Below are 57,671 nucleotides of genomic sequence, written 5' to 3'. Positions count from 1 at the left end.
CATTCCACCCCTTGACCCCTCGCCTGAGGTCTGCAGCTCTGGACTCAGCTGTCGCTGTCCTTCTTGCGGGAGGATTTACCCTCCAGCAGCTCCAGCAGGGCCTCCATCTGGGCCATCACACCACGCACCTCGCCGGCTTCCGGCAGCAGGCCATCCTCCATGACGCCCTGATGCATCTCGCGGAGCTCCTGGCGGATGTAGCGAAGGTGGCTCACCACCTGTTCGCGCTTCGACTGCGACATGGATGGGGGTCGGTTGTGCCGTCCCTTTTACCGCATCGCCGGGATGTGGGCTGCGCTGAAGGCGGTCATTTCTGGCCGAACTGCACGCGGGCCTCGCCATAGAAGGCCTCGTCGATCTGCTCCAAGCCCGCGTCGGCGGCCATCGCTTCGATGCGGCGCCGCACGGCCGGCCGCACGAAGAAGGGCACCTCCTTCAGCCTCTGTTCAGCCGCGCTGGTCCACTGCATCAGGTCAAGAGGTTCGGGCCAGCCGGGGCCAGTGGGTCAGACCCCAGGGCCCAGGGCCAATCCCGTGGGCCACGGGCAAATGGAGAATAGGGGACTCGAACCCCTGACCTCTGCGGTGCGATCGCAGCGCTCTACCAGCTGAGCTAATTCCCCTTGCAGGGCGCCATTATCGCCATGGAGCCCTCCCCTGCCAGCGCCCGCCGGCACGGTTCCGGTCCTGCCTCCCCTCGTTCCCCCGCCGCCATGGCCTCTCCGTCCGAGTCGATCACGCCGGAACGGCTCGCCGCCTTCGACGAAACCATGGCCGCCGCCCTGGCCCAGCGCCTGGAGGAGGACGACTACCCCACGCCGTTCGACGGCCTGAGCGACTGGCATCTGATGCGGGCCCTGGCCATCCATCGCCCCGAGCTGGCGCGCCCCTACGTGCATCTGGTGGACCAGGAGCCCTTTGATGAAGACTGACGGGGCAGCGGCGGCGGCCGCTCCTCTCGCCGGCCGCCGCATCCTCGTGGGCATCAGCGGCAGCATCGCCGCCGTGAAGCTGCCGCTGCTGGTCAGCGCCCTGGTGCAGCAGGGCGCCGAGGTGCGCTGCGTGCTCACCCCGAGTGCCGCGCGCCTGGTGAGCCCGCAGTCCCTGGCCTGCCTGAGCCGCACCCCCTGCCACCTGGAGGCCGATCAGTGGAGCCATCGGGAACCGCGGCCTCTCCACATCGCCCTGGCCGAGTGGGCCGAACTCGTGCTGGTCGCCCCCCTCTCCGCCTCCAGCCTGGCGCGCTGGGTCCATGGCCTCGCCGACACGCTGCTGGCCAGCACCCTCATGGCCTGCGAGGCTCCCGTGTTGGCCGCCGCCGCCATGAACACCAGCATGTGGGGTTCCACGGCGGTGCAGCGCAACTGGGAGGTGCTGGCCCGGTTCCCGCAGGTGCTGCCCCTGGCTCCGGAGGCGGGCCTGCTGGCCTGCGACCGGCAGGGGCAGGGGCGCATGGCCGATCCGGACCTGCTGCTGCTGGCCCTGGAGTCGCTGGCCCTGGTGGGCCCCCGGCAGGACTGGCGGGATCGGCGGCTGCTGGTGAGTGCGGGCCCGACCCGCGAGCCCCTGGATCCGGCCCGCTGCCTCACCAACCCCAGCACCGGCCGGATGGGCGTGCTGCTGGCCCAGGCCGCCCGCCTGCGGGGGGCACGGGTGGAGCTGGTGCACGGCCCGCTCACGCTCCCGCCTGCCTGGCTGGAAGGGATCGCCCGCACCCCGGTGCAGACCGCCGCGGAGATGGAGGCGGCCCTGCTGGAGCTCCAGCCGCAGGCCGATGCCGTGGCCATGGCGGCCGCGGTGGCCGATCACCGCCGGGCCAGGCCCGAGGCCAGGAAGCTGGAGAAGGGTCAGCTCGAAGCGGCCCTGGGCCAGGGCTGGGAGGCCGTGCCCGATCTGCTGGCCCAGTTGGTGCGCCGGCGCCCCGACGGGCAGCGCATTCTGGGTTTCGCGGCCCAGTCCGGCGAGGTGCTGCCCCAGGCCCGCGCCAAGCTGGCGCGCAAGGGCTGTGATCTCCTCTTCGCCAACCCGATCGACCGTCCGGGTTCAGGCTTCGGCAGCCTCACCAATGGGGGCTGGCTGCTGGGCCCCGGCGATCAGGTGCAGGAGCTTCCCGTGGCGCCCAAGCTGGCGATCGCCCACCAGCTGCTCACGGCGCTGCATCCCGCAGCCGCTCTCAGGGCTCAGGCGGCGAGGGGCTGATCCGGCCCGTCGTCCGCGTCCCGCTGCAGCAGATCCATGAAGGTGCGCAGCTGCAGGCGCGGGATGTAGGGCCAGCCCCCGCTCTGCTCCATGCGCCGCAGCAGGCTGAACAGGTGGTTGCGGTCGGCGGGGAGGCTGCTGCGGAAGGGACCGTCCTGGATGGTGCGGTGCAGCTGCTCCACCTGGCGGAGAAGGTCGAGCAGCTGCTCGGGTTGGCCGCTGAGTTCGGCGGCCAGGTCGGCGGCCTGGTTCAGCAGGGCGTCGAGCCGCTGTTGCTGGTCGTCGGGGAGGGGCATATCCGGGTCGTGATTTCAGCGCCCCGGGAGGGGCGATCGCTCTCGCATACAGGTTGTTGAGAGCCGCGACATCGTACGGGGAATCAAGGAATGCCACCGGTAGGATCCGCCCCAGCCCAGTACTAGCCCCCTCCCTGCGGCGTTCTCCCCATGCGTTTTCGTCCTCTGCTGGCCCTCGCGCTGGCGCTGTGTCTGACCCTGGTGACCGCCTGCAGCGGTGGGGCCAAGGCCGTGGATCGCGCCAACCTCACCTACGAAGACATCCACAACACGGGTCTGGCCAATGACTGCCCGACCCTGCCCGATTCCGCCCGCGGCTCCATCGCCCTGGATGGCTCCGGCTCCTACAGCCTCCGCGAGATCTGCATGCATCCCAGCGAGGTGTATGTGAAGGGTGAGCCCGCCAACAAGCGCCAGGAGGCGCAGTTCGTGGCCGGCAAGATCCTCACCCGCTTCACCACCAGCCTGGATCAGGTCTACGGCGATCTGCGCGTGGAGGGCGATGACCTCCGCTTCCAGGAGCAGGGCGGGCTGGATTTCCAGCTGATCACCGTGCTGCTGCCCGGAGGCGAGGAGGTGCCCTTCGTGTTCTCCAGCAAGGAGCTGGAGGCCAAGGCTGACGGTGCCGCCATCAGCACCAGCACCGACTTCAAGGGCTCCTACCGCGTTCCCAGCTACCGCACCTCCAACTTCCTTGATCCCAAGGGCCGGGGCCTCACCACCGGCTACAGCTCGGCCGTGGGCCTGGTCCCCGCCGGTGACGACTTCACCGGCGAAACGGTCAAGCGCTACCTGGATGGCAAGGGCACCATGGAGCTCTCGATCACCAAGGTGGATGGCAACACCGGCGAATTCGCCGGCGTGTTCACGGCCGTCCAGCCCTCCGACACCGACATGGGCACCAAGAACGCCCTCGACGTGAAGATCACCGGCCAGCTCTATGGCCGCCTGGAGAAGGCCTGAGGCGCTCCGCCTCGGTGTTGATCACGGGCTTCGTCACTCTGAATCGTCACGCTGAATTTCTCCTGAGGGGCCGAGAGGCCCCCTTTTTCATGCCCTTCCGCCAGGCCTCGGCCCCGTCTGGGAGAATCCAGCACTGAACCACGCCCGGGAGTTCCCATGTCCACCTCCACCTTGGCCGCTCTGATTGCTCCCCACGGCGGCACCCTGGTGGATCTGATGGTGGCGGAGGCCGACCGGGAGGCGGTGCGCGCCTCCGCCGGCCGAGCGGTGGAGTGCAGCGATCGCAACGCCTGCGACGTGGAGCTTCTGGTGGTGGGGGGCTTCTCGCCCCTGCGGGGCTTCATGCACGAGGAGGACTACGACGCCGTGGTGGCGGGTCACCGCACCACCAGCGGTCTCCTGTTCGGGCTGCCGATCGTGTTCGACACCGACGACGAGACCATCGCCATCGGTGATCGGCTCCTGCTCACCTACCGGGGCCAGGATCTGGCGGTGCTCACGGTGGAGAGCAAGTGGGAGCCTGACAAGGCCCGCGAGGCCCAGGGCTGCTACGGCACCACCTCCATCGAGCATCCCGCCGTGCGGATGATCAGCGGCGAGCGCGGCCGCTTCTACCTCGGCGGCCAGGTGCAGGGTCTGGCTCTGCCGGAGCGGGTGTTCCCCTGCAAGACCCCCGCCGAAGTGCGCGCCACCCTGCCGGCTGGCCAGAGCGTGGTGGCATTCCAGTGCCGCAACCCCATTCACCGCGCCCACTACGAGCTGTTCACCCGGGCCCTCGACGCCGCCAACGTGAGCGATCAGGCCGTGGTGCTGGTGCATCCAACCTGTGGTCCGACCCAGGACGACGACATCGCCGGGGCGGTGCGCTTCCAGACCTACGAGCGCCTGGCCGCCGAGGTGAACAACCCCCGCATCCGCTGGGCCTACCTGCCCTACTCGATGCACATGGCCGGCCCCCGCGAGGCCCTGCAGCACATGATCATCCGCAAGAACTACGGCTGCACCCACTTCATCATCGGCCGCGACATGGCGGGCTGCAAGTCGAGCCTCACCGGCAGCGACTTCTACGGCCCCTACCAGGCCCAGGACTTCGCCCGGGACAACGCCCCCGAGCTCGGCATGGAGACGGTGCCCTCGCTCAACCTCGTCTACACCGAGGAGGAGGGCTACGTGACGGCGGAGCACGCCGAGGCCCGCGGGCTCCACGTGCGCAAGCTCAGCGGCACCCAGTTCCGCCAGATGCTGCGCGGCGGCGAGGAGATCCCCGAGTGGTTCGCGTTCCGTAGTGTGGTGGAAGTGCTGCGGGCCGCGGCCTGAGGCGCGCGGCGCCCCTCCGGGGTTGGCGCCGGTTAACATTCCGTTACTTCTTTCTCAGCTGAGGCGAGGCCGTGAAAAAACGCTGGCGCAACGCGGGGCTGTACGTGCTCCTGGTGGTCGTGGTGATCGCCGTGGGCACCGCCTTCCTGGATCGCCCCAATCCGGCCAACGCCCCCCGCACCCTCCGTTACAGCGACTTCGTCGAAGCCGTGCAGGACAACGAGGTGTCGCGGGTGCTGATCTCCCCCGACCGCGGCACGGCCCAGGTGGTGGAGAACGACGGCCGCCGCGCCATGGTGAACCTGGCGCCTGACAAGGACCTGCTCAAGCTGCTCACCGACCACGACGTGGACATCGCCGTGCAGCCGAGCCGTGAACCGGCGGCCTGGCAACAGGCGGCGGGCAGCCTCATCTTCCCGTTGCTGCTGCTGGGGGGGCTGTTCTTCCTGTTGCGTCGCGCCCAGGGTGGCGGCGGCAACCCCGCCATGAGCTTCGGCAAGAGCAAGGCGCGGGTGCAGATGGAACCCCAGACCCAGGTGACCTTCGGCGACGTGGCCGGCATCGAGGGCGCCAAGCTGGAGCTCACCGAGGTGGTGGACTTCCTCAAGAACCCCGACCGCTTCACGGCGGTGGGCGCCAAGATTCCCAAGGGTGTGCTGCTGGTGGGCCCTCCCGGCACCGGCAAGACCCTGCTCGCCAAGGCCGTGGCCGGTGAGGCCGGTGTGCCCTTCTTCTCGATCTCCGGCTCCGAGTTCGTGGAGATGTTCGTGGGCGTTGGCGCCAGCCGGGTGCGGGACCTGTTCGAGCAGGCCAAGAAGAACGCCCCCTGCATCGTGTTCATCGATGAAATCGATGCCGTGGGGCGCCAGCGTGGTGCCGGCCTCGGCGGCGGCAACGACGAGCGGGAGCAGACCCTGAACCAGCTCCTCACCGAAATGGACGGCTTCGAGGGCAACACCGGCATCATCATCGTGGCGGCCACCAACCGGCCCGACGTGCTCGATGCCGCCCTGATGCGTCCGGGCCGCTTCGACCGCCAGGTGGTGGTGGATCGCCCCGACTACAGCGGCCGCCTGCAGATCCTCGAGGTGCACGCCCGCGGCAAGACCCTCGCCAAGGACGTGGATCTCGACAAAGTGGCCCGCCGCACGCCGGGCTTCACCGGCGCTGACCTGGCCAACCTGCTCAACGAGGCCGCCATCCTGGCGGCACGGCGCCAGCTCACCGAGGTGTCGATGGATGAGGTGAATGACGCCATCGAGCGGGTGATGGCCGGTCCCGAGAAGAAGGACCGGGTGATGAGCGAGAGGCGCAAGCGCCTCGTGGCTTACCACGAAGCCGGCCATGCCCTGGTGGGTGCTCTCATGCCGGATTACGACCCGGTGCAGAAGATTTCGATCATTCCCCGCGGCCAGGCCGGCGGGCTCACCTTCTTCACTCCCAGCGAGGAGCGGATGGAGTCGGGCCTCTATTCCCGCGCCTATCTGCAGAACCAGATGGCCGTGGCCCTCGGCGGCCGGGTGGCCGAGGAGATCATCTACGGCGATGACGAGGTCACCACCGGTGCCTCCAACGATCTCCAGCAGGTGGCCCGGGTGGCCCGTCAGATGGTGACCCGTTTCGGCATGAGCGAAAAGCTCGGGCCCGTGGCCCTGGGCCGCAGCCAGGGCGGCATGTTCCTCGGCCGCGACATCGCCGCGGAGCGCGACTTCTCCGAAGACACTGCGGCCACCATCGATGAAGAGGTGAGCCAGCTGGTGGAGGAGGCCTACCGCCGGGCCACGGAGGTGCTCACCAACAACCGGGCCGTGCTCGATCAGCTCGCCGATCTGCTCGTGGAGAAGGAGACCGTGGACGCCGAGGAGCTGCAGGAGCTGCTCATCCACAGCGACGTCCGGGTGGCCGAATACGTCTGAAACCCCTGAATCCAGCCAGCGGGGTTCGACCCGTCTGAGCGATCCCTTTCCACCCCTGATCCAGGCCTTGCACCACCAGCCTCTGCTGGTGGTGCTTCGTGCAGACCAGCCCCTCGAGCTGCGGCCCCGGCTCCAGGCCCTTGCGGCCCTGGGGCTCAGGCACATCGAGATCGCCTGGCAGGACCATCCCCAGTGGGTGGTCCAGTGCCTGGAGCTGCAGCAGGCCTTCCCGCAGCTTCGCCTCGGGGCTGCCTCGATCTGCAGTGTGGCTGCGCTGCGGATGGTGGCTAAGGCGGGGCTGGGCTTCGCCATGTCGCCCGTGCTCAGCCCGGAGCTCTGGCAGGAGTCCTGCCGGCTTGGGTTGGCACTGGTGCCCGGGGTCTACACGCCTTCGGAGGTGCACCAGGCAAGGAGTCTGGGTTGTCCGGCCGTGAAGCTGTTTCCGGCCTCGAGCCTGGGGCCGTCCTACTGGCGCCAGTTGCGCGCTCCCCTGGGGGACCTTCCGTTCTGCATCGCGGCCGGCGGCCTGGGGCCTGAGCATGTGCCGCTCTGGTTGGAGGCCGGCGTCGATGCCGTGGCGCTCGGCGGCCGCCTCGAGGATCCCGGTGCCCTGGAGAGTCTGCGGGTTCTGGTCAGCCGGCTGAGCGGCTCAGGCGCCGCCGCTGCCACCGCCGCCGCTGCCACCGCTGCTTCTGTTCCGCCCTCTGTTCCGCCCCCTTCTCACCAGAGGCTGCACTGACCCTGCTGGCGCAGCAGGTGATCGGCCAGCACCAGGGCCACCATCGCCTCCACCATCGGCACCGCCCGCGGCAGCACGCAGGGATCATGGCGGCCCTTGGCGGCCAGGGTGGTGGCGGCACCGCTGGCATCAATGGTCTGCTGTTCCTTGCGGATGGTGGCCGTGGGTTTGAACGCCACCCGGATCACGATCGCTTCGCCGTTGCTGATGCCCCCCTGGATGCCGCCGGAGTTGTTGGTGGCGGTGCGCAGGCGGCCTTCGCTGCTGGGCAGGAAGGCATCGTTGTGTTCACTGCCCTTCAGCAGGGTGCCGCTGAAGCCTGAGCCGATCTCGAATCCCTTGGTGGCGGGCAGCGACATCACCGCCTTGGCCAGATCGGCCTCCAGTTTGTCGAACACCGGCATGCCCAGACCCACCGGCGGGTTGCGCACCACGCACTCGATCACACCGCCGCAGGAGTCGCCCTCACGGCCGATCGCCTCGATGCGGGCGATCATCGCTTCCGCGGCTGCCGGCTCCGGACAGCGCACGATCGTGCGCTCCACGTCTTCCAGGGTCACCGCCGCCGGGTCGATTCCATCGGCTTCGATGGTGTGGATGCGTTTCACCCAGGCCAGCACGTCGGTGCCACCGGCCTTGGCCAGGAGCTGTTTGGCGATCGCACCGGCGGCCACGCGCCCGATCGTTTCGCGGGCCGATGCCCGGCCGCCGCCGCTGCGGGCCTGGATGCCGTACTTGGCCTGGTAGGTGGCATCGGCATGGGAAGGCCGGAAGGCCACGGCCATCTCCTTGTAATCGCCGGGCCGCTGGTCCTTGTTGCGCACCAGCATCGCGATCGGAGTGCCGAGGGTCTGGCCATCCAGAAGGCCGCTGAGGATTTCCACCCGGTCGTCCTCCTTTCGCGGCGTGGTGATCCGGCTCTGGCCGGGCTTGCGGCGATCCAGCTCCCGCTGAATCAGCTCGAGGTCTACGGCCAGTCGGGGTGGGCAGCCGTCCACGATCACCCCCACGCCGCCGCCGTGGGATTCACCGAAGGTGCTGATGCGAAAGAGCCGGCCGAAGCTGCTGCCCATGGCTGCCACATGCTGCAGCGAGCGTAGGAGTTGGCTCGATGGCGGTGGCCGAACCCCCGTCGCCGTAGCCGCGCAGGATCAGCCACCCGGCTCCGCCTGCCCAGCCTCGATTCGGTTGAGGGTCTTGAGGAAGGGAATCGAGAGCAGCACCGTGACCAGCAGGTAGGCGAGCACCGCCACCTTCAACCCCACCACCCCTTGGCCATAGGTGGACGCGAACATCAGCGCCAGACCCGGGTTGCGCATCGAGGTCACCAGCGCCACCGTAATGCGCTCATCCCTGCCGCGGCTGGCCAGCAGGTAGCCCAGGCCCAGGCTGAAGGCCACCAGAGCCAGCATCAGCAGCACCCCATCGGCGTTGCGCCCGAGGAAGGGCAGCAGCGTGGGGCCGGCGGCGACCAGCACCACCACGACCAACAGCAGAAAGAGGCCGTTGGCCACCTTGTTCAGAGGCGACTCCAGCCGGTCGGCCAGATCCGGCAACCGATGACGCACGCCCATCCCCAGCAGCAGCGGCAGCACCTGGGTGCGCCCTACCTGCAGGGCCACCTCCGTCGAACCGATGTCCCATGCGGAGGTGTGGTATGCGGCGCGATACAGATCGGCCATCAGGGGCACCGACAGGATCGCCGTGAGGGCTGCCACCACCTGCAGCAGCGCTGCCAGCTCCCGATCCCCTCCCTTCGCACCGGCCTTGCGCAGGGTGAGCGGGGCGCTGGGGGAGATCGCCATCAGGGCGATGCCGATCCTGGCGGCCTCCCCCAGCGACTGGCCGATCGGCAACTGCAGCAGCAGCAGGGCCACCACCGGCACCACCAGGCACGACGCTGGCACCACCCGCAGAAACAGCCCCGGCCGCTCCCGGATCCGCCCCAGTGCCTCCAGCCGGAGCCCCAGGCCCAGGCCGAGCATGATCGCAAACAGGGTGATGGCGGCGAGCATCGGCTGCGGCGCGGGAGGGCCTGCCGCACCCTAGGAATGGTCTTGGCTCCTGACCCCTGGGCTGTCACAGGACGGGGCCGATCCGCTGCCGTCGGCCCGACGTGTGCCTTCAAGCTACCGATCCCATCCCAACAAAAAGCCCCCCTCGATTGAGGGGGGCGTGCAGGATTCCGTCGTTGAACCAGAAGCGTTGAGCCTCAGCCGATCGCCGGAGCGGTCAGCGCCACAGGAGTGGCTTCGGCAGCCGCCAGGTCGAGCGGGAAGTTGTGAGCGTTGCGCTCGTGCATCACTTCCATGCCCAGGTTGGCGCGGTTCAGCACATCGGCCCAGGTGTTCACCACACGGCCCTGGCCGTCGAGGATCGACTGGTTGAAGTTGAAACCGTTCAGGTTGAAGGCCATAGTGCTCACGCCCAGGGCGGTGAACCAGATGCCGACCACCGGCCAGGCAGCCAGGAAGAAGTGCAGGCTGCGGCTGTTGTTGAAGCTGGCGTATTGAAAGATCAGGCGACCGAAGTAACCGTGGGCAGCCACGATGTTGTAGGTCTCTTCCTCCTGACCGAACTTGTAGCCGTAGTTCTGGCTCTCGCTCTCGGTGGTCTCACGCACCAGCGAGGAGGTCACCAGCGAGCCGTGCATGGCGGAGAACAGGCTGCCGCCGAACACACCGGCCACACCCAGCATGTGGAAGGGGTGCATCAGGATGTTGTGCTCAGCCTGGAACACCAGCATGAAGTTGAAGGTGCCGCTGATGCCGAGGGGCATGCCGTCGGAGAAGGAGCCCTGACCGAAGGGGTACACCAGGAACACGGCGCTGGCAGCAGCCACGGGGGCGCTGTAGGCGACGCAGATCCAGGGGCGCATGCCGAGGCGGTAGGAGAGTTCCCACTCGCGGCCCATGTAGCAGAAGACGCCGATCAGGAAGTGGAAGACAACCAGCTGGTACGGACCGCCGTTGTACAGCCACTCATCGAGAGAGGCGGCTTCCCAGATGGGATAGAAGTGCAGGCCGATGGCGTTGCTGGAGGGCACAACAGCACCGGAGATGATGTTGTTGCCGTAGATCAGCGAGCCGGCCACGGGCTCACGGATGCCGTCGATGTCGACGGGAGGAGCGGCGATGAACGCCACGATGAAGCAGATGGTGGCAGCCAGCAGGGTGGGGATCATCAGCACACCGAACCAGCCCACGTAGAGGCGGTTGTTGGTGGAGGTGACCCACTCGCAGAACTGCTGCCAGCTGGAGGCGCCGGAGCGCTGCTGGAGAGTGGTGGTCATGAGAACAGGAGAATGGTGCTCCGAGGAGCAGGTAGGTAGGGCGGCACTGCCAGCAGTCCCGCAGCCCGGAAGGACGGCGAGGGATGGCGTGGCGGCCGCGGACGGAATCCCGTCAGTCATGAATGTAACACAACATTGCGGGGTTTGTGAAGAGGGGTTGCGGGGTGGGGAAGCCTGAGCCGCCGCGCCGCCGCCCTTAACCTGAGCCCCTGAGGTGGCCGGGCCGGTGCGGTACGACTGGGTCGAGCAGCATTCGGAAGAGGACTGCGGTGCGGCCTGTCTGGCCACCGTGGCCCGGCACCACGGGCGGCGACTGGCCGTGTCGCGGGTTCGTGAACTGGTCGGCACCGGCTCCAGGGGCACCACCCTGCTGGGCCTTCGGCGTGGCGCCGAGGCCATCGGCTTTCACGCCCGCGCCGTGCGGGCCGATGAGGCCCTGCTCGCTCGGCTCGACGCGATCCCCCTGCCCGCCATCTGCCATTGGCAGGGCAACCACTGGGTGGTGCTCTACGGCCGCCGGGGTCGCAAGCTGGTGATCGCCGATCCGGCTGTGGGGGTCCGTCGGCTCGATCCCGAGGAATTCCGCCAGCGCTGGCGCCAGGGGGCCCTGCTGCTGCTGGAGCCGGATCTCAACCGGTTGCTGCAGCAGCCGGAGGAGACGCGGGTGCCGTTCCTGCGCTTCCTGCGCCTGGCCTGGCCCTACCGCTTCCTGCTGCTTCAGGCCCTGGCCCTCAATGTGGTGATCGGCCTGCTGGCCCTGGCCATGCCGCTGCTGATGCAGCTGCTCACCGACGACGTGCTGGTGCGCCGGGATGGACAGCTGCTCACCAGCCTCGGGCTGGCCATGCTCGTGCTGTTCACCTTCCGCGCCGTCATCAGCCTGATCCAGGGGCACATCGTGGGCCATTTCGCCCAGAAACTTCAGCTGGGGATGGTGCTGGAGTACGGTCATCGGCTCCTGCAGCTGCCGCTCACCTATTTCGACAGCCACCGCAGCGGGGAGGTGGTGAGCCGCATCGGGGACATCAGTCGCATCAATGCTCTGATCAGTGATCTGGTGCTTGGCCTGCCGAGCGACCTCTTCATCGCCGCCGTCTCCCTGGTGGTGATGCTGATCTACAGCCCGGCCCTCACGGCGGTGTCGTTTCTGGCCTTTGGCCTGCTGATCGCTTCAGGTCTGGTCTTCCTGCCCGCCCAGTACGACAAGAACCGGCGGCTGATCGTGGAATCAGCCGAGAACCAGGGCTTCCTGGTGGAGATTTTCCGCGGTGCCCAGGTTCTCAAGACCACCGAGGCTTCGCCTCAGGCCTGGGAGGAGTACCAGAGAAATTTCGGCAGTGTGGCCCACCTGCGTTGGAATGCGCTGCAGCTCGGTCTGTTCAGCGGCACCACCACGAGCCTGCTGTCCCGGTTCACCACCCTGGCCCTCCTCTGGTATGGCAGCACGTTCGTCATTGCCGGCCAGCTCTCCATCGGTCAGCTGCTCGCCTTCAGCGGCATGAGTGGCAATGTGCTGGCCTTTCTCGAATCCCTGGTGGATTTTGCCGACGACTACCTCACCGCCAATGTGGTGATCCGGCGGCTGTCGGAAGTGCTCGAAGGCACCCTGGAGGATCCCAGGGCGATCGACAAACCCTGGGCTGCCCTGCCCCGGCCCTGCGGGATCCAGTGCACCGATCTCACCTTTCACCACGCCGGCCGCGTCGATCTGCTCAGCGGCTTCACAGTGTCGTTCCCGGCCGGACGCTGCACCGCCCTGATCGGCGAATCCGGCTGCGGCAAGAGCACCCTGGTGAAGCTCCTGGCCGGGCTTTATCCCGTTCAGAGCGGCACCATCCGCTACGGGCCCTATGGCCTCCAGGACCTTTCCCTGGAGTGCCTGCGACGCCAGGTGGTGCTGGTTCCCCAGGAAGCACAGTTCTTCAACCGCTCGATCTTCGAGAATTTTCGCTTCGCCTTTCCCGAGGTGAGCCTCGAGCAGGTTGTGGCTGCCTGCGAACTGGCCCTGGCGGATGAATTCATCCGCGAACTTCCCCATGGTTACCAGACGGTGCTGGGCGAATTCGGGGCCAATCTCTCCGGCGGGCAGCGGCAGCGGCTGGCCATCGCCCGTGCCCTCGTGACCGCACCGCCGGTGCTGATCCTCGACGAATCCACCGCCGCGCTGGATCCTGTTCTGGAACGCCGCCTGATCGACAATCTTCTGCAGCAGCGCCGGGGTGTGACCACGGTGATGATCAGCCACCGCCCCAGCGTGATCCACCGCTGCGACTGGCTGGTGTATCTCGAGCGCGGCAGCGTCGTCGCCCAGGGCCGGCCGGAGGATCTGCGCAGCAGCGACGTGCTGGCTCCCTTCCTGCTGCCCGCATGACCCACCCCTCCGCTCCGCATCCACCCCGGCCGCCCAGCAGCCCACGGGAGCCCTCCCTGCCCGCAGCTCCCCCCGCCGCGGAGCCCTCGGCCCCGGGTCTCGCCGATTCCGTGCGGGACCTGAAGCCTGCCTCCCCCAGCGAGTTCCTGCCATCCGTGCGTCCCTGGGTGCGGCTTGCCGGCGGACTGCTGGTGGGGGGCTTTGCGGCCGCTGTGGGCTTGATGGCCCTGTGGCCCTACCGGGTGATCGTGCGGGGGCCCGGCACAGTGCGGCCCAGCGGCGGCACCAGCCTGGTGCATGCCCCCCGCGAGGGGCGGGTGCGGCGGATCAACATCCGCACGAACCAGCCGGTGCAGCAGGGTGAGGTGCTGGCGGTGCTGGACCCGGCCGATCTCGAAGCCAGGCAGCAGAAGCTGAGCCAGGTGCGTGCGGCCCTCGAGAGCCAGCTGCAGACCCAGCGCCAGGAGGACCGGGCGGCGCTGCAGGCAGCGGAGCTGGAGGTGGGCAGGGCCGAGGCCACCCTGCGGCTGGCCCGATCGGAACACCAGCGCTACAGCCAGCTTGTGGAGAGCGGTGCCACCTCGCAGGAGCAGTTGGAGGAAAAGGCTGCCAACCTCAGCATCGCGCGCTCTGGCTATGCCAAGGCCCGGCAGGAGGTGGAGCAGCAGCGGTTCCGGGGCGAGAGCGCCCAGGCGCGCCTCCAGCAACAGCTGGCCGAGGCTCGGGCCGAACAGGCCCAGCTCTCCCTGGATCTGGGCCGAACCCTGGTGCGTGCCCCGGTGAGCGGGGTGGTGTTCTCCGTCGCCCTGCGCAATCCCCAGCAGGTGGTGGCGGCCGGCCAGGAGCTGGCCCGCATCGCCCCCCACGACGCCGAGATGCAGGTGAAGGTGCGGGTGGCTTCGGAGGACATCGCCAGGGTGGAGCCCGGCCAGAGGGCCGACCTGAGGCTGGTGGGCTGCCCCTATCCGGATTTCGGCACGCTCCGGGCCCGGGTGGTGTCCGTGGCCCCCGATGCCCTCCCCGCGGCCGGGGCTGGAGCGCCCGGCAGCGCTTCGGCCGAGCCCGACGGGCTCACGAGCCTGGCGGGGCCTGCAGGCTTTGAGGTGACCCTGCGTCCTGACGCCAGGGAGCTGGTCACCCCCTCCGGCCGCTCCTGTTCCCTGCGCCAGGGAATGGATCTCACCGCCGACATCACGACCCGCCAGGAGACAGTGCTGCGGTTCCTGTTGCGCCGAACCCGGCTCTTGGTAGGGTGGTAATGACTAGGGTTACCAGGATCTCGCGTAACTCGAACGATCGTGCGATCAATCGTAAGAGTTTTCTTGCTGGATTCTTACCTGCCTATTGCCCAGCCCTCGGGGACTTGCCAGTAACTTGATTCAAGCCCAGCCCAACGGGTTGGTCATCCAGATTCAGGATTGGAGATGTCGATGACAGGTTGGCTCTCCTCACTGCTTTCTGGTACGCATCCCTGCGCGGGCCGTCAATCATTCGTATGCGACTCCTTTCTGGGGCGCGTCATCGCTTGATTTGTCGGCCTGAACAGCTGAAGTCCCCATTGTTGTCCCCAGGAGGAACAGAGTATGGATTCTCAATCTTCGCCATCACCCCAGCTGCAAGGGCTCGGCCTTCTTGACGGGGTCGATAGTTTTCTCAGCGATCTGACCCCCGCCGACGAGGCTGCGATCTCCGGTGGTGGTCGCAGTCGGCCCAGTCGTCCGAGCCGTCCTAGCCGCCCCAGCCGCCCGAGTCGCCCCAGCCGGCCCTCACGGCCAAGCCGCTCGGGTCGCCGTGGACGCCGCCGTCGCGGACGCCGCCTTGCTCGCGGCCGTCGCTGAGGAGAACAGCAGCCCCGGGCCTACTGCCTGGGGCTTTCGTCTGATTGGCAGCGGGGAAAGACTCGTGGGGTTGATTCATCGGGTGATCGGATCTCTGAATTAGGTGCCTTGTATCCGGTCATCATCGGATGATGTCTGCATGGTCTCCAGATTTCCATGGCGTACAGGCTCGAATCCGCCACCGTGCTGGATTACCTGATCAGGCGTGACCTCTGCGCTCCGACGGATCAGTTGATCAGTGCCCAATCTCTCAACAGCAAGAACCTGAACTTGCTCGTCAAGCTCAGGCCCGTGGCCGGTCAGGCCCCCAACCGCCCTGTCCAGCTACTGGTCAAGCAGATCCCGCCCGATGACGGGTGCTCGGCTCACGAGAGTTTCCGGCGTGAGTGGGGCCTCCATCAATGGATCAGCTCCGATCCGGACTTGATCCCGCTCGGGCAGTGGCTGCCGGAGGTTGTGGACCACGATCCGGCGAACCAGATTCTGGTCTTTCACTTTCTCGATCAATACTCTGAACTCGGCAAAGTCTATTCAGGATCAGCTGAATACCCCGTTGATCTGGCGCGAACGCTGGGTGTCACCCTTGCAGCCGTGCACAAGCACACGTTCGGGCGGACCGACAGCCCCGGATCGCTGGACGGCGCCGCCCCCGATCAGGGGGGGCTTGACGGCGACCAACGCGAAGGGGGAGCTGATGGTCTCATCTCCGGCCCGAGCGATCCGCCGGATCTGGCTGGTGACTTGGAGGATCTGAGCCCCGACGTCTTTCTGCGCGTGCGCAAGGATGGGCTCAAGTTCTATGTGCTATTTCAGCGAGCTCCTGAGCTTTCGGATGCGCTTGCAGACCTTGAGGAGAGCTATCGGGCCTGTTGCCTGATCCACAACGACCTCAAGTTTGCCAACATTCTGCTGCTTCGGTGCTGGTCGCAGTGTAGTCTGCCCACCCTGCCGGCCCGGCCGGATCAGCTGTCCTTCCCAGGCGAAGGTGGAATCCTCCGCTTGATCGACTGGGAACAGGGGATCTGGGGTGATCCCGCCCTGGATCTGGGGGCGTTGGTGGCGGAGTATCTGAGGCTGTGGCTGAAGAGTCTGCCGCTCAGCAGCGACCTTGCTCCGGCCGCGGCCCTGGCGCTGGCCGAGGTTCCCCTGGACACCCTGCAGCCCTCCATGCGCGGCCTGCTGGAGGCCTATCTGGCCCAGTTCCCCGCGATTCTCCAGGAGTTTCCTGATTTTCCGGAACGGGTGATTCGCTTTGCCGGGCTGAGCCTGCTGGAGGCGATTCAGGATCGGCTGCACTACAGGGAGCCGTTCGGCAATCTGGATATCTCCATGCTCCAGGTGGCCAGAACCCTCTTGTGCAGCCCAGGTGCCGCCCTGCAGACGGTCTTCGGCCGATCACCCGGCGACCCCCACGGTTCGGATGACCACAGCAGGACCAGGCGAAATCCGCGGCCACCGTCACGCCCTTCGGCCCGCCCTTCGGTGCGGCGGTCCCATCCTGGTGTGCTGGCTGAGACCTGCCAGCAGCTGGGGTCGCCGCCGGAGCCCGTGCCGGTGCCGCTGCCGCTGCAGGTGGGCCAGCAGGGGGGATCAACAGATCAACGCCTGGCTGATCTCCTGGAGCAGGTTCAGCTCGAGCCCGGGGTGGTTCGCCATTCCACCAAGGGCTCCCGCCGCACGGTGCACCCGGCCACGCTGCACCGGGCCACGCTCCATCCGGCGTCCGCACAGATGAACGCGGCCTACCGCTTGCGTCAGATCACGCAGTTCCTCCATTCCCTCTATTTCAGCGGGGCGCTGGAGAGTCCCGCTGGGGCCCCCACCCTGGGTGATGGCTTCACGCGGCAGCTGCAGGCTGCCAACAGCGGGCTTGGCTTCGTGGACCATGGCTGGACCGTGACCGCCGCCGAAGAGCAGCAGGTGCAGGTGCAGAAGCAGGGGCTGCATCTGTGGGTCGATGTCGCCAGCGAGCTGGTCATCCCGTCGCCTTCAGTCCGGAAGCCTGGTGCTGGCTCCGCCGAGGTATCCCTCGCTCCTGGCACCTGCGTGGGTGTGCGTCTGCCCAACGCGGCCTGGGTGGGGGACGACTATGTGGCCATCGGCAATGCCGGCGAACCAGGCGAGGGCCAGCCGGCCCTGGAGGTTTTCTTCAACATCAGCCCCGAAGGTGCCGTTCTACTGATGCGAGCACTCATCCCGGGCTTGAACCGCTGGCACCACCCCTTCGCCCTGAAGATCCTTGCGGAACCCAACGGGTATCCCCGTTTCAACGCCGCAGTGCTGCACCTCCCGGTTTCCGCCTATCCGCATCTGCATGCGCTGCTGACCCACTGCCATCCAACACTCCGCCCCCATCTTCGGGATCCGATCCCCCTGTTCACTCAGCCGCTGGCCAGGGGGATCGGCCTGGCGGAATCCCCGGCAGGCGCGGATGACTTCGGTCTTGACCGCTTTCAGCTCGTGGCTGCGGTGCTGCAGGACGCACCGCCCGAGCCAGGGGCCCGCCAGCGGGCTCTCAGGCAGGCGTTCGCCCGGCGCCGCCTGGACTGGTGCCGTCCCCACCTGGAGCCCGGATCGGCAGGGCAGTACCAGCCCCTGGAGCCGGAGGCCATCTCGCGCCCCGAGGCCACGCCGTTACCTGGAGTGCGGGCGCCAGCTGATGCGGCTGATCCCTCTGATTGGGCTGGCTAAAGTTCATCACCCCCCGCCTGTGAACCCTGATTGTCCATGCGCATTCTTGTTGTTGAAGATGATGCCGGTATTCTGAGATTCATTCGTCAGGGTCTGACGGAGGCCGGCTATGTCGTGGATAGTGCAGCCGATGGACGCCGGGGAGTGGAATGCGCTTTGACTTCTGACTATGACTTGATCGTGCTGGATGTGCTGTTGCCCGAGCTCGATGGTCTCAGCGTGCTCAGGCAGCTTCGGGGGCAGGGTCTTCAGACTCCCGTGCTGCTGCTGACGGCCCTGGACGCCGTGCAGGACCGGGTTCAGGGCCTCAACGCCGGAGCGGATGATTACCTGGTCAAGCCCTTTGATTTCACGGAGCTGCTGGCGCGGTTGAGGGCCCTGATGCGGCGTCCCCCGCTGCAGAGCGATGTCGCTCTCAGAGTTGGTGATCTGGAATTGGATGCTGCCCAGCGCCTTGTCAAGCGAGGTGAGCGGCCGATTGAACTCAGCCCGCGCGAGTTCTCGCTGCTGGAGTATCTGATGCGTCATCCCAATCAAGTGCTCAGTCGCACCCAGATTGCCCAGCATGTCTGGAGCTTCGACTTTTACGGAGACTACAAAGTGATCGATGTCTACATAGGCTATCTGCGTCGAAAAATCGATCGTCATGGCGCCAGTTCCATGATTCACACCGTGCGTGGTGTCGGCTATTCCATGCGGTGCGGGGAGACGGAGCCGTCTTATCGGGAGCAAGGCAAGTGAGTCTTCTCGTGGGCCCCGGCCCTGATGTCCCCGAGATTGCGACGGCAGCGTGAACAGAATCCGTAGACCCTGGCAGAACCTGCGTTTCCGGGTTGTGGCCTGGTATGGGCTTCTCGCCGGTCTGTCGATGCTGGTATCGGATGGCTTCATCTATTTTGAATACCGGCAGACTCTCTTCGGCCAGGTGGATCGTGCATTGGAGGTTTCCGCCATTCAGGCCCTGAAGAATCTGGATGACGAGGTGGACCGCCTTGAATTTGATCCCCGTAGAAATACGCCGGTTTTGGCCTCGCTGTTGAATGAAGCTGGTGTTGAAATCTATTTGTTTGGTAAGAATGGAGTGCTTAAGGAAAGCTTCGGTGATTCCCTGCGTCTGCCCCCGTACGGTGGCCTTCAGGTTGGATTTACTACTGTTGATTCCCCTAATGGGCGCTGGCGTGTCTTTACCACGGATGTTCTGAACAGTGATGGCAGGTCATCCGGCTGGCTGGTGGTTGCCCGATCGCTGCGTCAGGTCGACGCCACCCTGAGCCACCTCTTCCGCCGCCATCTGTTGGGGGTTCCCATTCTGATAGGCATGGTTGGTCTGGGTGGACTGTTTCTCTCCAATCGGGCGCTGAAACCGATCACCCAGATCACCCGCACGATGAAGCAGGTGCGCAACAGCGGTGATCTCACGCAGCGGATCGACTACCAGAGCACCACGGACGATGAACTGGCGCGCCTGGCCACATTGTTTGATGCAATGCTCGACTCGCTGGAGCGCACGTTTGAGCAGCAGAAGCGGTTCATGGCCGATGCGTCCCACGAGCTCCGAACGCCACTCACCACCCTCAAGGGCCTGCTGCAGGTCACACTTCGCCAGCCCCGGGATCCAGACACCTACAGGGAGACGCTCCAGACGATCGAGCTGGAGGTGGACAGGCTGGCGCGGCTCAGCAGCGATCTGCTGCTCCTCTCCAGGCTCGAGGAGCACCATCAGGAGCTGCCGCTCGAGCCGGTTGACCTCAGCGATCTCCTCGTAGCCATCTCGGCCCAGATCCAGCCGCTGGCTGAGCTTCAGCAGCTCAGCCTCTCTACGCACATCGCGCCGGATCTGCACCTGCTGGGCAGTCCGGACCATCTGATCCGCCTGTTCCTCAATCTGCTCGACAACGCGGTGAAGCACACACCGCCCCATGGGGCCCTGGCGCTGCGCGCCGCGGCTGACAACGACCGGATCCAGGTGACTGTGTCCGACACCGGCATCGGAATCCCTGCGGATCACCTTCCCCACCTGTTCGAGCGCTTCTACCGCGTCGAGAAGTCGCGCTCCAGGGGCAGGGGGGGCACGGGTCTGGGCCTGGCAATCGCCCAGGAGATCGTGCACCGCCACCACGGGGTGATCAGCGTTCGCAGCGCTCCTGGCCAGGGCACCACCTTCACCGTCTGTTTCCCCCAGCAGGGGAGCCGACCTCGTCTGTCCTCCCCCACCCGCGAGGTCCCATGAGTCCACGCGCGCGGGTGGTCACCTGGAGTCCGAGCGTCACCCTGGTGCCGACGCGGAGCTGCTTCAACCGTTGTGGGTATTGCAGCTTCCGCGACCCCATCGATCCCCGGGCTCCCCTGGCCGGCCTGCTTGCTCCCGAGCTGGCTCTTGGACTGCTGGACAGCCGGCCGGGGGCGGCCGAAGTGCTGCTGCTCAGCGGCGAGGTGGCCCCCGGCTCCCCCCGTCGCCCCACTTGGTTCGCCGCGCTCCTGGGCCTCAGCCGGCTGGCCCTGCACGCGGGCCGCCTGCCGCACACCAACGCCGGCCCCCTCTCAGACCGCGAGATGGCCGCCCTTGGCCGGCTCAACCCCTCGATGGGGCTGATGCTGGAGGGGCTGGGCCCGGCCTACGAGGCCCTGCACCGCCAGGCCCCCAGCAAGCGCCTGGAGGTACGGCTTGGGCAGCTGGAGCAGGCCGGCCGCCTGGGCATCCCCTTCACCACCGGGCTGCTCCTGGGGGTGGGGGAAACCCGCGCGGACCAGCGCGAAGCCCTCGAGCTGCTGGCGCTGTTGCACCGCACCTGGGGTCACATCCAGGAAGTGATCCTGCAGCCGTTCCGTCCAGGCGGGGAGGCGGCGGCACCCCTGGCTCCCGCCGAAGCCCTACCCCTGCTCGACCTGATCGCCGAGGCCAGGCAGATCCTTCCGGCGGAGGTGCATCTGCAGCTGCCTCCCAACCTCTGGCCCCGGGACCTGCTGCTCGACGCCATCGCCGCGGGGATCGACGATCTGGGCGGTCTGGACACGGAGGACGTGATCAATCCCGCCTACCCCCAGCCCGGCCCGGCTGCTCTCGCGGAGCTGCTGGGGACAGCCGGCTGGGAGCTCCGCCCGCGCCTCTGCGTGCACCCGCGCTGGATCCCCTGGCTGCCGATGACCCTGCGGGCCGCGGCGGAAGCCGCAGCCCAGCGGCTCTCGCCGGATGGTTAGGGTCCCGCCACAGGCTTCATGAACCACGCGGCCGTGGCATCCCCCACCGACCCACGGGTGCTGCTCGTGCGGCTCCCCTGCAATCCCATCTTTCCGATCGGCCCCATCTACCTGGCCGATCACCTGCACAAGCAGTTCCCCGGGATGCCCCAGCGCATCCTCGATCTCGCCGCCGTGCCCCTGCTGGATGTGGAGCGGAGCCTGGCCCTGGAGGTGGAGGCGTTCCAGCCCACCCTGCTGGTGTTCTCCTGGCGCGACATTCAGATCTATGCCCCCGTGGACGGGCGCAGCGGCAACCCCCTGCAGCATTCCTTCGAGGTGTTCTATGCCCGCAATCCCCTGAAGCGGCTGCGGGGAGCTTTGGGAGGGCTGGGACTGATGCGTTCCTTCTACGGGGAGCTCTGGCGCAACCTCAGGCTGGTGCGGCAGGGGGTGCGCAGGGCCCGGCGCCACCATCCCGAGGCCAGGGCGGTGATCGGTGGCGGCGCCGTGAGCGTGTTCTACGAGCAGCTCGGCCGCAGGCTGCCCCGCGGCACGGTGGTGTCGGTGGGGGAGGGGGAACCACTGCTCGAGAAGCTGATCCGCGGCGAATCGATCGAGGCCGAGCGCTGCTTCCTGGCCGGTGACACGCCCCGCCCGGGCCTGATCCACGAGCAGCCCGGCGGCATGGAGAAAACCGCTTGCAACTACGACTACATCGCCGAAATCTGGCCCCAGCTCGACTGGTATCTCGACGGGGGTGATTTCTACGTGGGCGTGCAGACCAAGCGCGGCTGCCCCCACAACTGCTGCTACTGCGTCTACACCGTGGTGGAGGGCAAGGCCGTGCGGGTGAATCCCGTGCAGGAGGTGATCGCGGAGATGCGGCAGCTCTACGCGCGGGGCGTGCGGGGCTTCTGGTTCACCGATGCCCAGTTCATTCCGGCCCGCCGCTACATCGAGGATGCCAAGGAGCTGCTGCGGGCGATCCAGGCCGAGGGCTGGACGGACATCCGCTGGGCGGCCTACATCCGGGCCGACAATCTCGATGCCGAGCTGGCCGAGCTGATGGTGGCCACGGGCATGAGCTATTTCGAGATCGGCATCACCTCCGGCAGCCAGGAGCTCGTGCGCAAGATGCGCATGGGCTACAACCTGCGCACGGTGCTGGAGAACTGCCGCCTGCTGGCCAGGGCCGGATTCCGGGAGCAGGTGTCGGTGAACTACTCCTTCAACGTGATCGACGAGCGGCCCGACACCATCCGCCAGACCGTGGCCTACCACCGCGCTCTCGAGCAGATCTTCGGCGCCGACAAGGTGGAACCGGCCATCTTCTTCATCGGCCTGCAGCCCCACACCCACCTGGAGCAGTACGGCTTCGAGCAGGGGATGATCAAGCCGGGCTACAACCCGATGAGCATGATGCCCTGGGCAGCCCGCAAGACCCTCTGGAACCCCGAACCGATGGGCAGCACCTTCGGGCGGATCTGCCTGGAAGCCTTTGATCGCAATCCCGGAGATTTCGGCCGCACGGTGATGGACCTGCTGGAACGGGATTACGGCGCAGCCCCGCTGCCGCAGGCGCTGCACGCCCCGGTTCTGGGGCACCGGCCGATGGCCAGCGCCAGACGTTGAATCCCGTCCGCGTTGCTGCGGCGCCAGGCCAGATCCCCAGAAGCAGGCCGCCTGTGGTGCTTTGGCTTCGCGCCCCGTTATCGGACTTGTTCGTCAAGGCTGAGAGTGTTCTTGCCCGTTTCCAGCTTTTCCCTTGCCATCCGGCGGGCAACCTTCATGCTGTTCAGTCAGACCGGCTGGCCGCTCGATCCCCCAGAGCCGTAGGGCCACCGGTACGAAAGCGCTCCAGCCAGCTCAGCAAGACAGCGGCCCTGGTTGAGATGCTGCCGAATCAGGCATACCTGAGCGATCGGTCTCAGGCGGGCCTTCGGGTGTGTAGGCATGGGGAGGGGGGTCTGGGCTGTTGGGTCGCACCACAACCTGTCGGCCAACCCTGTCGGCCTCACACGCCTTTGCCAGCCGGAACAAACCTGGTGGCACGACACATCTAGCCTGGGGTTCGCAAAGGCCGCTGCGCAGTGCGCCCCGATTGGGTGGAGCAACATGCTGAGCAGGACTGCGGTGCGGCCTGCCTGGCCACTGTCGCCCGCCACCACGGCAGGCGCCTGGCTCTCTCCCGGGTGCGGGAGCTGGTGGGTACCGGTGCCCAGGGCACCACCCTGCTGGGTCTGCGCCGCGGGGCGGACGCAATCGGTTTCCATGCCCGTGCCGTGCGGGCGGAGGCGGCGCTGCTGGAGCAGCTGGATGCCATTCCCTTGCCGGCGATCTGTCACTGGAAAGGGGACCATTAGGTGGTTCTCTACGGCCGCCAGGGCAGCAAGTTGGTGATTGCTGATCCGGCGGTCGGCATTCGCAAGCTGTCGCCCCAGGAGTTATGCGATGGCTGGAGAGATGGGGTGCTCCTGCTGCTGGAGCCTGACCTCAACAGATTGTTGCAGCAGCCGCAGGAGTCCAGGCTGCCGTTTCTGCGCTTTCTGCGGCTGACCCTGCCCTGCCGGATGCTGCTGATCCAGGCTCTCAGCATCAATGTGGTGATCGGCCTGCTGGCTCTGGCAATGCCGTGGCTGATGCAAGAGCTCACGGATGACGTTCCGGTGCGGCGTGACAGCCAGCTCCTCACCAGCCTTGGCCTGGCGATGCTGTTCCTGTTCGTGTTCCGCAGTGTGATCAGCCTGATCCAGGGACACATGGTGGCCCATTTCGCCTAGCGGCTGCAGTTGGGCATGGTGCTGGAGTATGGCCACCGTCTGCTGCAGTTGCCGATGACCTATTTCGATAGTCATCGCAGCCGTGAGGTGGTCAGCCGCATTGGAGATATCAGCAGGATCAATGCCCTGATCAGCGATCTGGTTCTCGGCATCCCCAGTGACCTGTTCATTGCCTGTGTCTCGCTGGCGGTGATGCTCATCTACAGCCCACCCCTCACGGCTGTGTCGCTGCTGGCCTTCGGCATCCTGATCGGAACGGGTCTGTTGTTCGTGCCAGCTCGTTATGACACAAACCGTCGCGTGGTTGTGGAGTCTGCCGAGAACCAGGGTTATTTGGTGGAGATCTTCCGTGGTGCTCAGGTTCTCAAGACCACCGAGGCCGCACCCCAGGCATGGGATGAGTACCAGCGTAACTTCGGCAGCGTGGCCCACCTCCGCTGGCGTGCACTGCAGCTCGGCTTGATCAGCGACACCTCCACACGGCTGTTGTCACGGGTGACAACCCTTGTACTGCTCTGGTATGACAGCAGCTTCGTGATAGATGGTCAGCTCTCCATCGGCCAACTGCTCGCCTTCAGTGGTATGAGCGGCAACGTACTGACATTTCTTGAGTCTCTCGACGATTTCACCGATGACTATCTCACTTCCACTGTGGTGATCCGGCGCCTGTCTGAAGTGCTGGAGGGGAGTGTCGAGGATCTGCATGCGATGGACAAGTCAAGGGTGGCAGTGCCGCCCTCCTGCGATCTCCACTGCCGGAATCTCACCTTCCATCATGCAGGTCGGTTGGATCTGCTCAGTGAGTTGACGCTGACTTTCCCGGGAGGATGCTGCACTGCCTTGATCGGTGAATCCGATTGCGTGATAAGCACCTTGGTGAAGCTCCTGGCGGGTCTCTACCACTCCCGAGAGTGGCTCCATCCACTATTGGCCCTATGGCCTGCAGGACATCTCTCTGGAGTGTCTACGCCGACAGGTGGTGTTGGTGCCCCAAGAGGCCAAGTTCTTCAATCGCACGGTCTTCGATAACTTTCGCTTTGCTGATCCCGATGTCAGCTTCGATCAGGTCGTGGCGGCGTGTGAACGGGCCCTCGCCGACGAGTTCATCCGTGAACTGCCTGATGGCTATCAGACGGTGCTGGGTGAATTCGGCACGAATCTTTCAGGCGGTCAGCGCCAGCATTTGGCGATCGCCCGTGCCCTGGTCTCCTACCCGCCGGTCCTGATCCTGGATGAGTCGACGGCTGCCCTGGATCCCGTGCTTGAGCGCCGGCTTCTCGAAACTTTGCTTCAGGACCGTCGTGGTCTGACCACGCTGATGATCAGCCATCGGCCCAGTGTCATTGGTCGCTGTGATTGGGTGGCCTACCTCGAAGGCGGCAAGGTGATCTCCCAGGGCAGACCCCAGGATCTGCGCAACGACGACAGTCTGGCCCCCTATCTGTTGACGGCATGATCGAACCTCCTGCCCCTGGCACCCCACCGCCCCACCAGGGGCAGCTGGCCAGGCCGCTGGTGTCTGATGTGGAAACCCTGAAGGTGCGACCGATCGATGCGGGGCTCGTTCTGCGTCCTGCCACATCCAAGGAATTTCTGCCCTCGGTGAGGCCCTGGCTGGGTGCGCTTTGCGGGGGGCTTCCTGCTGGGCAGTTTTCTCTCCGGTGTGGCGTTGATGGCCATCTGGCCCTATCGCGTCGTCGTGAGGGCATCGGGTTCGGTGCGGCCCGGTGGCGAGACCAGCCTGGTGCACGCGCCGCGTGACGGAAGGGTCGGCGAGATTCGGATCCAGCCCAACCAGGTGGTGGAGCAGGGGCAGGTGATCGCGGTGCTCGATCCCGCTGATCTGGAGGGCCAGCAGTTGCGATTGCAGCAGGACCAGGCAGCGCTGGAGAGCCAGCTGACCGCCCAGCTCCAGGAGGACCGTGCGGTCCTGGCAGCGGCGAAACTTGAGGTCGACAAGGCGAGGGCCACCCTGGCCCTGGCCACCTCGGAATCCCAGCGCTACAGCCAGTTGATGGAGAGTGGAGCCGCCTCCCGTGAACAGATGGAGGAAAAGGCCGCGAGTCTGAGCGTGGCACGCTCGAACTTGGCCAAGTCCCTGCGGGAGGTGGAGCAGCAGCGGCACCGCGGAGAGAGCGCCGAGGCCCGGCTGGCGCAGCAACTGGCCCAGAACCGCGCCGAGCAGGCCCAACTGGCCAGGGATCTGGGTCGCACCCTGGTCAGGGCGCCCGTGGGTGGCGTGGTTTTTACGGTCGCCCTGCGCAACCCCCTTCAGGTGGTGGTCGCCGGCCAGGAGCTGGCACGGATTGCTCCGAAGGGCAGCGAGTTGCTGGTCAAGGTGCTGGTGTCCTCCGAGGACATCGCCAACGTGAAGGCGGGCCAGCGGGCCGATCTGCGTCTGGCCGGCTGTCCATTCCCGGATTTCGGCACGCTCCGGGCCGAGGTGCTCTCCGTGGCTCCTGACGCCTTCGTGTCTGCTGGGGTAGCCGATCCCGGCGGCATGCCTGCACCTTCGGGGTCGGGCAACGTCGGGGTGGGGGCCAGCGGCTATGAGGTGACCCTGCGTCCCGAGAGCCGTGAACTGCGCTCACGATCGCGAAGCTGCGCCTTGCGATTGGGGATGGACCTCACGGCTGACATCACCACGCGGGTGGAAACCGTTCATCAGTTCCTGCTGCGCCGAACCCGGCTCATCCTTGGTTTCTGAATCCCTCCAGGCCAGCAGGCGAGATCAGCGGCAGGGCTGCCGCTGTGCAGGAGTGTTGTGAAGGTCATGGCGTTGCCGTGGCTTCCTGCAGGGGCTGATTGTCGAGCACGAACCCATCATCCAGCTGCGAAGAAGCGGTGCGATGCGGCTGCCGCCAGTTGAGGCCGTTCTGCTTGAAGTGCTGCTGAATCGCCGCAAGCCGCTGTTCGGCATCAGCCGTTGATGCGAGCAGCGCCCGGGCCACGATCTGGCAGCGGCGCAAGCCGAAGTCGTCGCCATCGCCTTCGGACTCCCCTAAACCGATGCCAAGACCCAGAGTCTTGCTGAACAGCGGAACCGGGTTGTTCAGATGGGATCGAAGCTGCGGATAGCTCGTTTCCAGGATGGTGCGGGCATGGGCGTAGTGGCGGCACCCCAGCTCCAGCCTGGCTGCATCGTAGCGGTGGTAGGCCTGCGGATCCGTCAGGATGCTGAGTCGGAAAGGTACAGCTGAGCGATTGAGATCTGAGGTGAAGATCTTCATCAGCAGGAGCGCACCCTCAGCATCGATGTGGAAGAACCAGAGGGCATGGGGCTGATCGGCCGCCGGTCCCCCTGCATTGCCAATGGCGATGTAGCGTTCCCCTGCCAGGCAGGCATTGGGCATGTGTACGCCCACGTTTGCGCCCTCGCTCAGGGTTGGCGGTACCGACGCCTCCGGGCGCGCGTGGCCTGCCAGAACCATGGCTAGGGACAGATCCACGTCTGGGTCGATCCAGAGATGGAGGCCATCCTTTTCGATCTGGGCGCCCCTGCCCCCCACGCGGGTCACGGTCCAGCCGTGATCGATGAAGCCGCTGCCGCTGTTGGCGGCCTTGATCCGATCGACGAAATCAACATCCAATCCCGCAACCGTGTTGTTGACCATGGCCCTGGCGGGGGCATGATCGGGCCAGCGCCTGGCCCGATCACCACTGAAATAGATGTCGTACAGATAGTTCCTGAGCTGGTGCAGCACATAGGTCTCCCTCTGTTCGGCGGGGAGGGAGTCCAGCAGAGTCTCCACGGGCCCTGCCATGGGGATGGGGGCTCCGTCAACGAGGTTAAGAGGTGCGTAGTGGGGATGGGCGATCAGTAGAGGTTCGACGCGGATGTTATTGATCAGATCGGCAACGGCGGTTTCCTGTGAATCATGCGCTGTCCACTCATCTGCTGGGCTGGTCTGCTCTGCTGGGCAGGTCTGCGTCGGTTCATGGGGCTCCTGGCTTGAGGGGTGTAAGGGGCCTGAGAGGGCTGGGATGTCAGGCTCGGAACGGATGACCAAGGGATCAAAGCTGGCGGGACTGATCGTCCTGTGCCCAAACACGGTCGCCAGTGAGGTGGCAGGGTCGCACAACAGCGACCTGGCTACTTGCAGCATGGCAATCTCAATGTTGCCAAAGGGCTCTCGGTAATAGATGCGATCTTGAATCGAGCCAATCAGCCCCAACCCTGCAAACCTTGTCACCCTCTCGGTAAAATCTGGAAAGGCTGCCAGGATTTTCGGGAACTGGGCCAGATAGGCTTGGAGGAAGGTGTAGAGGGAGGGTTGCAGTTGTTCCAGGGGCACCGACGCCAGTCTCAGGGCAACCGCAAGATCGATGTCCCGGCTGAGCATCAGACTCTTCAACCAGATGCGCAGGTACTCGGCAACCAGTGCACCCACGTCCAGTGCGGGATCGCCCCACAGGCATTGCTCCCAGTCAATGATCCGCACGACGCCCTGGCCATCGCAGAGCTGGAGGCCCAGCGTTGATGTGGGTAGCACCTGTGCCTGCCAGGTGCGCCAATCCTGATGCAGCAGCACATTGTGGAAGCGCAGATCATTATGAATCAGGCAACACGCTCTGTGGTCTGCCTCCAGCGATCGCAGGGCCTCCGACAGGTCCCGTGATCGCTGGTAAAGTCTGTAGAACTTCAGGGCATCCTGAGATACGTGGGTGAAGATGTCTGGGGTCAGGTCTTCCAGGGAACTCCGAAAATCCGGCTGCTGATCCGCAGGGATCGACTCAGTGGCCAGATCCGACGTCAGCTGCTGCCGAAAGGCATCCTGCTCAAAGGTGGATGCGTGCAGGCTGGCCAGCGCTATCCCCAGTGACGTTGCAATCTTGAGAGGGAACTGCCTGGTGTCGGTATAGAAATCGCCGAGATCCTCGTAAGGGTCCAGATAGCGATGGATGAGAATGGAGCTGGCTGCGTCATAGGCAATTCCCTCGGGCAGGATGGCCCGTGGGGGCAGCGGGCCTTGACGGCAAAGCAGTTGATAGATCTGCCACTCCTCACCAAAGTCTTCCTTGGGGCTTCCGTCTGCCTTCAAGGGAGCCTGCTTCACGATGAAGCGGTTCTTCGTCTTCCCCTGGGAGCTGAACGTTTCAACTTCAACCAGTAGGTTGGCGTTCTTGCCCACCAGCTGATCGGTCGCCGTGAGCTGGTCGTCCTCAGCGCATAACCCGCGTCCGACCAAGTATCTGAACACATTGCCAGATTCGAGGCGAAACGGCATGACTCTGTCTCCTCGATTCCAGCGGGCGCCCATCGGTCTTCGCAACCAGACTTTAGAAAGGTCTCAAGCCAGCCCAAGGGCATGCTTGAGACCCAGTGTCAGATGGAGCGCGTGATCCTGTGATTCGGATCACGGCCGTCGATCGGCCTTCTTCTGACCGTGCTAACTCGCCACTCAGCAGTAGGACTTCGAGTACTTCCTGGAGTACTTCCTGGAGTGCTTCCCGCTGCGGCTGCGGCTGCGGCTGCGGCGGCGCTTATGCATCCCGCCCGAGCGGCTCCTGCTGCCGGTTTTGTCACCATGGCCTCCGCCGCCTCCAGTGATCGAGGCTTCCAGTTCGGGGCTGAGATCCTTAACGAAGCTGTCTGCTCCGGACAGTAGGTCAAGACCGAGAGATTGACGGTCTTTGGGTGATTCAATAGCCATGAGCTTCATCCTCCTTGGGTTAAGTAGTAGATGGAATGAGCCTCTGATGTGGCCCATGGAGTTCTGAAGGCCAACTTTTTGGCATCCCTGCAGTGATCGCCTGTCCCCAGCCTTCTTCCTCGGCCTCACTGTGGCGTGATACCCCGGCTGACGTTCTTCTCTTTCCCAATTCTTAATCCTGTATCCCGATGTTTCGCGGCTTCTTATTCCTTAAACATGTAAGGTTCGTTGATGAAGATGTTAGTCGGTGCCCCCGATCGCTCAGCCTGGGCCACTCCCCTGCCGGTAGGCCGCCTGCAGGCTGGGTCGGCTCCACCAGCGCCGCTGAGCCCACAGCTGCAGTCCCAGCGCTGCCCAGCCCAGCAGTCCCCCAGTCGGGTTGATGTCGCCTCCACCGGGGCCGACCCACCAGGTCAATGCGTCAGGTGCGATGGTCAGCAGGCCATGCTGCGTGAGGAACCATCCCCCCACCAGGCCGCCATGGAGCGCCACGGCGCCCCACAGGCAGTCGCGATCGGCACGGCGCTGGCAGGCCAGCACCAGGCCCAGGAGGATCAGCCCCCCCAGTTGGCCCACGGCTTCCAGCCCCGGCAGCCGATACCAGGGATGGATCAGGGCGAAGATGGTGGCCTGGAGCAGCAACGCTGAGCGCGCCGGGAGCTGCAGCGCCAATTCACCCCAGAGCCAGCCCCGAAACAGCAGTTCTTCGGCAACTCCCACCCCAAGGCCCAGCGCCAAGCCGTTGAACAGCTTCGCCCCGTTGAGCTCCCCCACCCAGACGGCCTGCCCGCTCACCAGCAGGCCCAGAGTCACCAGGGTGATCAGCAGGAGCGCCGCCTGCAGCCCGTGCAGCGCTGCCCGCAGCCCCGCGGCGAAGGGGACGGCGATTCCCAGGTGCCGCCAAGGATGCTCCTGGCCCCATACCCGCCGCACTCGCCATGGCAGCGCGATCACCAGCAGGAGCATCGCGGCAGCGAGTCCGGCCAGGTCCACCTGATCGGGCCGCAGGGTCGGCCAGACCAGGGACAGCGGCCTGGCCAGGAGCCATCCTGTGCCATAGAGCGCGGGCACGAACAGCAGGGTTCCGAGCCTGCGAGGGCCTCGTGGTGTGCTGGCCGGGGTCAGTCGTCCGGCTCCAAGGTGCTGGTGAGGCCCTTGGCCTTGAGGGTTTCGCAGTAGAACTCCGCCGGCTCCAGATCGCATACGATCACCAGGCCCACGCCGGTGTTGTGGGCCTCCAGCATCACGGCGATCGCATCCTGTTCGCTGAGGGAGGGCACCACCTGGCGCAGGGTGGTGACCACGTACTCCATGGAGTTCACCGGGTCGTTGTGGAGCAGCACCTTGTAGCGGGGGGAGGGTTTGCGCACCCGCTCGGGCGCCTTCTCCATCACCGCCGCGCCGCTCTCACGGCTGGGGGTCTGGGTGGCCTGCGGCACTGTGGTCATGGCGGCAGCTGTCATGACGACCTCCTTATTAAAGGGCGTGATCCAGGAAGCGTGATCCAGGAAGGATGCGACGGAGGGGGACGGTCAGCCCCAGGCGCGGGCAGGGCAGGGTGCCATCAGAGCCCTCGGATGCGCCCCATGGCCTCCTCCACGTTGGCGCGACTGTTGAAAGCCGAGAGCCGGAAGTAGCCCTCCCCGGCAGCACCGAAGCCGCTGCCCGGGGTGCCCACCACGTGGGCCTTCTGCAGCAGGTGGTCGAAGAAGGCCCAGGAGTCCATGCCGGCAGGGGTCTTCAGCCACACGTAGGGAGCCTGCTCGCCGCCATACACCTGCAGGCCGGCGGCACTGAGCTCGCGGCGGATGATGGCGGCGTTCTCCATGTAGAAGTTGATCAGCCCCCGCACCTGGGCCTGGCCTTCCGGCGAATACACCGCTTCGGCGCCCCGCTGCACGATGTAGCTCACGCCGTTGAACTTGGTGCTCTGGCGCCGGTTCCACAGGGTCCACAACTCCACCTGCTGGCCGTCGGCTGCTGTCCCCATCAGCCCCCGCGGCACCACGGTGAGGGCACAGCGGGTGCCGGTGAAGCCCGCGTTCTTGGAGAAGGAGCGGAACTCGATCGCGCACTCCCGGGCCCCCTCGATCTCGTAGATCGAGTGGGGCAGCTCCGGATCCTGGATGAAGGCCTCGTAGGCGGCATCGAACAGGATCAGGGCCCCGTGGGCGCGGGCGTAATCCACCCAGGCCTGGAGCTGGGCCCTGGTGGCCACCGCCCCGGTGGGGTTGTTGGGGAAGCACAGATAGATCAGATCCACCGGTTCGCTGGGGATCTGGGCCGTGAAGCCGTTCTCGGCCGTGATCGGCAGGTAGGTGAGCCCGCCGTAGCGGCCGGTGGCATCGGCCTCACCGGTGCGGCCCGCCATCACATTGCTGTCCACGTACACCGGGTACACCGGGTCGGTGACGGCGATGCGGTTGCCCTCGCCCAGGATGTCGAGGATGTTGCTGCTGTCGCACTTGGAGCCGTCGGAGATGAAGATCTCCTCGGCACTCACCTGGCATCCCCGGGCCTGGAAGTCGTGGGCGGCGATCGCCTCCCGCAGCCACGGGTAGCCCTGCTCCGGGCCGTAACCGTGGAAGCCCTCGCGGGTGCCCATCGCGTCGATGGCGGCCTTCATCGCTTCCCGGCAGGCCTGGGGGAGCGGCTCGGTCACATCGCCGATGCCCAGCCGGATGATCGCGGCCTCGGGGTTGGCCTCGCTGAAGGCCTTCACCCGCCGGGCGATCTCAGGGAACAGATAGCCCGCCTTGAGCTTGAGGTAGTTGCCGTTGACCTGCACCACAGGGTTGCTGATCGAATCTCTGGCGGCATCCTGCTACGGCAGGGGCTGCATACCATCGACCCAGGCCTGCCGCTGCCGCCCCGCCGTGACTCCCGTTGCTTCCCCCGCGGTCAGCCCGGCCGCCCCCATCGACTTCGGGGCCCTGATCGACCTCACGATCAGCAAGCCCGCCCGCTACCTCGGCAACGAACTGGGCGTGGAGCCGCGCGACTGGCAGGCCGCCGCCGTGCGCTGGGCCCTCACCTATCCCGAGGTCTACGAGGTGGGGGCCAGCAATCTCGGCCACGTCATCCTCTATTCGATCCTCAACGCCGTTCCCGGCCAGCTCTGCGACCGCGCCTACCTGCCGGCCCCGGATCTGGCCGCCCGGCTGCGCGAGCGCCGTCTGCCCCTGTTCGCGGTGGAGAGCCGCCGCCCCCTGGGGGCCTTCGACATCCTCGGTTTCAGCCTCAGCTACGAACTCGGCGGCACCAACATCCTGGAGATGCTGGATCTGGCCCGGTTGCCGCTGCGGGCGGCCGATCGGGGCGATCTGCCCCTGGGGCATCCCGAGGCGCCGCCGCTGATCTTCGCGGGCGGCCCCACCGCCACCAGCAACCCCGAGCCCTTCGCCGCCTTCTTCGACTTCATCGCCCTGGGCGATGGCGAGGAGCTGCTGCCGGAGATCGGGCTGGTGGTGGCCGAGGCCAAGGCCGCCGGCCTGAGCCGCCGCCACACCCTGCGGGATCTGGCCCAGGTGCCGGGCGTCTACGTGCCTGCCCTCTACGGCCCGGGGGCCGATGGGGTCACGATCGAGCCGCTGGAGCCGGGCCTGCCAAGGCGGATCCAGCGGCGCACGGCCACGCCCATGCCCCACTACGCCATGGGGCTGGTGCCCCACATCGAGACGGTGCACGACCGGCTCACGGTGGAGATCCGGCGGGGCTGCACCCGCGGCTGCCGCTTCTGTCAGCCCGGCATGCTCACCCGCCCGGCGCGGGACGTGGAGCCGGAGGCCGTGATCGAGGCGGTGGAGCAGGGGATGCGCCGCACCGGCTATGCCGATTTCTCCCTGCTCTCCCTGAGCTGCTCCGACTACCTCGCCCTGCCGGCGGTGGGCGTGGAGCTGCGCAACCGGCTGGCCGACCAGAACGTGAGCCTCACCCTGCCGAGCCAGCGGGTGGACCGCTTCGACGAGGACATCGCCCACATCCTCGGCGGCACCCGCAGGGCCGGGCTCACCTTCGCGCCGGAGGCCGGCACCCAGCGGCTGCGCGACATCGTGAACAAGGGCCTCACCGATGCCGACCTGCTGCGGGGCATCCGCACGGCGATGGCGAGCGGCTACCGCAAGGTGAAGCTGTACTTCATGATCGGCCTGCCCGGCGAAACCGATGCCGATGTGCTGGGCATCGCCGACACCTGCCGTCGCCTCCAGGAGCAGTGCCGGGATCTGGGGCGGCTGGAGCTGAATCTCACCATCAGCAACTTCACGCCCAAGCCCCACACCCCGTTCCAGTGGCACAGCGTGAGCACCGAGGAATTCCGGCGGCGCCAGGCGCTGTTGCGGCAGGCCCTGCGGCAGTTGCGGGGCATCAAGACGAATCTCACCGACGTGCGCCTCTCCGCCGTGGAGGACTTCGTGGGCCGTGGCGACCGCCGTCTGGCGCCGGTGATCGAGGCCGCCTGGCAGGCCGGCGCGGGCCTCGATGCCTGGTTCGAGTCGGCGGAGCGCAGCCATGCCGCCTGGACCGCCGCGATCGAGGCCGCCGGTCTCGGCGGTCGCTACCGGGATCTGGAACTGGGGGCCTGGAGCGCGGCGGAGGCCCTCAGCTCCGAGCACCTCGCCAGCTTCTGCCGGCAGCCCCTGCCCTGGGACCACATCGACGCGGGCCTCGACAAGCGCTGGCTGGCGGAGGATCTGGAGCGGGCCCTGGCCGCGGCGGTGGTGCCCGACTGCTCCTTCGAGGGCTGCAGCAGCTGCGGTGTCTGTGGTCCCGAGCTGGGTCACAACGTGGTGATTCCGGCACCGGCGGTGCCGGCCCAGGTGCCCCAGCGGCCCCCGGCCAGTGGGCGGGTGCAGCGCCTCCGCTTCGGTTTCTCCAAGGCGGGCTCCCTGGCCCTGATCAGTCATCTCGACAACCTGCGGCTGCTGGAGCGGGCCCTGCGCCGCTCCGGGCTGCCGGTGAGCTTCACCGGTGGCTTCCACCCCCTGCCCCGTCTCCAGCTGGCCCTGCCCCTGCCCCTGGGCGTGGAGGGGCTGGGGGAGTGGTTGGATCTGGAGTTCACCGAGTTGCTGGATCCGCCCGAAGCCCGGCGGCTGCTGCAGGCGCAGTTGCCGGGGGACTTTCAGTTGCTCTCGGTGGCCGAGGTCCCCAGCTTCGGCCCCAGCCTCTCCCAGGAGCTGGAGGCCGCCCACTGGCGCCTCGCGCTGCGGCCGGCTCCCGGGGAGACGGCCCCTGGCCCCGAGCGCTGGGCCCGGGCCATCGCCGCCCTGCTGGCGGCGGAGTCCCTGCCGTGGCACGACACGGACAAGAAGGGGCGCCCCCGCAGCCGCGACTGCCGCCAGGCGCTGCGCAGCCTCGTTCCGGTTCCCCCCGCTGCAGCGGCCCAAGCGCTGGAGGGTGGCATGGTCCTGGAGCTGGAGGCCGCCATCGATCCCAGCGGCCGCAGCCTCAGGCCCGAACAGCTGGCCCACTGGCTGGGGGAGGACTTGGGGGTTGCGCTCGTCTGCGCCTCCATGCAGCGTCTGGCGCTCCTGCTCCGCAGCCCCGGCACTGCTGCGGCTGGATCCAAGGCCCACGCGTGCTAATTTCCAGGCAAGGCGATCAGGCCGTTTGCCTGCAAGCTCCCGCGGCATTTTCGCAGCGCATCCAGCTTTCTCAGCGCAGACCGCAGCCGGCAGCCACCTCCGTTGGCCCCTCTGCTCCAGAGTCCTCGACCCTGGTATTCGCCCCAAGCGCTTTCCGGTTCCCAGCGTCCTGAAAGCGACCCGCGGCTCGATGCGCGGTCAGATTCCAGCAGCATTGCGAGCAGCACCACCGGAATCGGCCTGGCCTGTTCCGACCACACCATTGTTTCCAACGCCTTCCGGCAGGCCCGTCATCGGTCTCCCGGTTCGGCCCATCCCCTGGCAGGGTCCCACCCGGGGCCACCTCTTATCCCATGCCCCAGCAGATCGTCATTGCCGAGCAACTGCGGATCGCCGCAGTGCTCAACGACGAACGTGTTGATGAGTTGATCGTGGCCCAGGGCCGCTATCAGATCGGCGATGTCTACCTCGGCACGGTGGAGAACGTGTTGCCGGGAATCGATGCCGCCTTTGTGAACATCGGCGAGAGCGAGAAGAACGGCTTCATCCACATCACCGATCTCGGCCCCCTGAGGCTGCGCAAGGGTGGCGCCGGCATCACCGAGCTGCTCGAACCCAGGCAGAAGGTGCTCGTGCAGGTGATGAAGGAGCCCACCGGCACCAAGGGCCCACGCCTCACCGGCAATCTTGCCCTGCCGGGCCGCTACCTGGTGCTGCAGCCCCATGGCCAGGGTGTCACGATCTCCCGCCGGGTGAACGGCGACAACGAGCGCAACCGCCTGCGGGCCCTGGGGGTTCTGATCAAGCCCCCCGGGGCGGGGCTGCTGGTGCGCACCGAAGCCGAGGGGGTGAGCGAAGAGCTGCTGATCGAAGACCTCGAGTCGCTGCTGCGCCAGTGGGAGGCGATTCAGACCGCTGCCGAGACGGCCTCGCCGCCGGTGCTGCTCAACCGCGATGAGGACTTCATCCACCGCATCCTCCGTGACCTCTACAGCCAGGAGCTGGTGCGGGTGGTGGTGGACAGCCCGGAAGGGGTGTCGCGGGCGAAGGCCTTCCTCGGCGCCGACCACAGCAACGTGCTGGTGGAAGCCCACGACGCCCCCAGCGACATCCTCGAGGCCTACAAGGTCAGCGCCGCCATCCACGACGCCCTCAAGCCCCGGGTGGACCTGCCCTCGGGCGGCTACGTGATCATCGAGCCCACCGAGGCGCTCACCGTGATCGATGTGAACTCGGGGTCGTTCACCCGTTCGGCGAATGCCCGCGAGACGGTGCTGTGGACCAACTGCGAGGCCGCCGTCGAGATCGCCCGGCAGCTGAAGCTCCGCAACATCGGCGGGGTGGTGGTGATCGATTTCATCGACATGGAATCGCGCCGCGACCAGCTCCAGGTGCTGGAGCACTTCACCCAGGCCGTGCGCGATGACGCGGCCCGGCCCCAGATCGCGCAGCTCACCGAGCTGGGCCTGGTGGAACTGACCCGCAAGCGCCAGGGCCAGAACATCTACGAGCTCTTCGGGCGTGCATGCCCCAGCTGCGGCGGCCTCGGCCATGTGGCGGTCCTGCCCGGGCGGGACAGCCTGCAGCCCCTCGCCAGCGCCGCGGGTCTGGTGCGCTCGGCCGCAGCAGCCCGTGCCGAGGTGGCCGCCCCCACTGCCGCGGCTGAGTCCGGCGGTTCCCGGCGGCGGCGCGGCGGGCGGGGCGGCAGGTCGTCCTCCGAAGCCGATGATGCCACCGCATTCGTTCCCGTGGCGCCGCTTCTGGATCAGGACCAGACCGACACCGGCCGCTCCGGCCATGACGCCTCCCGCCGCCCCGAGCCCGAGGTGCTCACCGTGCCGATGGATCCGGTGCAGGAGGCGGTCTATGGCTGGCTGGGCCTGAATCCAGCCCTGCTGCTCGACACTCCCCCCGCGTCCGACAGTGCCGTGGTGCGGGTGGTGCGCCCCGGCGTCGATCCCGAGGCCGTGCGCGAGGAAGCGCGGCAGGAGCTGGCCAGCAGCGGCTCGCGGCGACGCCGTGGTCGCGGCGGTCGCGGCGGGGGCCAGACCCACTCCGCCGAAGAGGGCAGCGCTGAAGCGTCCCACGAGACCTCGCCCCAGGCCGCGGCGGAATCCACGCCAGGCCCGGAGCTGGCGGGTACCAATGGCAGCCGTCGTGGCGACAGCGCCGCCGGCCCGACCCGCACGGCGCGCCGCGGACGGGCGTCCTCCCCGGCCCCCGCCCCGGTGGACATCACGCCCCTGCCGGCCCAGCTCACTCCCGAGACCGTGGTCACGGTGTCGGTGCCGACCCGCCGGGATGAGCCGGTGGCGGCCCCCGTTCCGGTGGCCAAGGCTGCCGCCGCCGCACCGGCCGACACGGCGCCGGAGGATGGGGAACCCCGCCGCCGCCGCCGTCGCTCGTCCGCGACCGTCTGAACGGCTTGGCCGAGGATCCCTGGTTCGGCCGGAATCCAGCCTGCTGCGCCGGTGTGGATGAAGTGGGACGGGGTTGCCTGTTCGGCCCGGTGTTCGCCGGGGCCGTGGTGCTCGGGGCCGAGGCCGCCGCAGCCCTCACCGCCCAGGGCCTGACCGACAGCAAGAAGCTCAGTGCCAGGCGCCGGGAGGCCCTGCTGCCGCTGATCCGTGAGGCCGCCGAGGCCTGGGCGCTGGGCCAGGCATCGGCGGCCGAAATCGACGGTTTCGGCATCCGCCAGGCCACCGAGCGGGCGATGCAGCGCGCCCTGGCCAAACTGCCCCAGCCTCCGGCCCTGCTTCTGGTGGACGGCGTGCTGCCCCTGCGGGGGTGGCCCGGAGAGCAGGCCACGCTGGTGCGCGGCGACAGCCGCAACGCCGCCATCGCCGCGGCCAGCGTGCTGGCCAAGCAGGCCCGCGACCAGCTGATGCGGACCCTGGCGGACCGGTTCCCTGGCTACGGACTGGAGCGCCATGCCGGCTACGGCACCGCCCAGCACCGTGCCGCCCTTCTGAGCCTGGGGCCCACGGCCCTGCACCGCCGCAGCTTCCTCAGCAGGGTGCTGACAGGGTGATCAGGGCTCCTGGCACCAGCGCTCGAAGTCGACCACCAGCTGCTGACCCACCCGGCTCTTGATGCTGCGCAGAATCCCCGCCAGCACCGAGCGGCCCGTGGCCTCCAGCACCCGGGGAGGGATCAGCCGCAGCAGCGGGGGCTGGCTCACGCTCACGGCGAGGTTGGCTTCCCCTTCCAGGCCCTCTTCGCTGGCCACCAGCCAGGACTTCAGTTCCAGCTGGAAATCATCCACCAGGCCAAGCCCCTCGAGCTGGCAGTGGTTGGCGATCAGGTCGATTCTGCCGGGTTCCAGATGGGTGCTCAGTTCCACCACCGGATGGATCTTCAGCTGGAACACCTCCAGGTGGCTCACGGCATAGCGGTAGCGGCCCGGGCCCAGACGCTCGAGCTGGCTGGGATCCAGCAGAGCCTTCACCACCCGGTCTTCTTCGGCCAGATAGCGGGACAGGCTGTCCTGCTGGTGGCGAACGCCAAGTTGCAGTTGCTGACTGGCACGGAAGGCCAGGGGCATCGCCTGAGGGCCGGCGCGGCATGATCCTATCGGTCGCCCCAGGGCCCCCAGTTCTGTCGAAGCTCGTGATGCGCGTTGCCTTTCTTGGTCCTGCCGGTACCTACGGGGAGCAGGCTGCGCAGCAGCTGATCGCGCTGGAGGGACTGGCCGATGCCGAGCTGGTGCCGCAGCTGGGGATCCGGGCCGTGGTGCAGGCCCTGGCCCAGGGTGACTGCGACGCGGCCGTGGTGCCGGTGGAGAATTCCGTGGAGGGAGGGGTCACCACGTGCCTCGATGCCCTCTGGGAGCACCCGGACCTCGCGGTGGCCCGGGCCCTGGTGCTGCCGGTGCGCCATGCCTTGGTGGGTTCCGGCACCATCGCGGGCATCAGCGAGGTGCTCTCCCATCCCCAGGCCCTCGCCCAGTGCAGCCAGTGGCTGGCGGACAACCTGCCGAAGGCTCTGCAGCTGCCCACCAGCTCCACGGCGGATGCGGCCCGCATGGTGGCGGGCAGCCGTTTCCGCGCCGCCATCGCCTCACGCCAGGCCGCCGAGGAGCACGGGCTCACGGTGCTGGCCTATCCCGTGAACGATGTGCCGGGCAACTGCACCCGCTTCCTGCTGCTCCGCCGCGGCATCCGCGCCCATACCGGCACCCTGGCCAGCCTGGCCTTCTCGCTCCATTCGAACCAGCCGGGGGCCCTGCTGGAGGCCCTGGGGTGTTTTGCCCGGCGTGGTCTGAACATGAGCCGGATCGAGTCGCGCCCATCCAAGCGGGAAATGGGCGAGTACATCTTCTTCGTGGATCTGGAGCTGCCGGAAGCCCCCCAGGTGCTGGAGGCAGCTCTGGAGGATCTGGGCCCGCTGTGCGAACACCTGGCGTTGTTCGGCGCCTATCCGATCAACCACCAGGGCGCCGGCTGAACCCGAGCCCCGATGCGGGGCCCAGGATTCCAGGGCCCGGTTTCAGGCCGGCTTGCGGCCCCGGAACACCCCGAACTGCATCAGGCCGGTGGCGAAGGCCCAGTGCATCAGCAGGATGGTGGGAGCCTCCCGCAGCCCCTGCAGCACGGCCCCGGGGCCCAGACCCAGGACCGCCCCGGGTCTGTGCACCCCTTCCAGGATCGAATCCAGCCAGGAGGGCAGGGTGGCTGCCGTCCAGTCGGCCGTCTCGACGGCCACCCCACCGGCCCAGGGGCTGCCGTTGAGGTTGGCCTGCAGGGAGCGGATGCTGGCGAATTCCGGGTGGGCCCACTGTTCGAGGAGCTGACGCATCACCCAGCGCTCCCGGGCGGACAGGGCGCCGTCGCTGGGATCGCGGCGGTTCCAGTCCGCCACGGCCAGGAGCCCCCCTGGCCGCAGGCAGCGCAACAGCTCGTCGGCGTAGCGCTGCTTGTCCGGCATGTGGGGTGAGGCCTCCACGCTCCAGACGGCATCGAAGCTGCCCTCCTCCAGCTCGAGAGCCAGGGCATCCATCACCGCGAACCGGCAGCGGCCGGCCAGATCCGTTGGCGTGAGCTCCCGGGCCCGGGCGATCTGCAGCGGGCTGATGCTGATGCCGAGCACATCGAGGCCGTAGTCCCGGGCCAGGATCCGGGCGCTGCCACCGATGCCGCAGCCCACGTCGAGCACCCTGCTGCCGGGTGCCAGACGGTCGAGACCGCTCCAGCGCACCAGCTCGTGCACAAAGTCCTCCTTGGCCCGGCGGAAGTCGCGCCGGCCTGCTCCCACGGGTGGATCGCCGTAGTGGCCGAGATGGATGTGCTCACCCCACAGCCTCTCCAGCAGGGCGTCCTGGGTCCAGCGGTCGTAGGCGGCGGCCACGCTGGCGCTGTCCTGGTAGCGGCGGTTGCGCCGCAACCACAGGACTGCCGCTGCCGCTGATCCCCCGGCCACAGCCAGGGCTGCGGCCAGGGGCCAGCTGAGGGAGGGCATGGGGCGTTCGGGAGAGGAACTTACTGGGGTTGGAAGGTGTCCTTCAGGACCGTGCGGGCCGCCAGCTGACGGCGGGTCTGGTCGAGCAGTTCGAATTCCTGCCGCAGCCGCTCACCGGTGTCGGTGAGCTCCAGCAGGGCCTGCTGGTGATCGGCAACCGGACCTCCCAGGTGGGATCCGATCCAGAACGAGAGTTCCCGTGGCAGATCGGGCAGATCGCTCGGCAGTGCGGCGGGTTTCCCCACCAGTTTCGCGGTGAGCTCAACGACATCCCGCAGGGCCTGGTTCACGGATGTGGCCAGGCTCTGCAGCTCTTCGGGGGAGTCGGGAACGGCGTCCTCGATCCAGCTGACAAGCCCGACGCGGTACGGGGCCTCCCGCACGATGTCCAGCACTCGGAAGCGCTGCTGGCCCATGGTGACGATGTTGCTGCGATCGTCGTCCTGGGTCTGGCAGTGGATGATCTCGGCGCAGCAGCCGATGCTGGCCATCGCCTTCTGCTTCGGATCCCAGCGCACCACGCCGAAGCGTCGGTCTTCCGCCATTACCGTCTGCAGCAGCATGCGGTAGCGCGGTTCGAAGATGTGGAGCGGGAGCACTTCCTGGGGGAAGAGCACCACATCGGGCAGGGGAAAGAGAGGCAGCTCCCTTACGGCCAGTTCACCCATGGCTTGCTGAGGAGTTGCCAGGCCATTCTAGGAACAGCGCCAGCTGGCCGGGACTGGCGCACCCCTGAGCCTCGTTCGGGGCTGGGCGGGTCCTGCGTGACGGATCAGAGCCTGATGGATCAGGGGGCTCTGAATCAGAGCTTGACTTCGATGTCGACGCCGCTGGGGAGATCCAGTTTCATCAGGGCATCGATCGTCTTGGCCGAGGGGCTGTAGATGTCGATGATGCGGCGGTGGGTGCGGGTTTCGAAGTGCTCCCGGGAATCCTTGTCCACGTGGGGCGAGCGCAGCACGCAGTAGATCTTGCGCTTGGTGGGCAGCGGAATCGGGCCGATGGCCGTGGCGGCGGTGTGGTCAGCCGTCTCGATGATTTTCTCGCAGGAGAGATCCAGCATGCGGCGATCGAACGCCTTCAGGCGAATACGGATCTTCTGCTGGGCGATGGCGGTGGACATGGGAAGGGTCTGGACGCCGGGGTGGCGTGAAATCGAAGAGATGGTGGGCCGGGTGGCTCGCTTGGGCAGGAACCCGGGTTGTCAATGTTCTCGGAGCCTGGTTCTCGGAGACTGGCTGCTCCGGGCTGGACCGGAGGCTCGCGCCCCGATCCCCAGGATCACGCCAGACACGGAATCCCTCTGGAGATCCGCTGGCAGGGCTGCCGGAGAGGAATGGAGGCTCGCCCCCATTCCTCGACCTTAGGTGACGATCAGGCGATGATCTTGGACACCACGCCGGCACCGATGGTGCGGCCGCCCTCACGGATGGCGAAACGCATCCCCTGCTCGATGGCCACGGGGCAGATCAGCTCGCCGGTCATCTTGATGCGGTCCCCGGGCATCACCATCTCCACGTTGGAGCCGTCGTCGGCGGTGAAGGCGGTGATCTGGCCGGTCACATCCGTGGTGCGGATGTAGAACTGGGGCCGGTAGCCGGCGAAGAAGGGGGTGTGGCGGCCGCCCTCTTCCTTCTTGAGCACGTAGACCTCACCCTCGAACTTGGTGTGGGGGGTGATCGAACCGGGCTTCACCAGCACCATGCCGCGCTCGATGTCCTCCTTCTGGATGCCACGGAGCAGCAGACCCACGTTGTCGCCGGCCATGCCCTCGTCGAGCAGCTTGCGGAACATCTCCACACCGGTGACGGTGCTCTTGCGGGTGTCCTTGATGCCGACGATCTCGATCTCCTCGCCCACTTTCACCTTGCCACGCTCGATCCGACCGGTGGCCACGGTGCCGCGGCCGGTGATCGAGAACACGTCCTCCACGGCCATCAGGAAGGGCTTGTCCACTTCCCGCTCGGGCTCGGGGATGGAGGCGTCGACGGCATCCATCAGCTCGGCGATCTTGGCCTCCCACTCGGCATCGCCCTCGAGGGCCTTCAGACCCGACACCTTGACCACGGGGATGTCGTCACCCGGGAAGTCGTAGCTGCTCAGCAGCTCGCGCACTTCCAGTTCCACCAGCTCGAGGATTTCCTCGTCATCCACCATGTCGCACTTGTTGAGGGCGACGACCAGCGCAGGCACACCCACCTGCTTGGCCAGCAGGATGTGCTCCTTGGTCTGGGCCATCGGACCGTCCGTGGCGGCCACCACCAGGATGGCACCGTCCATCTGGGCGGCACCGGTGATCATGTTCTTCACGTAGTCCGCGTGGCCCGGGCAGTCCACGTGGGCGTAGTGGCGGTTGTCGGTCTCGTACTCGACGTGGGCGGTGTTGATGGTGATGCCGCGCTCACGCTCCTCGGGAGCACCGTCGATCTGGTCGTAGGCCTGGGCCTTGGCGAAACCCTTCTTGGCCAGCACGTTGGTGATGGCAGCGGTGAGGGTGGTCTTGCCGTGGTCAACGTGGCCGATCGTGCCGATGTTGACGTGGGGTTTGTTCCTTTGGAACTTCTCGCGAGCCATGGGAGGAAAGAATCGGGGGGGTTAGGTGGGTACGAATGAGGATCAGGACTTGCCCTGATTCTTGGAGATGATGGCCTCGGCCACATTGCGAGGTACTTCCTCGTAGTGGCTGAATTCCATCGAGAAGATACCCCGACCCTGGGTCATGGATCGGAGCTGGGTGGCGTAGCCGAACATCTCGGCCAGGGGCACCTTGGCCTGGACCTTGGACTGTCCATCGTCGATGGATTGTCCTTCGACCTGGCCGCGGCGGGACGAGAGGTCGCCGATCACCGAACCGAGGAAATCCTCGGGGATCTCGACCTCCACCTTCATCATCGGTTCAAGCAGCACGGGATTGCACTTCTTGACCCCGTCCTTGAAGGCCATGGAGCCGGCGATCTTGAACGCCATCTCCGAGGAGTCGACGTCGTGATAAGAGCCGTCGACCATGGTGACGCGCACATCGATCATCGGATAACCCGCAATCACGCCGGATTCGCAGGTCTCCTTCATGCCGGCTTCGGCCGGACCGATGTATTCCTTGGGAACGACGCCGCCAACGATCTTGTTGACGAATTCGAACCCTGAGCCCGGCTCGCCGGGCTCCATCTCGATCACCACGTGGCCATACTGGCCCTTACCGCCGGTCTGGCGGGCGAATTTACCTTCGCCCTTGGCGCTGGCGCGAATGGTTTCCCGATAGGACACCTGGGGAGCGCCGATGTTGGCCTCCACCTTGAATTCGCGCAGCATGCGGTCTACCAGGATCTCCAGGTGGAGCTCGCCCATGCCGGCGATCACGGTCTGGTTGGTTTCCGGATCGGTGGAGACGCGGAAGGTGGGGTCTTCCTCCGAGAGGGACTGCAGGGCTTTGGAGAGCTTGTCCATGTCGCCCTTGGTCTTGGGCTCCACAGCCACAGAAATCACCGGCTCCGGGATGTAGAGCGATTCCAGGATGATGGGGTCGCTGTCCACGCAGAGCGTGTCACCGGTGGTGGTGTCCTTCAGACCGAGGACGGCGCCCAGATCACCGGCACGCAGTTCGTCGACTTCCTCACGGTCATCCGCCTTGAGAACGATCAGACGGGAGATGCGCTCCTTCTTGTCCTTGGTGGAGTTCAGCACGTAGCTGCCCTTCTGCAGCACGCCGGAGTAGATGCGCACGAAGGTGAGTTTGCCGAACGGATCGGCCATCACCTTGAAGGCCAGGGCGCTGAAGGGAGCGCTGTCGTCGGCGGGACGCAGCGCTTCGGTGCCGTCTGGCAGCAGGCCCTGGATCGGGGGCACGTCCACAGGTGCCGGCAGGTAATCCACCACCGCGTCCAGCAGGAGCTGAACCCCTTTGTTCTTGAAGGCCGAGCCGCACAGCATGGGCACCAGGCCATGCTTCAGCACGCCCTCGCGGATGCCGTTGCGGAGTTGCTCCTCGCTGAGCTCGCCGGTTTCGAGGAACACCTCCACGAGATCTTCGTCCGTCTCGGCGACCGACTCCATCAGCTTGTTGCGCCATTCGGCCACCTCATCGGCCATCGAGGCCGGCACATCGGTTTCCTCGATGTCCTTGCCGAGCTCATCCTTGTAGATGAAGGCCCGGTTCTTCACCAGATCGATGATTCCGCTCAGCTCGCCCTCGGCACCGATCGGCAGCTGGATCGGCGCTGCATTGGCCTTGAGGCGGTCCTTGATCTGGCTGTAGACCTTCAGGAAGTCGGCGCCGGTGCGGTCCATCTTGTTGACGAACACCATGCGCGGCACCTTGTAGCGGTCCGCCTGGCGCCACACCGTCTCGGACTGGGGCTGAACACCGCCCACGGCACAGAAGACGGCGATCACGCCATCGAGCACCCGCATCGAGCGCTCCACCTCGATGGTGAAATCGACGTGCCCCGGGGTGTCGATGATGTTGATGCGGTGATCCTTCCAGCTGGTGGAAATGGCCGCTGCCGTGATCGTGATGCCCCGTTCGCGCTCCTGCGCCATCCAGTCGGTCACGGCGGCACCGTCGTGCACCTCACCGATCTTGTGCACCACACCCGAATAGAAGAGGATCCGCTCGGTGGTGGTGGTTTTGCCCGCGTCGATGTGGGCGGCGATGCCGATATTTCTGACGCGTTCCAGTGGAAAGGCGCGAGCCACGGGGGATGTCTCCGAAAGGTCTACAAAAAGCAGTCGATACTGTACTGATCAGCCTTGGGCTGATCGTGCCCCGCCGGTGGGGCAGCCGGGATCAGTAGCGGTAGTGCGCAAAAGCCTTGTTGGCTTCGGCCATCTTGTGGGTCTCTTCCCGCTTGCGCACCGCGCTGCCGGCTTCATTGGCGGCATCCATGAGCTCGCCCGCCAGCTTCTGGGCCATGCTGCGGCCGTTGCGGGCTCTGGAGAAATTCACCAGCCAGCGCAGGGCCATGGCCGTGCCCCGCTCCTGGCGCACCTCCATCGGCACCTGGTAGGTGGCACCACCCACCCGGCGGGCCCGCACTTCCACCAGGGGCGTGGCGTTTCGCACAGCCGTTTCGAACAGCTCCAGGGGATCGGAGCCGGTGCGCTCGTTGATCAGGGCGAAGGCGTCCGACAGGATCCGCTGGGCGGTGGACTTCTTGCCGTGCTTCATGAGCCGGGCCACGATCATCGAGGCCAGACGGCTGTTGAACTGGGGATCGGGAAGGATCGGGCGCTTTTCGGCAGCGTTGCGGCGGGACATCGGAATTGCGAGGTGCTTGGGAAGACTTGGTCATCCAGGGGCCTGACCGGCCCGGAGCCGGACCTGAGGCCTGACCTGGAGGCAGGTTCAGGATTTCGGGGTCTTGGCGCCGTACTTGGAGCGGGCCTGGCGGCGATCCTTGACGCCAGCGGTGTCCAGCGTTCCGCGGATGATGTGGTAACGCACGCCGGGGAGGTCCTTGACCCTGCCGCCCCGGATCAGCACCACCGAGTGCTCCTGCAGGTTGTGGCCGATGCCGGGGATGTAGGCCGTCACCTCGAACCCCGACGTGAGGCGGACCCTCGCCACCTTCCGCAGGGCCGAGTTCGGCTTCTTGGGGGTGGAGGTGTACACGCGGGTGCACACACCACGGCGCTCGGGACAGGAACGCAGGGCCGGCGATTTCGTCTTTCGTGTCAGACGTTGCCGTTCAGTGCGGATCAGTTGCTGGATAGTGGGCATCGAGGGCCGGAGAACACAGGTCGGACGTCCGACCGATTTCGACAATCCGTCACCTTACTGGGTCGCCTGCCGCCCCTCCTTGCCCCGGCTGAAGGCCGACCCGCAGGCGCAGCTCACCACCCCTTCGCCCGGCAGCACCAGAAAGCCCCCCCCGCTGAGATCACCGCGGTAGTCGAGGGTGAGGCCGGTGAGCAGCTCCAGCTGTTCGGCCGGGGCATAGAGCGTCACGCCGTCGGCACGGGCGATGGGCACCCCCGCCAGGTGGCCGGGCCGCACCCGGATCGTCCACCGCTCGCACCCCCCCTCCACCAGATCCAGGTGGACCAGTCCGGGTGTGCCCGCCACGGCGGCCTGGCGGCCCAGCTCAGCGGCCGCGCTGGCTGAAAGGCGCAGACTGTGGCCCTTCGGCATGGGGCTGCGGGGAATGGCTCGCCGATCCACTGTGGCACCACAGCAGGCAGGCTCCACCTCCCGCCTGGCCGGCGAACCGGCCCTCAGGGCACCAGGCCGACCCCGTTGTGCACCGATCCGGCCACGCCGCGGCCCTTGACCTGGTGACTCCCCCCCAGCACCAGGCCGGTGGAACTGCCGCCGTCCAGGTTGAGGGCGTCCCGCAGCCCCAGAGCCCGGAGCAGCTGGGCGGCCTGGCCCAGCGTGGGCCCGCTGCCGTTGACGCCCTCCAGGGTGATCAGCCACACCTCGCGGCCATCGCTGCCCAGCACCGTGCGGGGGGCCCCCTGCCGCAGGAAGCTGGCACTGAAATTCTCGGCCGCTCCATTGAGGGTGATCCGGCCGCCCTGCAGCAGCAGAGGGCCACCGCCGATCACCTGGTTCATGCTGCCCAGCGCATTGCTGGGCCGGCTGCTGAGCTGCAGGCGGCTGCCGGGCCCCCAGGGCAGCCCGACGCCGCCGCGGCCCACCAGCAGGGTCTCCCCCGGGCGCAGGGGAATCCCCTGGGCGAGTTCCGCGCTGGCCAGGCTGCGGCTCACCACACCGTCGCTGCCGAGCAGCAGCCCCGTCTCCGAGCCACTCAGCGCCCGGTAGAAGGGCCCCCAGTCCGCCGTGTAGCGACTCACGCCCCGCTGCACATAGCCACTGTTCACCACCACGATCGGCAGGCGGGCCCGGTCGGGCCCGATCACCCACTCCTCCAGGAGCAGACGGCCGAAGCTGGGCACCTCCCTGCCGTTCCAGGCCGCCACGCCGCGGTTGAGGATCGGTCCGGACATCCAGCGGCCATCCACCTTGAGGGCCCCGAGCGGCAGGCGCCGCACCCGGTTGAAATACCCCCCGTTGATCGCCACCAGGGCCCGGGTCTGGCCGGCGAGCTGCACCAGGGAGGTGAGCCCCTCCATCGAGCCGGGCCGCACCAGTGGCCGCAGCTGCAGGGGAGCGGTGCGGGGATCGATCCGCACCGCGTTGATCCGCACCCCATCGCGCACGAGGCGATCCCAGCGCAGGGTGCGCCCGATCATGGCCTGCACCTCCGGGCTGATCGGCGCCGGCGCGATTGGGCCGCTGTCCCCCTCGGCGGGGATGTCGATCACCAGGCGGTTCGGATCCCCCAGGGTGAACACCTTGCTCACCGGTCCGCGGCGGGGCCGTACCGCCAGCCCCCGCCCGGAGCCCTGCACCACAAGCCCCAGGTTGCGAAGCTCCTGCACCTGGGCGGGGCTGGCCTGCACATCCAGCAGAAGCTGGGCACCGGCACTGCGCACCAGGGCCGGACGGCCCAGGTCGAGCACCAGGCGCCGCGCTCCCGGTTGGTTGCCGCTGCGCACCTGCAGCACCGGGGCAGCGGCCAGGTTGAGCGACAGTTGGGCGCCCCGGGCCTCCGTCTGCACCCCCACGGCGGAGAGCAGCGGCAGGGCATCCACCGCCACTTCGTCGTCGAGGCTGCGCTGCCGGGCCGGGGGCACCAGCAGGGGCCGGCCGAACCATTCCAGATCGAGGCTGCCGTCAGGGCGGCTGCGGCTGCTCACCCCCAGCTGGTTCTCCAGCACCTCCAGAGGCAGCCAGAGCTGGCGCGGCGGGCCGTCCGCAGGGCCGATCCAGAGCCAGCGGGCCTGCTGGGACTGACCATTGATGCTGATGCCGGTGCCCTGGCGCTCGCCGCCGCCCAGCTGTTCGGCCATGGAAGGGGAGCCCGTCGCCGGCGGCGGTGGGGGCGGCAGCGGCATTCTCGGGGCGGCGGCAGCGGCGATGGGCGGGAGCGCAGTCGCCAGCATCAGCAGCCCCCCCCTCAGCAGGTGGGCGCCCCGCCTCTGAGCGCGGAAGCGCAGGTTCGCGGCGGCGGTCGATGGCGACAGGGAATCTCTCGCTCCGACGGAACCCATCCCAGCCGTGCAAACCCGCTGACGCTAGCCGTGCTCCGGGGATACCGATCCCTAGGATCAGGCTCACTGTTTCTGAAGGCTCGACGGCCGCAGATCCCTGCCGGGACCCTGCAGCCATGGGGGGCCCGCTGACACCAACTCCAGAATCCCGGGCTATGCCTCGTCCCACCCGCCCCGTTTGGCCGCACTGCGACAGCCCTGCTCCTGAGGCCGTGGCCGGGGAACGGGATGCCTGCGGCGTGGGATTCCTCGCCTCCCTGAAGGGAGAACGCAGCCACTGGGTGCTGCAGCAGGCCCTCCGCGGCCTCGACTGCATGGAGCACCGCGGCGGCTGCGGCGGCGATGGTGACTCCGGCGACGGCGCTGGAGTGCTCTGCGGCATTCCCTGGACCTACCTCGAGGCGGTGTGGCCAGCCGCTGCGGACTCCGTGTCCCAGCATCGCGGTCTGGGGATGGTGTTTCTTCCCGCCGCTGCCGAACGCCGGGATGAAGCGCGCCGGTTCTGTGAAGCCGAGGCGGCTCAGCTGGGTCTGCGCTCCCTCGGCTGGCGCCCCGTGCCGGTGGATCCCAGCGTGCTCGGGCCCATGGCGCGCTCCACGGCCCCTGTGATCGAGCAGTGGCTGCTGGCGGCCGACGTGCATGGCGACGCCCTCGAAGGCCTGCTGTTCCGCCTGCGGCGCCGCTGCGGCGATCGGGCCCGCGAGACCTGGGGCCCGGGCGCGGGAGACCTCTATTTCGCCTCGCTCAGCAACCGCACCGTGGTCTACAAGGGCATGGTGCGATCCGAGGTGCTGGCGGCGTTCTACGCCGATCTGCGCGACACGCGCTTCGCGGTGAGTTTCGCCGTGTACCACCGCCGCTTCAGCACCAACACCCTGCCCCGCTGGCCCCTGGCCCAGCCGATGCGCCTGCTCGGCCACAACGGGGAGATCAACACCCTGCTGGGCAACATCAACTGGGCCAAGGCCTCGGAAGTGAATCTCGAAGCGGTGTGGGGCCACGCGGCCGACGACCTCCGCCCGGTGGTGAACGCCGCCTTCAGCGATTCCGCCAACCTCGATGCCACCCTCGAGCTGATGGTGCGGAGCGGGCGCCCCATCACCGAGAGCCTGCTCACCCTGGTGCCCGAGGCCTTCCGGGATCAGCCGGAACTGGCCGACAAGCCCGAGATCCAGGCCTTCTACGAGTACTCCGCCTGCACCCAGGAGCCCTGGGATGGCCCCGCGCTGCTGGTGTTCGCCGACGGCCGCAGCGTGGGGGCCACCCTCGACCGCAACGGCCTCAGGCCGGCCCGCTACTGCATCACCAGCGATGGCTTCGTGGTGATGGGTTCGGAAACCGGGGTGGTGGACCTGGTGGAGAGCAGCATCGTCGAGAAGGGCCGTCTGGGTCCCGGCCAGATGCTCGCGGTTGACCTGGAGCAGTGCCGCCTCCTGCACAACTGGGACGTGAAGCAGGAGGTGGCGAGCCGCCACCCCTACGGAGCCTGGCTCGCCGAGCATCGCCGCACCCTGCTGGCCCAGCCCTGGGAGGACCAGCGCCAGCTCGACGACCTGGAACTCCTGCAGCAGCAGACGGCCTTCGGCTTCACCGCCGAGGACCTCGATCTGGTGATCGAGGACATGGCCGGCGCCGCCAAGGAGCCCACCTACTGCATGGGTGATGACATCCCCCTGGCGGTGCTCTCCAGCAAGCCCCACCTGCTCTACGACTACTTCAAGCAGCGTTTCGCCCAGGTCACCAACCCGCCGATCGACCCCCTGCGGGAAAAGCTGGTGATGAGCCTGGAGATGCATCTGGGCCGGCGCGGGTCCCCCCTGCGTCCGGAACCGGCCTCGGCCGCGGTGCTCCATCTCTCCAGCCCCATCCTCAACGAAGCCGAACTGGAGGCGGTGGGGCAGCAGGGGCTCCCCAGCACCACCCTCAGCACCCTGCTGTCGATCGAGGATGGTCCGGCGGGGCTGGAGGGGGCGATCAACCGGCTCCGCAGCGAGGCGGAAGCGGCCGTGCGCGGGGGCAGCCAGATCCTGGTGCTCTCCGACCGCGGCATCAACGCCACCACCACCTACATCCCGCCGCTGCTGGCGGTCGGTGCGGTGCATCACCACCTGCTGGCCCTGGGCCTGCGGCTGCAGACTTCCCTGGTGGTGGACACGGCCCAGTGCTGGAGCACCCACCATCTGGCCTGCCTGATCGGTTTCGGCGCCAGCGCCGTGTGCCCCTGGCTCACCTGGGAAACCACCCGCCACTGGCTGGCCCACCCCAAGACCCAGAAGCTGATCGAGCGGGGCAGGCTGCCCGAGCTCACGGCAGCCCGGGTGCAGGCCAACGTGCGCAAGGCCCTGGAGGATGGTCTGCGCAAGATCCTCTCCAAGATCGGGATCTCCCTGCTGGCCAGCTACCACGGGGCCCAGATCTTCGAAGCCATCGGCATCGGCGCCGACCTGATCGATCTGGCCTTCCGCGGCACCACCAGCCGGGTGGCGGGCCTGAGCCTGGCGGATCTGGCCAGCGAGACGCTCAGTTTCCACGCCAAGGCGTTCCCGGAACTGAACCGCACCAAGCTCGAGTTCATGGGCTTCGTGCAGTACCGCACCGGCGGTGAGTTCCACCTCAACAGTCCCGAGATGGCCAAGGCCCTCCATGCCGCTGTCGCGGCGGGCCCCGGCTATGACCACTTCTCCACCTACAAGACGCTGCTGGAGCACCGGCCAGTGACGGCCCTGCGCGATCTGCTGGAGCTCAGGCCCGCCGCCACGCCCCTGCCCCTGGAGCAGGTGGAGAGCGTGGAGAGCATCTGCAGCCGCTTCTGCACCGGCGGCATGAGCCTCGGCGCGCTGTCGCGGGAAGCCCATGAGGTGCTCGCCGTGGCGATGAACCGCATCGGCGGCAAGAGCAACAGCGGCGAGGGGGGAGAGGATCCAGCCCGCTTCCATGTGCTTCAGGACGTGGACGCCGAAGGCCGCTCCGCCAGCCTTCCCACCATCCGCGGCCTCCGCAACGGCGACAGCGCCTGCTCCGCGATCAAGCAGATCGCCTCCGGCCGCTTCGGGGTGACGCCGGAATACCTCCGCAGCGGCCGGCAGCTCGAGATCAAGGTGGCCCAGGGGGCCAAGCCCGGAGAAGGCGGGCAGCTGCCCGGACCCAAGGTGGATCCCTACATCGCCTGGCTGCGCAACAGCAAGGCGGGGGTGGCCCTGATCTCCCCTCCTCCCCACCACGACATCTATTCGATCGAGGACCTGGCCCAGTTGATCCACGACCTGCACCAGGTGCACCCCGCAGCCAAGGTGAGCGTGAAGCTGGTGGCCGAGATCGGCATCGGCACGATCGCCGCTGGCGTGGCCAAGGCCAATGCCGATGTGATCCAGATCTCCGGGCACGACGGCGGCACCGGCGCCTCCCCGCTCAGTTCGATCAAGCACGCCGGTACCCCCTGGGAGCTGGGCCTCACGGAGGTGCACCGGTCCCTGCTCACCAATGGCCTGCGGGATCGGGTGCTGCTGCGCGCCGACGGGGGCCTCAAGACCGGCTGGGACGTGATCATCGCCGCCCTGCTCGGGGCCGAGGAGTTCGGCTTCGGGTCGGTGGCGATGATCGCCGAGGGCTGCATCATGGCCCGCGTCTGCCACACCAACAACTGCCCGGTGGGGGTAGCCACCCAGAAGGAGGCCCTGCGCCAGCGCTTCACCGGACTGCCCGAGCATGTGGTGAACTTCTTCCTCTACGTGGCCGAGGAGGTGCGTCAGCTGCTGAGCGTGCTGGGCGTTGCGCGCCTGGAGGACCTGATCGGTCGCACCGAACTGCTGCAGCCGCGGGATGTGCCCCTCACCAAGACCCGCAGCCTCGATCTCTCCTGCCTGATCGATCCGGTGGCGGATCCAGCCGACCGCTCCTGGCTGCTGCATGAGCACGATGCCCACGGCAACGGCCCCATCCTCGAAGACACCCTCCTGGCCGATGCCGCCGTGATGGCGGCCATCGAAGGCCACGGCACCGTGGAGCGCAGCCTGGCCATCGTGAACACCGACCGCAGCGTCGGGGCGCGCCTGGCCGGAGAGATCGCCGCCCGCCACGGCAACAGAGGGTTCCAGGGGCAGCTGGATCTCACCTTTAGCGGAGCCGCAGGGCAAAGCTTTGGCGCGTTCCTGCTGCAGGGCATGAACGTGCGGCTGATCGGTGATGCCAATGACTACGTGGGCAAGGGCATCAACGGCGGTCGCGTCACGGTGGTGCCCCAGGCGGGCAGCAGGGATCCCGGCTCCCAGGTGATCCTCGGCAACACCTGCCTCTACGGAGCCACCGGAGGGGAGCTGTTCGCACTCGGCCGCGCCGGTGAGCGCTTCGCCGTGCGCAACAGCGGGGCCCGGGCGGTGGTGGAAGGCACCGGCGATCACTGCTGTGAATACATGACGGGCGGCATCGTGGTGGTGCTGGGCAGCACCGGCCGCAACGTGGCCGCCGGCATGACCGGTGGTGTGGCCTTCCTGCTGGATGAATCCGGCGGCCTGGCCGATCGCCTCAACCCCGAGACCGTGACCCTCTGCGACCTCACGACGCCGGAGCAGGACGAGCTGCTGCGGCCCCTGCTCGAGGCCCATCTCCAGGCCACGGGAAGCACCAAGGCGGCCAGCATCCTGGCGGACTGGTCCAGCTGGAAGTCACGCTTCAAGGTGCTGGTGCCGCCCAGTGAGAAGGAGACGGTGGGCCTGGTGGAGCGGGAGGCGGTGGCGGTGGGGTGAGCCTGCCCCACCGCTCATCGAGCTTTCCACAGAGCCTTCCGTCGACTGCAGGGACTGGCCTCGATCTCAGCCGAGATCTCAGCGAGGATGCAACTGCATCAGCCTGCGGACCTCACCGGCGTGATAGCTGCTGCGGGTGAGAGGGCTGCTGACAACCTGCAGAAAGCCAAGCTGGTCTTCTCCGTAGCGCCTGTAGCTCTCGAACTGCTCCGGTGTCACGAAGCGGTCCACCGGAAGATGCTTGGGGCCGGGTGAGAGATATTGCCCGATGGTGATGATGTCCACGTGGTGATCATGCAGGTCGTTCATCACGCTTTGAATCTCCCCATCGTTCTCACCAAGTCCCGCCATCAGGCCGGATTTGGTGTAGGCGCGGGGCCAGTGGTCGTGCACGCGTCGGAGCAGCTCCAGGGATCGCTGGTAGATCCCCTGAGGCCGTGCCTTTCGGTAGAGCCTGGGCACGGTCTCGATGTTGTGGTTGAGCACGTCCGGTGCGCCCGCCATCACGGCGGCGAGGGCCTCCCAGTTGCCGCAGAAGTCCGGGATCAGCAGCTCGATGGTGGTGCCTGGCGACCGTTGCCGCACCTGCTCCATGCAGGCCACGAACTGGCTTGCGCCACCATCGGGGAGGTCGTCGCGGTTCACGGAGGTGATCACCACGTGCTGGAGCCCGAGCCGGGCCACCGCCTCGCCCAGCCGTTCGGGCTCCGTGGGGTCAAGGGCGCGCACGCTCTTGTCGAAATCGATGTCGCAGTAGGGGCAAGCCCGGGTGCAGCCCGGTCCCATGATCAGGAAGGTGGCCGTACCCCCCGCAAAGCATTCACCGATGTTGGGGCAGCTCGCCTCCTGGCAGACGGTGTTGAGCTTCAGGTCCACCAGCAGGTCGGCGACGGCGCCGATCCGTTCCCGCTGGGGAGCCTTCACACGCAGCCAGTCGGGCTTCAGCACGGAATCGGGAACAATCGGGCGGCCAGGGTCTTCACGGCTGCTCAGCCTACCCAGCCGCTCTCTGAACTCTGCGGCGCTCAGGCGGCACAGGCGCGAGGCAGAGCAGCAGGGAGGCACGCCCTCCCATCCCCTAAAGTCGCGCCATCGGGATGTAGCGCAGCTTGGTAGCGCACTTCGTTCGGGACGAAGGGGCCGCAGGTTCGAATCCTGTCATCCCGATTCTCCTCCAATCGCGGCCAGCTGCCGGCTTGCGGCTCGAGGTTTCACACGCCCTCCACCCGGGGGCAGAACCTTCGCCGCGGCCCAGCCCAGCGGCTGCTTGCAGCGCTCAGCTCAGCTCCGCACCGGGATAGCCACGGGGCGTGACCATCCGTCCGTCCTGGCTGTAGCTGCTGCTGTTGCCGATCAGCACCAGCGTCAGCATGTCCACCCGCTCCACCGGAAGTGCGCCGAGGCTATGGAGGGTCACGGATTCCTCCGGGCGACCCAGTTGCCGTGCCAGCACCACGGGGGTTTCCGGGCTCCGGGCTTCCAGCAGCAGGGTGCGGGCCCGCTCCAGTTGCCAGTGGCGATCGCGGGAGCGGGGGTTGTAGAGAGCCACCACGAAATCCCCTTGAGCGGCGCTGCGCAGCCGCTGTTCGATCACATCCCAGGGCGTCAGCCGATCGCTGAGGCTGATGGTGCAGAAATCGTGCATCAGCGGCGCCCCGGCCCGCGCCGCCGCCAGCTGCAGCGCCGAGATTCCCGGATGCACCAGGAACTGGGGCCGGGCGTTCCCGGGCTGTTGCAGCCAGAGCTCCAGGGCGAGCCCCGCCATGGCGTAGATGCCGCTGTCGCCGGAGGAGACCAGGGCCACCGCAACGCCCTGGTTCGCCAGCTCCAGGGCCTGCCGGCAGCGTTCGCGCTCCTGGGTGAGCTGGCCGTCGAGGCGCGCCTGATCGGGCCGGCGCAACGGCTCCAGCAGATCGAGATAGAGGCTGTAGCCCACCCACACCGTGGCCTCGGCCAGGGCCAGGCGGGCATCGGGGGTGAGCAGATCCAGGCGTCCCGGCCCGCTGCCCACCAGATGCAGCGTTCCGCGGTGGGGGGCCTGCTGCTCGGCGGCGATCGCCACGGCCACGGTGGCCGCACCGGATTCCTGATCGGCCGCACGTTCGATGGTTTTCGGCACCAGCAGCCGCGATCCCGAGCCCGCTGCAATCAGTGCAGCGGCCTCGGCCACGCTGGCGGTTCCCATCTCCGCCTCCACCACCGCCGAGGGGTTGGGCACGGGAATCCGGCGCAGCTCCGAGGCAGGAAGCCAGCGCAGCGGCCATTGGTGGCTGGCCGCCAGTTCGAGCAGGGCGGGCTCATCGGCCTTGCGATCGATGCTCGCCAGGCCGGCCACCGCTTCCGGCGCCAGGCTCGCGTCCTGCAGTGCCCCGCTCACCAGACGCTCCAGCACGGACAGGCTGGTGTGGCGTTCACAGCCGATGCCCAGCCAGAGACAGGGGGGATGCCAGCGGCAGCCGGGGCCTTGCTCGGCCGTGATGAACAGCGTGGCACCGTCGCCGCGGGACTCCGAACCCACTGGCGGCAACGTCTGGCTTGCCGCCAGCTCCCGCCAGCGTCTGCTTCCCGCGCTCTGATGGATGGCCAGCCCGGCGGGATCGCGGGCGGCCTGCTGCATCAGTCGATTCCAGTCGCCATCACGGCCCCGCCGCCAGCCCCAGCGTTCCCCGAACCGGTCGAGGGCCAGGGTGCCGAGGCCGCTGCTGCTGCCGGTGCTCACCACCGTCGCGTCCAGCAGGGCGGCGACTCGCCGCGCCAGGTCCTCCCCCCCGGCGGCATGGCTGCCCAGCAAGGGCACCACAAAGCGGCCGCGGGGGTCGAGCACCACCACGGCGGGGTCGCTCGCTTTGCTGCCGAGCAGCGGAGCCAGCAGCCGGATCACCAGCCCGCAGGCACCCACCACCACGAACCCGCCCGCACGGCTCCAGTTGCGCTCGAGCACGCTGCGGGCATCCTCCGCTTCGGTGCCGGAACCGGAGCCGCTGGCCACGCGGTGATCAAGCACGCCCGCGCTCTGCAGGCGCTGCAGCACGGGTTCTCCGGCGGGACTGAAACTCAGGCCCCAGACCGCTCCGGTTGTCATGGGGCCGCTCATCGGGCCCAGCGCCCGCGCAGACCGCTCAGGACTCCCTCACGCCTGGGCTGGATCAGGGTGCCATCCGGGTTCACCTGGTCCCGGGCGCTGCCCTCAGCACCGCTGGACGGCAGGTTCGCCTCGCGCGGCTCCACAGCCGAGGGGCTGATCGGCTCTGGCTTCTCAGGCTCTGGCTCGCCTGGCCCTGGCTCGTCGCCCGGGTCGGCCATGCTGGCCTCAGCCCCGCTGCCAGCCGCTTCTGGGTTCGCCGAAGGCAACTGGCCCTCCTGGGGAACGTCCTGGGGCCCTCCCTCCTGGGCGTCTTCCAGGTCTGCCTCCTCGCCGGGCCCAGCCATCGGCGGCGTCTCTCCATCGGCCGTCGCATCGCCTGTCTCATCGCCTGTCGCATCGGCCGTCGGATCGCCTGTCGCTTCAGCTGTCCCAGGGGCCGTCGCCGCGGGGGGCGCCTGGTCCGCTGAGGGCGAGGTCAAGGAAGAGTCGGAGCGGGATGTCGGCGCGCTGCTCTGCGGCGGGGCCAGCGGGCGTTCCCCCAGCACCAGAGCCTGCTGGTCGGGGCTCAGGGGCCCGGCGGCCCAGGCCGGCAGGGGTGCCTTCGCGTCGATCCACACTTCCCGCACCACGCTGTTGAACGGTGGGTTCAGGGGAGCGCCCTGGGCATCGACCAGTTCCATCAGCACCGTGTTGGATCCGCTCTTCCAGCCCCTGAGCCAGAGGGGGGTGTTCTCATCCACCAGAAAGCTGTCGCCGTTCACCGTGATCCGCAGGCGCCAGCCGTCATCACCCTCACGCAGGCCTTGGAGGGGGGCATCGCGCAGCAGCCAGTCGATCAGCACCGGCTGGCTGGAGCTCAGGGCCTCCGGGCTGGCCGGGATCAGCTGGGGGGTGCCAGGCGCGGGCACGCCGAGCGGATTGGGCGCCACACGATGCACCCGGATCTGGTCGCTGGCGTCACCGGCCTTGACGGCTTCCCCCCAGGGCCTGGCGGCATACACCGTCACCCGGTGACTGCCGGGCTCCAGGGGGGGCAGGGTCAGGCTGAGGCGCACTTCCCCAGGCGCGGTGGCTGGGGGCTGCGTTGCAGCTGGGGCGGGCCCGGTGATCCGCCGGGGGGCCTGCTGATCAATCTGCACCACCAGATGGGGCCCGAGGCCCAGATCGCCGGCGTCGACCAGGGGCCAGTCCTGAACCTCGAGCTCCAGGGTCCAGTCCCCGCCGGGCAGCACCTGCCCATCGGCTGGGCCCAGGATCCTCAAGCGGGGCTGGCGCTGCTGCAGGCCGGCTCGCAGCTGGCCCACCCCTGCAGGAGGCGGCACTTCCTGCAGGGCTCCGGCCGGTGGTGTGGGGAGGACCGACCCCGCCGCCGTGCTCGAAGCTGGGTCCGAGCGCCGGCAACCGCCTGGAAGCCAGGCCAGCAGAAGCACCAGGCACAGGACCGTCAGCCGTCGGCCCAGGCCGGCAGGTCCAGGCCCGAGCCGCGGATTCGCGCCGCCAACCGCCCTCACCCGCCGC

Annotated in this window: 44 protein-coding genes, 2 tRNA genes and 1 pseudogene; 23 read left to right on the top strand and 24 right to left on the bottom strand. The window is 67.5% G+C overall.

The window, feature by feature from the left end; translation table 11 throughout:
• Positions 1-44: 44 nt before the first annotated feature.
• The 3 genes from CPCC7001_RS08150 to CPCC7001_RS08140 form a co-directional block, all read right to left on the bottom strand.
• A complete protein-coding gene (locus CPCC7001_RS08150; RefSeq protein WP_006910971.1) occupies positions 45-242 on the bottom strand; it encodes a hypothetical protein in 198 nt (65 codons plus the stop codon).
• A 65-nt stretch (positions 243-307) separates the two neighbouring features.
• Entirely contained in the window at positions 308-469 is a 162-nt protein-coding gene (locus CPCC7001_RS08145; RefSeq protein WP_006909583.1) for a PCP reductase family protein, read from the bottom strand.
• A gap of 80 nt (positions 470-549) precedes the next feature.
• Positions 550-622: transfer RNA gene (locus CPCC7001_RS08140), tRNA-Ala, on the bottom strand.
• A 90-nt stretch (positions 623-712) separates the two neighbouring features.
• Between CPCC7001_RS08140 and CPCC7001_RS08135 the strand changes: the two genes are divergently transcribed.
• The gene (locus tag CPCC7001_RS08135) at positions 713-931 is read left to right on the top strand and encodes a DUF2555 domain-containing protein (protein ID WP_043368814.1); all 219 of its coding nucleotides are present in this window, start codon (positions 713-715) and stop codon (positions 929-931) included.
• Positions 921-2,198: a bifunctional phosphopantothenoylcysteine decarboxylase/phosphopantothenate--cysteine ligase CoaBC gene (gene coaBC, locus CPCC7001_RS08130; RefSeq protein WP_006911654.1), complete on the top strand. Its 1,278-nt coding sequence runs from the start codon at positions 921-923 to the stop codon at positions 2,196-2,198. Before CPCC7001_RS08135 ends, coaBC begins: the two co-directional genes overlap by 11 nt.
• On the opposite strand, the gene CPCC7001_RS08125 is transcribed toward coaBC, so the two are convergent.
• Positions 2,180-2,494 carry a hypothetical protein gene (locus tag CPCC7001_RS08125; RefSeq protein WP_043368811.1) on the bottom strand — a complete coding sequence of 105 codons (315 nt, stop codon included), beginning with the start codon at positions 2,492-2,494 and terminating at the stop codon, positions 2,180-2,182. The genes coaBC and CPCC7001_RS08125 overlap by 19 nt on opposite strands.
• 150 nt (positions 2,495-2,644) lie before the next feature.
• Here CPCC7001_RS08125 and psbO point away from each other — a divergent pair, with 150 nt between their 5' ends.
• From psbO to CPCC7001_RS08105, 4 genes are all read left to right on the top strand, one after another.
• Complete coding sequence (gene psbO / locus CPCC7001_RS08120) at positions 2,645-3,457, top strand: photosystem II manganese-stabilizing polypeptide (RefSeq protein WP_006909436.1); 813 nt, start codon at positions 2,645-2,647, stop codon at positions 3,455-3,457.
• A 156-nt stretch (positions 3,458-3,613) separates the two neighbouring features.
• On the top strand, positions 3,614-4,774 hold the full coding sequence (gene sat, locus CPCC7001_RS08115; protein ID WP_006911773.1) for a sulfate adenylyltransferase: 1,161 nt from the start codon (positions 3,614-3,616) through the stop codon (positions 4,772-4,774).
• Positions 4,775-4,845: 71 nt separating this feature from the next.
• Positions 4,846-6,690 carry an ATP-dependent zinc metalloprotease FtsH3 gene (ftsH3, locus tag CPCC7001_RS08110; RefSeq protein ID WP_006911156.1) on the top strand — a complete coding sequence of 615 codons (1,845 nt, stop codon included), beginning with the start codon at positions 4,846-4,848 and terminating at the stop codon, positions 6,688-6,690.
• A 67-nt stretch (positions 6,691-6,757) separates the two neighbouring features.
• Positions 6,758-7,429 carry a bifunctional 4-hydroxy-2-oxoglutarate aldolase/2-dehydro-3-deoxy-phosphogluconate aldolase gene (locus CPCC7001_RS08105; RefSeq protein WP_006910273.1) on the top strand — a complete coding sequence of 224 codons (672 nt, stop codon included), beginning with the start codon at positions 6,758-6,760 and terminating at the stop codon, positions 7,427-7,429.
• Here the strand turns inward: CPCC7001_RS08105 and aroC are convergent.
• The 3 genes from aroC to psbA form a co-directional block, all read right to left on the bottom strand.
• A complete protein-coding gene (gene aroC, locus CPCC7001_RS08100) occupies positions 7,411-8,502 on the bottom strand; it encodes a chorismate synthase (RefSeq protein WP_043368810.1) in 1,092 nt (363 codons plus the stop codon). The two genes, CPCC7001_RS08105 and aroC, sit on opposite strands and share 19 nt — an antisense overlap.
• A 78-nt stretch (positions 8,503-8,580) precedes the next feature.
• Entirely contained in the window at positions 8,581-9,444 is an 864-nt protein-coding gene (locus CPCC7001_RS08095) for a bile acid:sodium symporter family protein (protein ID WP_006911123.1), read from the bottom strand.
• Between the two features lie 197 nt (positions 9,445-9,641).
• Positions 9,642-10,721, bottom strand: coding sequence for a photosystem II q(b) protein (psbA, locus tag CPCC7001_RS08090; RefSeq protein ID WP_006909897.1), 1,080 nt, complete (start codon positions 10,719-10,721; stop codon positions 9,642-9,644).
• 214 nt (positions 10,722-10,935) lie between these two features.
• On the opposite strand from psbA, the gene CPCC7001_RS08085 reads away from it, so the two are divergent.
• From CPCC7001_RS08085 to CPCC7001_RS08045, 11 genes and pseudogenes are all read left to right on the top strand, one after another.
• A complete protein-coding gene (locus tag CPCC7001_RS08085; protein WP_225867205.1) occupies positions 10,936-13,092 on the top strand; it encodes a peptidase domain-containing ABC transporter in 2,157 nt (718 codons plus the stop codon).
• On the top strand, positions 13,089-14,351 hold the full coding sequence (locus CPCC7001_RS08080; protein ID WP_006910487.1) for an HlyD family secretion protein: 1,263 nt from the start codon (positions 13,089-13,091) through the stop codon (positions 14,349-14,351). The genes CPCC7001_RS08085 and CPCC7001_RS08080 overlap by 4 nt, the downstream gene beginning before the upstream one ends.
• Positions 14,352-15,521: 1,170 nt before the next feature.
• Positions 15,522-17,621, top strand: a complete 2,100-nt coding sequence (locus CPCC7001_RS14045) for a T3SS effector HopA1 family protein (RefSeq protein WP_369699344.1) — start codon at positions 15,522-15,524, stop codon at positions 17,619-17,621.
• A 36-nt stretch (positions 17,622-17,657) separates the two neighbouring features.
• A complete protein-coding gene (locus CPCC7001_RS08070) occupies positions 17,658-18,362 on the top strand; it encodes a response regulator transcription factor (RefSeq protein ID WP_006910635.1) in 705 nt (234 codons plus the stop codon).
• A 490-nt stretch (positions 18,363-18,852) separates the two neighbouring features.
• Positions 18,853-19,851, top strand: coding sequence for a cell wall metabolism sensor histidine kinase WalK (locus tag CPCC7001_RS08065; RefSeq protein WP_198006469.1), 999 nt, complete (start codon positions 18,853-18,855; stop codon positions 19,849-19,851).
• Positions 19,848-20,819, top strand: a complete 972-nt coding sequence (cofG, locus tag CPCC7001_RS08060) for a 7,8-didemethyl-8-hydroxy-5-deazariboflavin synthase subunit CofG (protein ID WP_043368806.1) — start codon at positions 19,848-19,850, stop codon at positions 20,817-20,819. The genes CPCC7001_RS08065 and cofG overlap by 4 nt, the downstream gene beginning before the upstream one ends.
• 18 nt (positions 20,820-20,837) lie before the next feature.
• Positions 20,838-22,433, top strand: a complete 1,596-nt coding sequence (locus CPCC7001_RS08055) for a photosystem II high light acclimation radical SAM protein (protein WP_006911356.1) — start codon at positions 20,838-20,840, stop codon at positions 22,431-22,433.
• A gap of 458 nt (positions 22,434-22,891) precedes the next feature.
• A pseudogene (locus CPCC7001_RS15945) lies at positions 22,892-23,581 on the top strand (cysteine peptidase family C39 domain-containing protein).
• A 15-nt stretch (positions 23,582-23,596) separates the two neighbouring features.
• Positions 23,597-24,610, top strand: a complete 1,014-nt coding sequence (locus tag CPCC7001_RS15785) for an ABC transporter transmembrane domain-containing protein (RefSeq protein WP_006911007.1) — start codon at positions 23,597-23,599, stop codon at positions 24,608-24,610.
• Entirely contained in the window at positions 24,501-25,037 is a 537-nt protein-coding gene (locus CPCC7001_RS15780) for an ATP-binding cassette domain-containing protein (RefSeq protein ID WP_225867285.1), read from the top strand. Before CPCC7001_RS15785 ends, CPCC7001_RS15780 begins: the two co-directional genes overlap by 110 nt.
• A 162-nt stretch (positions 25,038-25,199) precedes the next feature.
• On the top strand, positions 25,200-26,288 hold the full coding sequence (locus CPCC7001_RS08045; protein WP_006909160.1) for an HlyD family secretion protein: 1,089 nt from the start codon (positions 25,200-25,202) through the stop codon (positions 26,286-26,288).
• A 64-nt stretch (positions 26,289-26,352) separates the two neighbouring features.
• Here CPCC7001_RS08045 and CPCC7001_RS14040 read toward each other — a convergent pair whose 3' ends face one another.
• From CPCC7001_RS14040 to CPCC7001_RS08025, 4 genes are all read right to left on the bottom strand, one after another.
• A complete protein-coding gene (locus CPCC7001_RS14040) occupies positions 26,353-28,809 on the bottom strand; it encodes a T3SS effector HopA1 family protein (protein WP_006910270.1) in 2,457 nt (818 codons plus the stop codon).
• Between the two features lie 687 nt (positions 28,810-29,496).
• Positions 29,497-30,306 (bottom strand): CPBP family intramembrane glutamic endopeptidase, encoded by an 810-nt coding sequence (locus tag CPCC7001_RS08035; RefSeq protein WP_006909548.1) that lies wholly within the window; start codon positions 30,304-30,306, stop codon positions 29,497-29,499.
• 50 nt (positions 30,307-30,356) lie between these two features.
• A complete protein-coding gene (clpS, locus tag CPCC7001_RS08030; RefSeq protein ID WP_043369761.1) occupies positions 30,357-30,683 on the bottom strand; it encodes an ATP-dependent Clp protease adapter ClpS in 327 nt (108 codons plus the stop codon).
• 116 nt (positions 30,684-30,799) lie between these two features.
• Positions 30,800-32,026 (bottom strand): LL-diaminopimelate aminotransferase, encoded by a 1,227-nt coding sequence (locus CPCC7001_RS08025; protein ID WP_006911266.1) that lies wholly within the window; start codon positions 32,024-32,026, stop codon positions 30,800-30,802.
• 85 nt (positions 32,027-32,111) lie between these two features.
• Here CPCC7001_RS08025 and CPCC7001_RS08020 point away from each other — a divergent pair, with 85 nt between their 5' ends.
• The 3 genes from CPCC7001_RS08020 (at position 32,112) to CPCC7001_RS08010 (ending at position 37,848) form a co-directional block, all read left to right on the top strand.
• The gene (locus tag CPCC7001_RS08020) at positions 32,112-34,817 is read left to right on the top strand and encodes a TIGR03960 family B12-binding radical SAM protein (protein ID WP_006909526.1); all 2,706 of its coding nucleotides are present in this window, start codon (positions 32,112-32,114) and stop codon (positions 34,815-34,817) included.
• 353 nt (positions 34,818-35,170) lie between these two features.
• Positions 35,171-37,237, top strand: a complete 2,067-nt coding sequence (locus CPCC7001_RS08015; protein ID WP_006909387.1) for an Rne/Rng family ribonuclease — start codon at positions 35,171-35,173, stop codon at positions 37,235-37,237.
• Between the two features lie 5 nt (positions 37,238-37,242).
• Complete coding sequence (locus CPCC7001_RS08010) at positions 37,243-37,848, top strand: ribonuclease HII (RefSeq protein WP_006910011.1); 606 nt, start codon at positions 37,243-37,245, stop codon at positions 37,846-37,848.
• Here the strand turns inward: CPCC7001_RS08010 and CPCC7001_RS08005 are convergent, their stop codons facing one another.
• Positions 37,849-38,361, bottom strand: a complete 513-nt coding sequence (locus tag CPCC7001_RS08005; RefSeq protein ID WP_043368804.1) for a DUF1997 domain-containing protein — start codon at positions 38,359-38,361, stop codon at positions 37,849-37,851.
• A 68-nt stretch (positions 38,362-38,429) separates the two neighbouring features.
• Here CPCC7001_RS08005 and pheA point away from each other — a divergent pair, with 68 nt between their 5' ends.
• Positions 38,430-39,263 carry a prephenate dehydratase gene (gene pheA / locus CPCC7001_RS08000; RefSeq protein WP_006909646.1) on the top strand — a complete coding sequence of 278 codons (834 nt, stop codon included), beginning with the start codon at positions 38,430-38,432 and terminating at the stop codon, positions 39,261-39,263.
• Between the two features lie 42 nt (positions 39,264-39,305).
• Here the strand turns inward: pheA and CPCC7001_RS07995 are convergent, their stop codons facing one another.
• From CPCC7001_RS07995 to CPCC7001_RS07955, 9 genes are all read right to left on the bottom strand, one after another.
• On the bottom strand, positions 39,306-40,274 hold the full coding sequence (locus CPCC7001_RS07995) for a methyltransferase domain-containing protein (protein ID WP_006909047.1): 969 nt from the start codon (positions 40,272-40,274) through the stop codon (positions 39,306-39,308).
• Positions 40,275-40,294: 20 nt separating this feature from the next.
• The gene (locus tag CPCC7001_RS07990; RefSeq protein ID WP_006910507.1) at positions 40,295-40,942 is read right to left on the bottom strand and encodes an LON peptidase substrate-binding domain-containing protein; all 648 of its coding nucleotides are present in this window, start codon (positions 40,940-40,942) and stop codon (positions 40,295-40,297) included.
• Positions 40,943-41,076: 134 nt separating this feature from the next.
• On the bottom strand, positions 41,077-41,397 hold the full coding sequence (gene rpsJ / locus CPCC7001_RS07985) for a 30S ribosomal protein S10 (RefSeq protein ID WP_006910513.1): 321 nt from the start codon (positions 41,395-41,397) through the stop codon (positions 41,077-41,079).
• Between the two features lie 251 nt (positions 41,398-41,648).
• Positions 41,649-42,848: an elongation factor Tu gene (gene tuf, locus CPCC7001_RS07980; RefSeq protein ID WP_006910634.1), complete on the bottom strand. Its 1,200-nt coding sequence runs from the start codon at positions 42,846-42,848 to the stop codon at positions 41,649-41,651.
• Positions 42,849-42,890: 42 nt separating this feature from the next.
• Complete coding sequence (fusA, locus tag CPCC7001_RS07975) at positions 42,891-44,966, bottom strand: elongation factor G (protein ID WP_006909985.1); 2,076 nt, start codon at positions 44,964-44,966, stop codon at positions 42,891-42,893.
• Between the two features lie 91 nt (positions 44,967-45,057).
• A complete protein-coding gene (gene rpsG / locus CPCC7001_RS07970; RefSeq protein ID WP_006911809.1) occupies positions 45,058-45,528 on the bottom strand; it encodes a 30S ribosomal protein S7 in 471 nt (156 codons plus the stop codon).
• An 87-nt stretch (positions 45,529-45,615) separates the two neighbouring features.
• Positions 45,616-45,990, bottom strand: coding sequence for a 30S ribosomal protein S12 (gene rpsL / locus CPCC7001_RS07965; protein ID WP_043368803.1), 375 nt, complete (start codon positions 45,988-45,990; stop codon positions 45,616-45,618).
• A 54-nt stretch (positions 45,991-46,044) separates the two neighbouring features.
• Positions 46,045-46,401 carry a hypothetical protein gene (locus tag CPCC7001_RS07960; protein WP_006911817.1) on the bottom strand — a complete coding sequence of 119 codons (357 nt, stop codon included), beginning with the start codon at positions 46,399-46,401 and terminating at the stop codon, positions 46,045-46,047.
• An 83-nt stretch (positions 46,402-46,484) separates the two neighbouring features.
• Entirely contained in the window at positions 46,485-48,125 is a 1,641-nt protein-coding gene (locus CPCC7001_RS07955; RefSeq protein WP_006909315.1) for a phosphodiester glycosidase family protein, read from the bottom strand.
• A 356-nt stretch (positions 48,126-48,481) separates the two neighbouring features.
• Here CPCC7001_RS07955 and gltB point away from each other — a divergent pair, with 356 nt between their 5' ends.
• On the top strand, positions 48,482-53,068 hold the full coding sequence (gene gltB / locus CPCC7001_RS07950) for a glutamate synthase large subunit (RefSeq protein ID WP_043368799.1): 4,587 nt from the start codon (positions 48,482-48,484) through the stop codon (positions 53,066-53,068).
• 78 nt (positions 53,069-53,146) lie between these two features.
• Here gltB and lipA read toward each other — a convergent pair whose 3' ends face one another.
• A complete protein-coding gene (lipA, locus tag CPCC7001_RS07945) occupies positions 53,147-54,016 on the bottom strand; it encodes a lipoyl synthase (RefSeq protein WP_006909816.1) in 870 nt (289 codons plus the stop codon).
• Between the two features lie 145 nt (positions 54,017-54,161).
• On the opposite strand from lipA, the gene CPCC7001_RS07940 reads away from it, so the two are divergent.
• A tRNA-Pro gene (locus tag CPCC7001_RS07940) sits at positions 54,162-54,235 on the top strand.
• A gap of 109 nt (positions 54,236-54,344) precedes the next feature.
• Here CPCC7001_RS07940 and cobJ read toward each other — a convergent pair.
• Together cobJ and CPCC7001_RS07930 are read right to left on the bottom strand one after the other, a co-directional pair.
• Positions 54,345-56,150, bottom strand: a complete 1,806-nt coding sequence (cobJ, locus tag CPCC7001_RS07935; RefSeq protein ID WP_043368798.1) for a precorrin-3B C(17)-methyltransferase — start codon at positions 56,148-56,150, stop codon at positions 54,345-54,347.
• A gap of 8 nt (positions 56,151-56,158) precedes the next feature.
• A complete protein-coding gene (locus tag CPCC7001_RS07930) occupies positions 56,159-57,457 on the bottom strand; it encodes a hypothetical protein (RefSeq protein ID WP_006910337.1) in 1,299 nt (432 codons plus the stop codon).
• Between the last annotated feature and the right edge of the window lie 214 nt (positions 57,458-57,671).

This window comes from Cyanobium sp. PCC 7001 (assembly GCF_000155635.1).
GTDB lineage: Bacteria > Cyanobacteriota > Cyanobacteriia > PCC-6307 > Cyanobiaceae > NIES-981.
Note: the sequence above shows the minus strand (reverse complement) of the source record. Positions and strands in the feature narration are given on the sequence as shown.

What these genes read in the sequence shown, in the direction of transcription:
- cofG (WP_043368806.1), top strand. Translation starts at nt 19,848, where the DNA reads ATGAGTCCACGCGCGCGGGTGGTCACCTGGAGTCCGAGCGTCACCCTG.
- CPCC7001_RS07990 (WP_006910507.1), bottom strand. Translation starts at nt 40,942, where the DNA reads ATGGGTGAACTGGCCGTAAGGGAGCTGCCTCTCTTTCCCCTGCCCGAT.
- pheA (WP_006909646.1), top strand. Translation starts at nt 38,430, where the DNA reads ATGCGCGTTGCCTTTCTTGGTCCTGCCGGTACCTACGGGGAGCAGGCT.
- gltB (WP_043368799.1), top strand. Translation starts at nt 48,482, where the DNA reads ATGCCTCGTCCCACCCGCCCCGTTTGGCCGCACTGCGACAGCCCTGCT.
- cobJ (WP_043368798.1), bottom strand. Translation starts at nt 56,150, where the DNA reads ATGACAACCGGAGCGGTCTGGGGCCTGAGTTTCAGTCCCGCCGGAGAA.
- CPCC7001_RS07955 (WP_006909315.1), bottom strand. Translation starts at nt 48,125, where the DNA reads ATGGCCGAACAGCTGGGCGGCGGCGAGCGCCAGGGCACCGGCATCAGC.
- CPCC7001_RS15785 (WP_006911007.1), top strand. Translation starts at nt 23,597, where the DNA reads ATGGTGCTGGAGTATGGCCACCGTCTGCTGCAGTTGCCGATGACCTAT.
- coaBC (WP_006911654.1), top strand. Translation starts at nt 921, where the DNA reads ATGAAGACTGACGGGGCAGCGGCGGCGGCCGCTCCTCTCGCCGGCCGC.
- CPCC7001_RS08095 (WP_006911123.1), bottom strand. Translation starts at nt 9,444, where the DNA reads ATGCTCGCCGCCATCACCCTGTTTGCGATCATGCTCGGCCTGGGCCTG.
- rpsG (WP_006911809.1), bottom strand. Translation starts at nt 45,528, where the DNA reads ATGTCCCGCCGCAACGCTGCCGAAAAGCGCCCGATCCTTCCCGATCCC.
- aroC (WP_043368810.1), bottom strand. Translation starts at nt 8,502, where the DNA reads ATGGGCAGCAGCTTCGGCCGGCTCTTTCGCATCAGCACCTTCGGTGAA.
- CPCC7001_RS08150 (WP_006910971.1), bottom strand. Translation starts at nt 242, where the DNA reads ATGTCGCAGTCGAAGCGCGAACAGGTGGTGAGCCACCTTCGCTACATC.
- tuf (WP_006910634.1), bottom strand. Translation starts at nt 42,848, where the DNA reads ATGGCTCGCGAGAAGTTCCAAAGGAACAAACCCCACGTCAACATCGGC.
- CPCC7001_RS08125 (WP_043368811.1), bottom strand. Translation starts at nt 2,494, where the DNA reads ATGCCCCTCCCCGACGACCAGCAACAGCGGCTCGACGCCCTGCTGAAC.
- CPCC7001_RS14040 (WP_006910270.1), bottom strand. Translation starts at nt 28,809, where the DNA reads ATGCCGTTTCGCCTCGAATCTGGCAATGTGTTCAGATACTTGGTCGGA.
- clpS (WP_043369761.1), bottom strand. Translation starts at nt 30,683, where the DNA reads ATGACCACAGTGCCGCAGGCCACCCAGACCCCCAGCCGTGAGAGCGGC.
- psbO (WP_006909436.1), top strand. Translation starts at nt 2,645, where the DNA reads ATGCGTTTTCGTCCTCTGCTGGCCCTCGCGCTGGCGCTGTGTCTGACC.
- CPCC7001_RS08145 (WP_006909583.1), bottom strand. Translation starts at nt 469, where the DNA reads ATGCAGTGGACCAGCGCGGCTGAACAGAGGCTGAAGGAGGTGCCCTTC.
- CPCC7001_RS08005 (WP_043368804.1), bottom strand. Translation starts at nt 38,361, where the DNA reads ATGCCCCTGGCCTTCCGTGCCAGTCAGCAACTGCAACTTGGCGTTCGC.
- CPCC7001_RS08080 (WP_006910487.1), top strand. Translation starts at nt 13,089, where the DNA reads ATGACCCACCCCTCCGCTCCGCATCCACCCCGGCCGCCCAGCAGCCCA.
- CPCC7001_RS08135 (WP_043368814.1), top strand. Translation starts at nt 713, where the DNA reads ATGGCCTCTCCGTCCGAGTCGATCACGCCGGAACGGCTCGCCGCCTTC.
- CPCC7001_RS07960 (WP_006911817.1), bottom strand. Translation starts at nt 46,401, where the DNA reads ATGCCGAAGGGCCACAGTCTGCGCCTTTCAGCCAGCGCGGCCGCTGAG.
- CPCC7001_RS08070 (WP_006910635.1), top strand. Translation starts at nt 17,658, where the DNA reads ATGCGCATTCTTGTTGTTGAAGATGATGCCGGTATTCTGAGATTCATT.
- sat (WP_006911773.1), top strand. Translation starts at nt 3,614, where the DNA reads ATGTCCACCTCCACCTTGGCCGCTCTGATTGCTCCCCACGGCGGCACC.
- rpsL (WP_043368803.1), bottom strand. Translation starts at nt 45,990, where the DNA reads ATGCCCACTATCCAGCAACTGATCCGCACTGAACGGCAACGTCTGACA.
- CPCC7001_RS07995 (WP_006909047.1), bottom strand. Translation starts at nt 40,274, where the DNA reads ATGCCCTCCCTCAGCTGGCCCCTGGCCGCAGCCCTGGCTGTGGCCGGG.
- psbA (WP_006909897.1), bottom strand. Translation starts at nt 10,721, where the DNA reads ATGACCACCACTCTCCAGCAGCGCTCCGGCGCCTCCAGCTGGCAGCAG.
- rpsJ (WP_006910513.1), bottom strand. Translation starts at nt 41,397, where the DNA reads ATGTCCACCGCCATCGCCCAGCAGAAGATCCGTATTCGCCTGAAGGCG.
- CPCC7001_RS08015 (WP_006909387.1), top strand. Translation starts at nt 35,171, where the DNA reads ATGCCCCAGCAGATCGTCATTGCCGAGCAACTGCGGATCGCCGCAGTG.
- CPCC7001_RS08055 (WP_006911356.1), top strand. Translation starts at nt 20,838, where the DNA reads ATGAACCACGCGGCCGTGGCATCCCCCACCGACCCACGGGTGCTGCTC.